Here is a 55633-nt window from a genome sequence, read left to right as displayed (position 1 = left end):
GTTGTGGCGAATTAAGGACCCGTTTGTGTGAGCATTGTGCTTATGCCCATACCGCGAAACCTCCGCGGCTGATGCCAGGGGATTTTGGAATATTGGTTGCGGGGGCTCGCAACACGCGATTCCTGCGGCTACCGTTCATCGTTGACGCCATACTTCGAGTTGGGTGTAGTTGACGGCTAACGAGGGTGATAAAATCTCCCCATAACCGCGCTCATTTCATTCAGTTGCCTGATCTATGTACAAGTCGATATGGCGTCCAGTCCGGCATTAGAATTAACCCTCCAAGCGACTATATGATTTCGCGAAATGTAAAGGCGACGAAACGTGGCTTACAACCAATTATTCGCTTCAGATTGACAGTCGATTTGTATTATGATGACGCATAAATCATTTTATAGATTGGGCGTGTAATAAGTGGCTATGAGAAGTGGCATCCTAGGCTCAAAGAGTGTTGCGAACGGCGCTCTTAGTCCTTTACAGATTGAAGTTGTTCGAAAACTGATACCAATTGTCCGTGCGGGTAAGTGGCCAATCGGTGGGAAGATCTCGGATGCGGCTCTCGCCCGCGAATTCGGCATCTCGCGTACGCCAGTTCGACAGGTACTGCAATTCCTTTCTGAAAAGGGTCTTCTAGCGCAAACCGATAATCGTGGTTTTGTGTTGGTGCGAGTGCCAACCGGCGATGATCGCTTTGAAGAAGTTGTGCCCCCATCTGGGATGGATGTGCTGTACCGGCAGATTATGCATGCGAGAGCAAACGGTCTGATTGGCAGCGAAGCGTCCGAAACAGAATTGCTGGAACACTTCGGCACGTCACGCGGCGTCGTGCGCCGCACGCTCATGCGCCTGTCTGCTGAAGGACTTGCAGAACGGCGTGACGGGCACGGCTGGCGTTTTGCCGAATGCCTAGACAACCGTCAGGCGGTCAATGAAAGTTACGCCTTCCGCGCCATCATCGAATGCGGCGCCGTAATGGAAGATACATTCCGGGTGGACATGGAGATGCTGCTGGCGCTGGAAAGTGAACAGACGGCTTTGCTTAACGCCCCATTGGCATCGATTGAAGGATCGGCCTGGTTTGAGGCAAATGCCCGCTTCCACGAAACCGTGGTTTCCTGGGCAAACAACCGCTTTCTCGAACAGGCGATCCACCGCCAAAACAGCCTGCGGCGCATGACGGAATATGCGGAATTTGCTGAACTGAGTGAAGCTGGCGTACGCAAGGCGGCGCGAGACCACCTGGCAATCCTCGAAGCCATCAAAAGCGATGACCGAAAGCTGGCTTCGGCCATCCTCTTCCGCCATCTCAGCCGTTCTTCCGTCAGTGGCGAGGCGCACCCTGCCCGCCTCGGGGATTGATCGCAGATGGCTGCACGTATCTTTTGTCGTGACCTGTGTACTGAGCGCGGCGAACCGGCGTCGGGACTTGGCCCATCGTCAAAAAGCTATGTGCTGCTGCACTGGCCGCGCGGTGAATGGCGTGTGCCACGGATCAAATCGCACAATATGCCAGAAGGGCTCGGGCAGGCAATTTTGGCTGCAAATGCGGCGGGCATTCACGTTGCGTTGGTGGATGGCGACGACGTTGGGTTCACGCATCAGGGTATTGTCAGAGACCATGTGACACCTGCGGAAGCCGAACGGCTGCTGCTGCATATTGCCGGTGGAGGCGTGCTTGACGGTACACATGACCCACGCATGACCATCGTGTGCTGCACCGATGGCAAGCAGGACCCTTGCTGCGCCCGTTACGGCTTTGCGACATGGAAGGCCCTGCGACAGGCAGCAAATCCAAGTCGCTTCCGTATCCTGCAATCCACCCATCTCGGCGGATGCCGTTTTGCAGCCTCACTTGTCGTTTTGCCGCACAGAGCCCGCTATAGCCGACTAGAGCCATCGCAGGTTGGCGATTTTCTCACCTGCCTTGAACAGGGCACTCCCTACCTTCCCGCCTATCGCGGCAACCCCTCCTACGACGCGCCTGCACAGACGGCGGAAATCGCGCTGCTGGAATGGGCAGGACAGCGCGGCACAACAGGGGCGGTGACACTTCATAAGACGGAGAGCGGCATTTCCAACGCCGACCAAGTTCATTTCTGCGCAACGATCGGCACGCAACACGCCACTGTAACCGTTGACAGACCCGAGTTTGCGGTCAACACACGCTGCGTCACGATTGGTGAACCCGAGGGCACAAAAAATGTGGCGCGATGGGTCGCCACATCTGTTCGGCCCGAAGACTGATCGACGTCGTAGTCTCCGGCCAAGCTGATAGTTTCTCAGCCTTCGAGAACTGCCGAGAAGAATGCCTTGACGGGCGGCTGAATACCGGTGCCATTATGGCTGATGCCGGCAACCCTATCGAAACGCGGTTCGACACCAACCGCCTTCAGGCCCTTTTCCAAGGCGCGCAAACGCTCAACGCGGGTTTCACCGCTATCATTTATGCCCTCCATCCAGAAGGGTGATTTTGGCCCGACGGTGACATCCCAGGTTTCGACATCCGCGTCACCGATCACCAGCTGCACGGCCACCTGACGCATCGCGTCGATATCAATGGGCTGGCCGAATATCTCTTCCATGCCGTTCAAACCGACCCACCAATTGGCGCGATCATCGGGAAGCGTGACGGTGCCGGGTGCACCCACCGAAACGGCACGAAGTCGGCGCGGGTGAAGATAGAAAAAACGATGGGCAAATTGCGCACCACCGGAAAAGCCGTGCATCAACACCTTTTCCTTCTCGACACGGTAACGCGTCGCCATCTCATCAATCATGTCCAGCAGAACAAGATCGTAACGAATACCTTGATAGATCAAGTGTTTGTAATTGTGCAGATCATCAGCATCATCAATACCCGCCGGGAAAAGCGGTGCCAGCAGGACGCATTGATGCTGTTCGGCAAAGTCGATGAATTCGTCGCGCAGGATATCAGCGTCGCGCAGGCTGCCATGAACAAGGACGGCAAGCGGATGCACGGTTTCACCGGCCGGATCATATCCTTCGGGAATATAGCAGCACCACGAAAAGCGCTGATCCATGCGCGAAGCAAAGATCGGTGTGCGGCCACGGCGATAAAAATTGAGTGGCACGGCCTTTTGCTGGACGAACATGAGACAATTCCCTTTAAAGTTTTTTCGGTGGTTGCTGGCTGGCGTAATCAGCCAGCACGCGGTTCATACGGGCAAGCACGCCCTTTAATGCCTCGTAACCATCGTTACGCTCGCGAGTTGCCTCGTCCATGTAGAGCTTGCGGTTAATTTCAAACTGCACACTGTGGCGTTGAAGGGCGGGATTCGAATAGGCTGTAACCAGTTCCGCCCCACGAAAAGGCTTGTTGAGCGCAACGACCAGCCCGTGCGCTTCAAGAGTTTCGGTGATCAGCGCTATAAATTCGCTGGAGGCTGACCCGCCGTGCAAATCGCCAAGGCAAATATCTGCCCGCACCGTTCCCGCCGGATCAGACGAAATCGCATGGCCAACGGCGGTCATCGAATGGCAGTTGATGTGATAAACACGGCCAAACCGGCTGTAGACGGCATTCAGCAGGCCAGCCAAATGTTCATGGTAGGGCTGCCAGTAGGTGACGATCCGCGTCTCAGCTTCCGCCACACTCATGGGTGCCGCATACATTGGCTCATCGCCCCAGGCGTAACGCCACATCAACCCCATGCCGCGTTTCGCCGTTGCGCTTTCACGCACTGGATGAGGCCAATCACCGTCCACAAGCTGGGTGTCCATATCGAGCAAGGACCGGTTCACATCGAGAAAACTGCGGGGAAAACGCGCGCTCAGTAACGGCGCACCGACATCACATGCCGACGAAAACAGATCATCGATATGGGTGTCTGCGGCTACTCTCACTCGCTCTGCGGAAACAGCAGGGTGGAATCCCCTAGGCATGTCCAGACCGCTATGGGGGCTGTCAAACACCATCGGAGCCAGAGGCGTGCGGGGTGCAATCACCGAAAGTACGCCCTCCAGCGTTATATCTTGCAACTGGCCATAGAGCGGGGTCATTTTTGTGTTCCTTCCGTTGCGCCTGGCTTGAGGCGCGCGTTCACCTTGTCCACCGCGCGGGTGATGTCACCGAGCTTTTCGCCATCGAGCAACCGCTGCATGGTGCGGGCAACACGTGTCTCACGGGCTATGCAGATATCAGCTATGTCTGCCGCCTCATCCGCGGGCAGCACCACCACGCCGGAAGCATCCGCCAATACGATATCGCCCGGCAAAACCGGCACACCACCACAGGCGATCGGTCGATTGAATGTGCCACCAAGATCAAGCTGGCGGGTGGTGACAGACGAAACACCGCGGCACCAGACGGGCAGCCCTTCGGCGATGATTTCCGCGACATCGGTACACGGTCCGTCAATGATGACACCGGCAACACCTGCCATGCGCGCAGCCCGTGCAACCGCACCGCCAAGGCAGGCATGGCGGCTGTCACCCAACCGATCAATTACCAGCATGTCGCCGGGGCGCACCTGGCTTAGCGCGTAATGCAACAGCGTCGAGCACATGGCGGGAATGGCGAGCGTGACGGCAACACCGGCACGGGCCTGTTGCTGCGGCAAGACCGCTTGAATAGAACCGGTCATGAAACCGGTATGACGCAGATGCCCGACACTGGCCGTTTCAATCTGCTGCAACGCCTCGATAACCACCTGGGGAGGCGTAACCGGCATTGCACCGATACGTAATTCAGTCATGGCTTTCTCCTTGCGACGGCCCTGCGACAGATGCCTCAAAAGGCTGTACGGCATTTCGTGGATCGAAACCGGCGAGATGGCGCATCAACCGCGCAGTATGGCCAACTATATGGCCACAAATCACCTGACCATTTTCAGCACTTGCCAATGAGGCCCGACCACCGAGCATACCGGCCGGATCGACCTCGGTGCAGTCAAGCGGTATCTGGACCGGTATTCCCTCGAAACGAGTGGCAGAGACACCACCAACGGGCAGACCGAACACGCTGCCACGCGGCGCGGGATCGCGCATCGCCTCTGTTCGAACCAGTTCGGGAAAAAGATGCATATAGACCGAAGTCATCGGTTCACCGCCGTGACCGCGCGCGCGCGCGGCGTCATCACCGTAAAGTGTCTTCCACAGGCCATCCGGCAAGCTCTGCCAAATGTTCAGTGCCGGTATCAGCACCCCTTTTTCACGGCGCAACTTGCGGCAAACCTGATCGATCAGCGGTGCATTCGTTGTGTGACCATTGAAAATCAGCAGCTGTTCATAACCGTGATCAAGGAAGGAGGTCAGGATATCCTCAAGCACAGCGGTGAACGTCGCAGCACGCAATTGAATTCCACCGGCTATCGCCCGGAAAAATTCAGCATGGCCAAACGGCAGCACAGGCGCTGTCACCCCGTCCCCCGCCCGGGCGCTCATTTCCGCTAGCCGTTCGGTCAGCATGAAATCACCCATCGGCGCGTGCGGCCCCTGCTCTTCCTGCGAAGCAAGCGGAATGAGAATGACTGCGGGGCGTTTCATACGCTGCGCAAATGTCTCATGCGTCATGTGAGAAATCGCAACCGGTTCATTGTCGACCATGCTGTTTCTCCCTTGCATGCTGCTCCAGCAGTTGCCCCTTGATGTCAGGAAATTCAAGCTCGGATGAATTGACATTTACCCGCCTCGAAAGGATCATCGAGCCGTCTGTAAAGCGTAAGCGAACAGTATCGCGAAACGCCGTTTCAACGAATATCCAATCCATTTCCAGAACCGTGTCGGCACCGTCATTTTCAAGAAGCCGGGCCGAGGCCAAGACCCTCAATCCGCCGACTGGCTGGTAGGAATGGTGCAGCCTTGCGCCGGGTATTGTGGTAACAGTTTCAATGTAAAAACCGCATCCTGCCCGTACTTGATGTTCACCATCCGCATCGCGAAGAGTGACACTCAGTTCGTTATTGTTGGCGGCAAGAGCGATGCTTTCGATAGCTTGATCGTTGGGTTCGACCATCCATGTGCCGCACGGCACTTTTTCCGCCGAAAACGCCATGTCTGCAAAATTTTTTAGCCGCAATCCAGCCAGACGTGCGTCCAGTTTCTCGGCGCTCTCAGGGGTGCCACCGCCTTTGCCGAGTGCTGGACGCAGCACGTCATAAATAAGCTGATGGACACGGCGATCACTGTCGTCCAACCCGCCGGTAAATGCTAAGACGGCATTTTCTTCCGGCAGGACGATACAATATTGGCCAAACAGGCCATTGGCGGAAAAACTGTTATGGGGGCCACGCCACCATTGATATCCGTAGCCTTCACGCCGGCTAACCTTTTGACCATCTCCGACTTCGTCCGGGCCGAGATAGTGGTCTCCTGTGAAAACACCGAGTACCACGTCCCGGATCTGCATGCCGGTTGCGGCCTGCACCCATTGCCGGGGCAGAAGCTGTCGGCCCTGCCATTCACCGCCCTGCAAGTGCAGTATGCCCAGCTTCAGCATGTCCTCACTGGTGCAACTGAGGCCATTGCCGCCGGTGTTGACGCCGTCAGTGCCTGTGTCCCATGTCATATTCGTAGACATGCCCATCGGCTGGAATATCCGCTCAGAGAGATAATCCGCGATCATCCGTCCCGTGACCTGCTGCACGATGGCTGACAGCATGTAGCTTGCAGCACTGTCGTAGACAAAAACTTCTCCAGGATTGTGGGGTGTGGGCTGGCGCAGGAAATCCTCCACCCAGCTTGAAAGCACCCGCCGCCAGGAGCCTCCAGAAATGCCGCGGCCATGACCGCTGGTCATAGTCAGCAGATGCCGTACCTTCATGGCCCGCAGGTTATCGTCGACCGGTCCTGCATAGTCAGGGAAAAATTGCAGCACCGCATCATCGATCGACAGCAGACCATCCGACACGGCCAAACCAACAGCCATGGAGGTAAAACTTTTGGTCACGGAATGCATCATATGCGGGCGGGCAAGTGAATAAGGTGCCCAGTAAGCGCTGGTGATGAGTGCACCATCCTGCCAGACGAGAAGGCTATGCAGTTCGAGATCGTGACGTTCGATCTCGTCTAGCATGGCGAGGATTATCGCTGGGTCTGTGCCCCGCGAGGCGGGTGTTGCCCCTGGCAGATCCGTAGTTACTGCTGTCAATTTCATTGCAATGCGTCCGCCTGCTGTTTTTCCGTTTCTGCGAAACGCCAGTTCAGCGAAACGCCGGTTTCGGTGCGGGTTAGTGTTGGAATGGCCGACAGCAAGGCCCGAGTATATTCCGACTGCGGAGCATCAAAAATGTCGTCGCGATTGCCTTGCTCAACGATAGCGCCATCACGCATCACCACCACCCGGTCGGCGAGCTGTTCGACCACACCGAGGTCATGGCTGATAAACAGGCACGAAAAACCATATCGTTTTTGAAGATCAGCCAGCAGTTCCAGCACTCTGGCACGCACAGTAACGTCAAGTGCCGACACCGCCTCATCAGCGATCACGAACTGCGGCCGTCCGACAATGGCACGCGCAATTGCCACGCGCTGACGCTGGCCGCCGGAAAGCTCGTGCGGGAACCGGTCAGAATAACGCCCGTCGAGCCCCACTTCTTCCAGAATGGTGCGGGTGCGGTACAGCTTTTCTTCCCGCGTCGATGTGGTGTCGTGACGCAAGGCTTCCGCCACGATATCGCATGTTTTCATGCGCGGATCGAGCGAGCCGAACGGGTCCTGGAAGATCATCTGGCAATTGAGACGGTAGTTGCGCCACACGGGCGAATCCGGCTTCACCTCTTCGTCGGCGAAGAAAATGCGGCCGGCAGAGGCAGGCACCAGCCCGGCAATACAACGGCCAAGTGTTGTCTTGCCGGAACCGGAGGCACCGACCAGCGCCACGATTTCACCCGGCCGCACGACAAGGTCGACACCATGCAAAGCCTTTTTGGTCTTTCGCGGCGCCATAAAACCTGCACGGGCACTGTATGTGACCTCAATGCCGCGCACTTCCATGACGGGCTTTGATTGCGGATCAATGTCTCTCAACGGCCCACGCATCGGCATGGATTGCAGCAATTCGCGTGTGTAGTAATGGCGTGGATTGGAAATGATGTCCGCAACCCGACCCTGCTCGACAATTTCCCCCTGCCGCATGACGATGACGCGGTCGCAGTAGCGCGCCACCATGGGCAGGTCGTGGCTGATCATCAACAGTGCCGTGTTTTCACTCCGCACCATCTCGAGCATCAGTTCCAGCACCTCGCGCTGTACCAGCGCGTCAAGCGCTGTCGTCGGCTCGTCCGCAATCAGCAGGGATGGTCGCAGCAGCATGGCAGATGCCAGCATCATGCGTTGGCGCATGCCGCCTGAAAAATGATGCGGGAATGCCAGCAACGCACCTTCGGGATCGTGAATGCCGACCCGCCGCAAAATTTCAAGAATTTTGGCGCGCCGTGCAGCGGCGTCCAGCCGTGTGTGAAGTTTCAGTGGCTCTTCAAGCTGCTTGCCAATGGTCATCGACGGATTGAGCGAGGTCATTGGTTCCTGAAACACCATGCCCAGCCGGGAGCCACGCAATGCGCGGATTTCCTTACCTTTCATTGATGGTACAGAGCGGCCTTCAAAACGGATATCGCCGCCCGAGATGGAGATAGCGGGTGGCTGGAGACCCATGAGACTACGTGCCACCATGGTTTTTCCCGAACCGCTTTCGCCGACAATACCGACGATTTCACCCGCACCAACGCTGAACGAAACATCGCTTACGATACCGTGGTCATCAATACCGTTTACGGAAAGGCTAAGATTTTCGACCTGAATAAGAGGCTGTTTCATTGCTTACAATCCTCGCATGCGGGGGTCGAAACGATCGCGGATCGCATCTCCGAACAGATTTATGCCAAGTAGTGACAGGGAGATGCAGAGACCCGGGAAGATGCCGAGCCAGACAGCTTCGGCGATGTGCGGACGGCCACTGGCCAGCATGTTGCCCCAGGTCGGCGCTGGCGGAGGCACACCAAGACCAAGGAAGCTGAGTGCACTCTCAGTCAGCAGGACCGATCCGAACATGGAGGTTGCCAGCACGATTACCGGACCAAGGCAGTTCGGCACTATGTGGCGGAACATGGTATAGACAGCCGAATTGCCCATGATGCGGGACGCTTCTATAAATTCCCGTTCACGCAGTGACAGCACCGAACCGCGCACCACCCGCACCATGGAGGGCGTATAGGCAATGCCGAGCGCCAGAATGATGCCGTACATATTGGCACCGGTAATCGACAGCAATGCCAGCGCCAGCAACATGCTGGGAAAAGCCAGTAGCGCATCGTTCAATGCCATGATGACGCGGTCCGTCCAGCCACGAGCGTAACCCGCCAGAACACCAAACGACACGCCGGCGAGAACTGCAATGCACACCGTCACGAGGCTAATAGAGACACTGGTTCCTGCTGCTGTCATTAGCCGAGACAACACGTCGCGACCGAATTCATCGGTGCCAAGCCAGTGAGTAGCGTTTGGTGCCTGCAGCTTGGAGCGCAGATCGATGCGCATCGGATCGAAAGGTGTCCAGATGCGTCCGGCAAGCGCCGCCCCGAGAAAACAGGCGAGAAGGGCGCCGCCGAGGATACGGTTTCGTTGATGGCGTTTCATTCTGCAGTCACTCTCGGATCGAACAGGGGATAGAGCAGGTCAACCAGCAGATTGACGAGCAGGTAAGTGACGGCCACAAACAGCAAGCAACCCTGCACGACGGCGTAATCACGAGCGTAAATGGAATCGACTATCAGTCTACCGAGGCCTGGAATGGTGAACACGGTTTCCACCACGGCAACACCGCCAAGAAGGTTGCCAAGAACCAAGCCAATAAGCGTCCAGGTTGGGCCAAAAGCATTACGTGCCGCATGGCGCAGAAGCACCGCCGCCTCACCCAACCCCTTGGCGCGGGCATGAGTAATGTAATCCAGCCGCAGCACATCAAGCGTCGAGGCACGGGCCATACGAACGATAATGCCTACTTCATGTAGCACCAGAGTTGCCACTGGCATGATCAGGTAGATCAATCCGGCAATCGGGTCGTCAGTGACCGAAACATAACCCAGTACCGGTAACCAGCCGAGTTTGAGGCCGAAGCCGAGCAGGATCATCAATCCCAACCAGAAGGTCGGGATTGAAAGCAGCAAAGTGGACATAGCAACAATAGCAAGATCAAGTCCCCCATTCTGTTTCCATGCCGCCGCCATGCCGAGTGGCACGGCAATAAGAACGGAAAGACCAACTGCAATCAGTACCATCCACGCACTGGTCGAAAAACGCTGCAACACAAGATCAAGCACCGGCTGGCCATTCAGCACAGAGTGGCCGAGGTCACCTTGCACGGCATTGCCAAGCCAGATGACAAATTGCAGTGGCACGGGTTTATCCAATCCCATCGACCTGCGGGCGGCGGCCAGCGCATCCGCATCGGCGAGATCGCCGAGCATCAGACTGGCCGGGTCGCCGGGTATCAGGCGGATGAGGCCAAACACCGCCACCGAGACGATGAACAGGGTGGGGACTGCCGACAATAATCGGCTCAGGGCGAATTTCAGCATCGTCAGTATCCGCCAGTCATTTTCACTGGGTTTTCTCAACACCCCAGAAGCGGGCGAAGCCCTGCCAGGTGCGATATCCCTTTACCTTCGGGCCGGACACGCCGACATCGAGACCGTTGGCGAGCATGACCAAAGGTGCCTGCTCCAGAAAACGGGTATGCAGGTCATCAAAGATCGCCTGACGTTTTGCCTGATCGGTTTCCTGCAGCGCCTGATTGACGAGTTTGCTAACATCAGCATCATCCCAGACAGCATTGGCCTTCTTGGCTTTCGAACCGACAACCGTCTGATAGGCGAGCGCCGGCTCGGTACGGTTGGAATAATTGAATGCCATGATCTGGTATTTACCGCTATTGAAGCGGTCGAGTTGGCTTGCCCATTCAAGTACTTCGATTTCCGCATTGATACCGGCAGACTGCAACATGGCCTGCGCGATGATTGCGGTATCATAGTTGATGGCCGAGCGACGGTTGGTGAGAATGTTGATCTTCTCGCCTTTGTAACCGGCCTTGGCCAGCAGTGCCTTCACGGCATCAGGGTCATAACTGTAACCCTTGTCATGTGCCGCCGTATGATAAAGCGAGCCGGACGCAACGAGCGAATTGTTGGGAACACCCAGCCCGTAGGTTACGGAATCAACGATCTGCGGTGTATCCAGCGCGGCAATGACAGCCTGACGCATTGCAACCTTCGACATCAACGGATCGGCGGTCTGGAACAGCATGGTCACGAGGCCACCGTGAGGAGCCGCAACAATGTTGAAGTCCTTTTCGTCCTTCAACTTTGCGGCCTCACCCGGCGGCAGGTAGGGCAGCACATCAAGAGCGCCACTTTTGAGACCGGCCACCGCCGTTGCGGTGTCCGGCACAACAACATATTTCACCTCATCAACAAGAACTTCCTTGCGTCCGCCGTAACCATCGGGCTGCTCTCCTGAGATAGAATAGTCAGCGAATTTCTTCAGTGTCAGTCCTTGCCCGCGTTTCCATTCGCCGAACTCAAACGGACCGGTGGCGACTGGCGCCTTCCACTTGCCGTCATCTCCGAACGAGGCACGGTGCACGATACCGGTGGATCCACACTGCGCCTGCGCCATGTAGTTCAGGAACATCGCATCTGGACGATCAAGCGTAACAATAACCGTGTTTTCCTTCGCCACGATTGTCTGGACCCGTGCGTCGCGACTCCCATCAAAAAATGTCTTGCAGCTGAATTCCGGGTCACGAATTAGCTTCTCGAGGCTCCACTGCACATCGTAAGCGGTCATCGTCTCGCCATTGTGGAATTTCACGCCGTCACGCAGCGTAAATGTATAGGTTTTTCCATCGTCGGATACCGTCCATTCCTTAGCCAGCATCGGGCGAACTTCACCCTTTTCACCTGCAGCAACCAGCCCTTCAACCACGTTGAGCATGACGGAATCCGTGCCAGCATCGCGGTTTATGCCCGGTTGGGAGCTTCTGATATCAGCGGTAATCTGCACGTTCAGCGTATTGGCTACAGCCAATCCGGGAAGAGTCAGGGCCACAGATGCAAATAATGCACGCAAGGCCGGTTTCGACAGTGACATAAGTTCGCCCTCTTGTTTTATGTTGATGCAAAAAACATTTCATATGTAAAAATCATAGTCAAGCATGTTTCGATATGCATCATGGAAACATGTTCGAGCCACCCCACTTACATCATGCTGCAACTGTCTGCGGCGGCCCATGGAGGAAAAACTGAAACTGGATGTAATAGGCCTGCGCATTATCGAGGCAATGAAGCTCCACGGACGCCTGACCAAACAGACGCCGGCGTAGCCGTTGGTTTGTCGACCACCCCGGCTTGGGCGCGATTGAAACGGATTGAGGCACAAGGTTTGGTCACTGGTTTTCACGCCCGCTTATCAAGGGCTGAACAACTGCCCGTTTGGGTGCGGATGGACGTAACACTGGCCAGCCATCGCCGGTGGATTTCAAACGCTTCTAGAGCGCTGTCAGCGCCAAAGCGGAAATTGTGTCCTGCTAGTCAGTGGCGGTGGCGTCTATTATTTCCTGACGGTGGAAACCACTGACATCGACAGTTATCAACGCATCGTCGGCCGAATGCTGGCCATGGAAATCGGTATCCACCGCCGCTTTACCCATATCGTGACCCGGGCTGAGAAAGACGGGATGGACTAAATTCACTCCAGGATCAGACCGGGCAGACTGCGCAGCAGCTCTCTTTGGCCCGATCATGTCGCCCGGTCTGTAATAGGTAAAGCATGTAGATGGTTCTCGGAGGTTGATATAACATTTGGGTCATGGACCGAACCATTGCCATCCGACGCTTAAAGAAGCACGATCGCGCCATAAACGGCATGGGCGCGACGGGCCTTATCTATTTGGATCAACAGCGCGGGATGAAGCCGGCTCTTCCAGCGATTTAGACGTTTTCATTGATTAAGACCCTTCCAAAAAGTTCTCGCTTCTGGACCTACTTGGGGTTCAGCAGTTTCTTGAAGAAAAGCTGGCCATAGAGGTCGATGTGACCACTCGCAATAGCCACCATCCCATGCTTCGCCACGACAACGACCAATCGGCTGTTCGAGCTTTATGATGGTAAAGCGAAAAGTAGAGCCTGTTCTGGCGGAAATGCTGGAAGAAATTGAAGGCATTCAGAGCCACACGACCGGTAAGACATTAGCGGACTTTGAACAAGCTTGCCGTCAACCGTGGGCTGGAAATCGTCTCCGAAGCATCACGGCACGTTCCCGATGAATTGCTCGTGTTAGCGCCGAGTTGCTGGAGCACAACCTTAACGAAGAGGTCCTCTTTATTCGCGGTCGCTACCATGACCAAGATACGGCATCAGTCCAAAGGTGACTCATCGAAGCGCTCACAAACGATTTCACCGACGATGTTTCCTTGGCCCTGCAGAACGGCGCAGTGGCCGACCTGCCATCGGGTACCGTCCTTAGGCGCATTCCTTGAGCTGATTCATATCTTTCCCGCGCACCTGCGGGGACGCAACGGGTCGAGGTGGTTGGACCCTCGGCATTTCGGTCACTTTATTACTCATCGGGGAGGTACGTGGTTTTTCGAAGAACTACATCCGTTCGGATTAATGCCCGTCACCATGTTGGTTTCAAACCCCGACGCTTGCACAGACATGGTCAATCGACTTAAGCGGCTAGTACCAGCGCCGGTTTTTTTCCAGCGACCACAGTAGTAAATTCGTCGCAGCGCTTTACGGACTCTGGGCCAAAGTGGTCGACCCGCAGTCAACGAAACGACACCGGTTATGTCCCCCTTAGTCTTGAACCGGGAAGATTCGAATTTTTTGTTGCTGACCATGGTATCGGTGTTCTTACCAGTTTGAGATCAAGCCCGAGCTACGCATATTTGACCGACCATGATTGAACTCGTTCTCTCCCGGGGGATGTCCGTTCGCGACGCTTCCTGCACGGCAGCTAGCTCAAGGGCGATGTTTCAAGCCCTGATGTCATCCAGCACGCGAACGCGGTCGGTGTCACTCCGGCGAGGCAGGATCATGTTGACCGTGACCCAGTGAGGCGCGCGCTGCGTCGACAGCGTTTTCGACCACCCGGCGACCGCGGCGCGAACCGCTTTCGACAGGGCGAAACCGGCAATGGGTCGCTCGATGCCCGATGAACCGATGATGATGATGCGACCCCATTGACGTTCGATCATGCCGTATGCAAGCGCGTCGGTGATCGAAAAGATCGAAACCCGCCTCGAATCGACCGCTGAACGCCATGCCTCAGGCGGCTGGACGAGTGCTGGCGAGCGGCTTTCGGAATGGGCGGAAATGTCGTCGCGCCCCTTGGCCTTTGCGCTGGCCACGTAGGCGCGGACGATCTCCTGATCCCTTCAAGCGAACGTCAGTTGCCGCCAGTGAGGCCTAAGGCCACGAGGTTTGGTGCGAACGCGCGAATGACAAATCACCTATGTTGCTCACGCAGAAGGTTTTCAGCCATAAAGGAGACGAAGGCGGACACCTTCGGCGAGGGATGCCGGTTTGCCGGCCAGAGGATGTGGAAGGCACCGACCTCTTGCATATAGTCCTCAAGCACGCTGACCAGCGTACCTCGCCGGAGCTGCTCCCGGATCGCGAAGTGCGGCAGGCATGCAAGCCCGAAGCCCCCCTCGGTCAGGCAGATCTGCGGCTCGAGCGTGCTTGCTACCGATGTCACGGGAAGAACAAGTTCAAGGGTCGCGCCGTCCGCCACCATCGGCCAGCGCTCCAGCTTGCCGGTGGACGGATATTTGTGATGATGGCAGGCGTGACCGAGCAGATCGTCGGGCGTCGAAGGCACGCCACGCGCCGCGAGATAATCGGGCGATCCGACGATCCGGTGCGAGAATGCCCCTGCCCGACGCATCATCAATCGCGAGTCCCGGGCTTCGCCCGTTCGGACCACGGCATCGAAACCTTCGTCGATCACATCCACCAGCCGGTCGGTGAAGTCGAGGTCAAGCTCGATCTCGGGATAGGCACGCATGAAGGCCATGACTGCGGGCATCATCAGCATGCCGATTAGTGGCAGGCTGACACGAAGACGTCCGCGCGGCGCCTGACGGATTTGCGACAGCTCCAGTTCAGCGGCCTCGATCTCGCTGAATATCCGGCGGCAGCGATCGAGGAACAGAGCTCCTTCCGCAGTCAGCGTCAACGAGCGCGTCGAGCGATGGAAGAGGCGAACGGCAAGCCGCTCTTCCAGCCGCGCGACCGCCTTGCCGATGGCCGAGCCAGAAACGCCAAGCCTCGCGGCTGCACCCGCAAAACTACCGCAATCTGCCGTTTGAACGAAGGCATTCAATGCGCCGAGATGTTCCATCCACTGGTCCCTATTGCGGATATCTATGTCCGATATGATGAGAACTCTAGCATAATTCTCCAATCGCGGCGACCGGCTTATGGTCAGGGCATGACAAACATGCACTTATTCGCCGCGTCCCCCGTCGACCCGCCCCAACCTCGTCGTCTGCCGCTCTCGGGCCTGCTCGCACTGGCCATGGCCGGCTTCATCACCATTCTGACCGAGGCGTTGCCCGCAGCTTTGCTGCCGCAGATCGGCGCGGGCCTTGCCGTGTCGGACGCACTGGTGGGCCAGATGGTGACGATCTACGCGATTGGATCGCTCATCGCCGCGATCCCGCTGACGGCGGCGACGCAAGGCATACGACGGCGGCGGCTACTCCTCGCTGCCATCGCCGGTTTCGCAATCGCCAATACAGTTACAGCCGTCTCCTCTAGCTATCTGCTGACGATGGTCGCACGATTTTGTGCCGGCGTTTCGGCCGGGTTGCTCTGGGCGTTGCTCGCAGGCTATGCGGCACGCATGGTGCCCGAGGCACTAAAGGGACGGGCTATCGCGGTGGCCATGGTGGGCACGCCGCTCGCGCTGTCGCTTGGCATTCCGGCCGGTACTTTTCTGGGCACCCTCCTCGGGTGGAGGGCGTGTTTTGGCCTCATCAGCGGCTTGACTCTGGTACTGGTTGTTTGGGTTATCGCGAAGGTGCCGGACTTCGAAGGCCAGCCTATGGAGCGTCGCCGCGGGCTCGGCACGGTGTTTACTCTGCCCGGCGTGCGCCCGGTCCTGTTCGTCACCATTGCCTTCGTCCTCGCTCACAACATCCTGTACACCTATATCGCCCCGTTCTTGGTCGAGGCCGGCATGGCAGCGCGGACCGATCTTGTGCTTCTGGTCTTCGGCACGACAGCACTGGCAGCCATCTGGATCGTCGGTGTCCTGATTGACCGTCAACTGCGAAGCCTGTCGCTCGCCAGCATCGCTTTGTTCGGGCTTGCAGCGCTGGCGCTTGGGCTATGGGGTGAGAACCCAGCGGTTGTCTACGGTGCAATCGCGGTCTGGGGCCTCGCTTTTGGCGGAACCGCCACGCTGTTTCAGACCGCTCTTTCGAATACCGCAGGCGATGCTGCCGATGTTGCTCAATCCATGTTGGTCACCGCCTGGAACCTGGCCATCGCCGGTGGCGGTATCGTCGGCGGGTTGATCCTGCAGCAGAGTGGCGTTGGCGGCTTCGCCCCAGCCATTCTTATCCTCCTCGTCCCGGCATTCATCACAACACTTCTTGCACGCCATCATGCCTTCCCACCGGCTACCAATCCCTGATCCAAAGGAAATTCTCATGACATCCTCAAATTCTTCGATCGTATCGCGCCTGGACGCCGTGATAGACGGCGCGATTGCAGCCGAACGCATCGTAGGTGCTGTCGTCCTTGTCGCGCTCGACGGCAAAACAATATATTGCCGCGCAGCAGGGCTCGCCGACCGGGATGCCGGCACGGAGATGCGAACTGACGCTATCTTCCGACTGGCCTCCGTCTCGAAACTCTTCTCCGCTGCGGCTGCCCTAGCGCTGGTCAGTCGCGGGATACTGGATCTCGATCGACCAATCACGGAATGGCTACCGGCGTTCACGCCGACCTTCGAGGGACGACCGGCTCTTATCACCTTGCGTCATCTGCTCAGTCACAGCGCAGGGCTCAGCTACGGCTTTTTTGAGCCGGAAGGCGGGCCTCTCGCCCAAGCAGGCGTGTCGGACGGTATGGACCGCGCCGACCTGACGCTTGCCGACAACATCCGGCGCCTTGCCGGCGTCCCCCTCTCCTTCGCTCCGGGGTCGGCATTCCGCTATTCGTTGGGGATAGATGTTGTGGGTGCGGTGATTGAGGCGGCAACAGGGCTCGCCTTGCCGGAGTCCATCCGCAAGCTCGTCACCGAGCCGCTCGGTCTTAAGGATACCGGTTTCGCGCTTTCCGATCCATCCCGGGTTACGGCTGCATACGCGGACGCCACGCCACGTCCCCGCCGGATGCACGAACCGGACTGCTTGCCATTGCTCCCCGGTATGGCAAGCGTGATGATGGATCCATCACGGGTGTTTGATACCAAGGCTTTTCCTTCAGGCGGCGCCGGTATGGTCGGCACAGCGTTCGATGTGTTGCAGCTGATTGAAGCGTTACGGCAGGGCGGCGGTGATATGATGACTGCCGATCATGCCTCCGCGATGGCGCGCGACCAGATAGCCGGGATCGACATCGAGGGATCGCCGGGCTGGGGCTATGGCCTCGGTTTTTCGGTACTGCGCGACAGCCAGGCCGCAGGCGTCGCCGAGCCGGCAGGCACCTGGCGCTGGGGCGGGGCCTACGGGCATAGCTGGTTCACTGACCCAATTAACGGCCTGACAGTTGTGGCCCTAACCAATACCGCATTTGAAGGCATGTCCGGCGCCGGGCGGTTTTCTACCGATATCAGTCGGGCGATCTATGCAGCGATGGCGGAGGCGTCATGAGCGACAAGTGAAATTAGCGATGCTATCCAACAATTCTAATCGAAGACTACGCCTTTAGGCGGGTTCAAACAGGCGCCCCTCTTTGCGACCATGCTATAACAACGATTTATCCGTCTCGCGCAGATAATCTCCCTTCACCGAAGTATCATTCGTTCACACGATTAGCCAACAGCTTCATGAGATCCATTCATTCGTGATGAATCGCCACGATTAGGGCGGGCTCATCCTGATGTTGACACCGTCCGGCGACTGAAGGCCGCGGGGAGATTAGAGCTGTATGCGTATCATCCTGAACATGATCCAGGTTTTACCTTGGATTTCGCATAGGAGTCGCTCGTGAGAGACCCAGTTGGTTTATGCGGGAAGCTACAGCCGGACTGGTAACCCGGGACGGTCTCAGCGAACTTTGGAATACAGGAAAGCGTCCCTTGGTTCGTTCGACAAATTTGGATGGAAAAGATACCGCCGAAGCAACGCTTCCTGGGTCATACCAGCCTTTTCCATCACACGTGCTGAGGCCACGTTCATGACATCACAAGCTGCCTCGGTGCGATAGATCATCGGATGGGTAAGGGCATGCTCGATTGCCCATTTTACCACTTCAGTCGCAACGCCCTGTCCCCAGTGATCCTTCCGGACAAGCCAACCGTAGGAAACTCTCGGTCCCGCCAGTCGCGCGTCAATCCTTCCAACAAGTTCGCTCGGCACTTCGCGTCGGCAAATGACCGCTGGAAACGTGGAGCCACCTTCCCACTCCAGATAGGAGCGTTCCGCAGCTTCCTGCGTCTGGGAAAGGTCTGTGTGCGGACGCCAAGTGAGATATTTCGTCACTTCACGATCAGTTGCCCAACCAGAAAAGATTGCGTCGCCATCAGATGGTTGAACCCGCCTGACTAGAAACCGCTCTGTGAAGAATTCCTCCGGGAGGCGATACGCCAAGTCCATTCCATCGATCCTTGATCGCGCTCTTGCCAGCGCCATTGCAGCGTACCGCTTGGCGGCGCAACGTACATTATTTGCGGCCGATGCCATGCAACGTTTATAGATTTCCTAAATTAGCCATGGAAATCAGTGCCTGAAATGGAATTCTGTGGTTTTTCTATCTAATGCCGCACTTTTCATCAGTATGCTCCCAACCGAGACGACATTGAATTGCAAAGTGACCGCACTGCAACCACAAAGTCGCATGAAGAGTCATTATTCGGACTTGCTTTAGGATTGCATCGATATTTGCCTTAGTGTCTTGTCTAGATTGCCGCTATGCTGCTGCGGACGTGGTGAAGGTCAAAGACCGGAGCAATGTTGGCCGATGCCGACATTTGAAAGCGCCTAGGACACTCACGGGGCTTTCCAGTGGAGCTTCACTAATGCGCGTAGCGAACCGCGGGATAGCCATCGCCTAGACTAGCTTGGTCATTGGCGACGACGCGCATCCCGTCTCCAGAGTGTGTCGGCCGTCTTTTGAGCTTGTGTCGGCAGCCATCATCTTCCAGGTTTATACAACTTTTCGCAAGCCTAGTTTCTGGAAGCCAGGAAGTGGTCAATCCCGGCTTGTGCACATTCCGTATCCTGTGCCGGCGTTCCCGAACTGAGCCCGATACCGCCCACAATTTCTCCGCCGACGGCCACCGGCAATCCGCCGCCGACAATCATCAGACGTCCACCGATCGCAGAATTGATGCCATAGGCGGGGCTACCAGGCTGGCTTGCCACGCCATAACTCTCCGTCGTACGTTTGGCGCCTGCAGCGGTATAAGCCTTGTCTTGCGCAATAATTGTACTGGTGATTTTACCACCGTCCATACGCTCAAATGCGATCAACTGACCGGATTCGTCGACAATAGCAATACACATTGGCACGCCTATTTCCGTCGCTTTGGCTCGCGCACCAGCAATCAAGCAACGTGCATCCTCTATATCCAAACGCTCGATCATCAACATGTGCTGTTCCTCCAAATACAGATTGTCTTTTATCCAGCCACGCGCTGAATATTTTCAAAGCATGGCCGACCCAGAGTGTCACCTTGATGTCTTCTGCCAATAAAGTCGGCTCAATCCTCGACGCGACACTCGTTCGAACATTACAGCGCAAGTTCGCGGCGAAGGGTTTCCAAGCGCTCCATCGCGACGACGCCCTCGACAATAGTCGGCGCAGGGGTACTTGCTCCGCCAAGCGCAGGTACGACGTCGCCAAGCAGAGAGTAGTACCCCTTAGGATCTTCATTGGCCGCCGCCGTAAAATTTGGCTTCCATGTCAGCGTGTCGCAGTCTTCCTTGAGTGTCGCTCCAAGATCATCAATCTTGAATGGCGGATTACGGTGCCATTTGATGTCAATCACGTCGTCCACTTCGATACGCTGGTGATCGCCCATCAGCTCGATGCGCTCTACTGGCGTGCCCCTTGACTGGATTGTGCCCATGGCCACATTCCCGATAGCTCCGCATTCAAATTCGAAGCCAACGTGGAAGAGCACACGTCCCGGTGTTTTCTCCACCTTACGGGCTGTAATCGAGCGGACAGGGGAAACAAGAAACGACACGAGATCCATGTAGTGAACGCAATGGTGGAGAAAGAAGCCTGTATAGTCGACGTTACCAACAAAATATCCAGGCGCAGTCATGTAGTACCCGGTCAAACCCAGAACATCGCCGAAACGACCGGATTTGACGATATTGGCAGCCATTCGGTTGCCGATTGAGTAACGCTTCATGAAGCCAAGAAGAAGCGGCTTCTTAGCTTTTTCCGAAGCGGCCAAAAGTTCACGAGCACCCGCCGCACTGCCGGACGGTGGCTTTTCCATGAAAACAGGTAAACCCCGTTCAAGAGCCGCCTTCCCGAACGCCAAGTGCTGGTCAGGGCCAACCGCCATGCCGACCGCATCAAGGCCCGGTGTCTTCAAAAGATCGGCAACGTTAGTCACGAGATTGGTGACTCCAAATTGCCGTCCGGCGTCATGCAGCCGCGCCCCATCGATATCGCAAAGCGCAACGAGTTCGACGTCGTGGCGAACAAGCTGCGGAAGCAGCATCTGGGTTGCGTGAATGCCGCAACCGATCCAACCGATTTTCATTGTCATCGACGATATTCCGTAAGCAGGAGGTGAGATTTGATGAACGCGCTCGACGCTGATAGGCGATCGCTCTCGTCTTCGTGGGGTGCCCGCCACTGGGCGAAAGGAACACCGAAACGGTCATCCGTGCGACGGAAGGGTTCGAGCGAGATTGGTCCGTTGTAGCCAACCTCATGGAGGGCGCGGCAAACCTCGACCCAGTCCGTCAGGCCAGTGCCGGGGAAGCCACGATGGTTCTCGTTCGCCTGAAAGTGTACAAGACGATCCCCACCGAGCCGGATGGCTTCGGCTAGCGAACTCTCTTCCATGTGCATGTGGAAGGTGTCTAGCATAAGCTTCACAGCCGGATGATCAACAGCATCAAGCAGTTCCATCGCCTGCTGCGTCGTACAAAGCACATCACTCTCGAAACGGTTCAGCGGCTCGACCGCCAGGACAATGCCAGCCTTTTTCGCGTAATCTCCCGCTTCCTTCAGCCCTCTGACACATCGATCTTTTCGGGCAAGGCGCTCAGCCTCTTCTACGACCTGTGGTGCACGGCCTGCAAATACCAGAGGGTTTCCTGTGAGAGGCCCCCCGACGACCTTCGCACCGAGACCGACGCCGCAGTCCACCGAGTATTTCAGGTAATCGATGCCCGCGCGGTGGACGTCTGCGTCGGCAGAGGACAAGTTCCTCTGCAAGTTCACACGTGCGGCGAGAACAACGCCCAGACCGGCATCATCGAGAGCTTTTTTTGTCGCCTTGATGTCGAGTTCACCTAGTTCGGGAACAAGAAGTTCAACAAAGTCATAACCATGCTCGCGCATCTTCGAGAATAATTGGAAATGCTCGGCCGTAAACGGGCGGGCATATTGCATTGAAATCAGCCCTATAGGGTTCATGTTTGCATCCTTCTTAATGCGTCGATATTGAGTTGCGTGCCAGAGTTTGTGGTGAGCATCAGCCCTTGACCGCGCCCTGTGTCAGGCCACCGACCAGTCGACGCTGAACGAGCAGGAAGAGGATCGTTGCAGGCATGGCACCGACCACAGCACCTGCAGCAAGCAATCCCCATTCGATCTGATACTCGCCAATCAACGTCTGGATCGCGACGGTCACGGGACGAACATTCCTTCCACCCAGCGTCAATGCGTAGAGATATTCATTCCAAGCGGTGATAAAGATGTAGATCCCGGTCGAGATTATTCCCGGCATCGTCAGTGGCAGGACGACCTTGCGAAGGGCCGTTAAACGCGAACAGCCGTCTGTCATTGCCGCTTCATCAAGACTTTTCGGAATTGCAGCAATGTAGCTTGTCAGCATCCAAACGGCGAACGGAATAGCGACTGTTGCGTTGGCGAGAATGAGCCCGATATGTGTGTCGAGAATTCCAATCCGGCGCATCAGAATGAAGAGCGGCAGGATCAGCAGTACCATCGGGAACATGTTGATTAGCAAAAACTGCATCATCAATAGTTTTCGCCCTTGGAAGCGAAAACGGGAGAACGCGTAGGCAGCGGTAACTGAGACAATCAAGCCGATCACAACCGTGCCACCAGCGATGATAAGGCTGTCCAGCATATTCTTCAAAAACGAGGTTTGCTCGATCAGCCGGACATAGTTGTCAATGCTCCAACCCGTGGGTGACAGCGAAACTCCGGTGGCGGAAAGCGTTGCCGTTGGGGTGAGTGATGTCAGTATCATCCAAACGAAGGGTGCCATCGCGAATAGAACGATCGCAAGAACAGGCAAATCTGTTGTGACGATCCGGCGAAGCGTGCTTTTCTGTCTCATTTTTCAACCTCGCGCATGGTACGAGCGAGGTAGAGAACCACGAACGCGCCGAGAAGGATGGTGAAGGTAACGGCAATTGAGGTGCCGTATCCAAAATCGAGGTTCTGGCGAGCTTTTATGAATGCATATAGTGGTAGGGTGTAAGTGGCATACCCCGGCCCACCTCCCGTCATCACAAAGATGACGTCCATCGAATTGGCAACCCAGATCACGCGCAGTAGCCCTGCGGTCGCAAGAACCGGCGCAATTCCTGGGAGCGTTATATGCAGGAACTGCCTCCAAGATGACGCTCCGTCGATGGACGCAGCTTCATATTGGCTCTTCGGAATCCCTTGCAGCCCTGCAAGAATCATGACCGCGAAAAATGGGAAGCCTTGCCACGTCAGCGTGGCTATGATCGCGTAGATAGCAACCTTTGGATCGGCCAGCCAAGGCACTGCTGCTTGAACGACCGATAGATAGACAAGGATGTCGTTTAGCACACCGGTATTGGGGTCATAGATCCAACGCCACATCAAAGCGATGACCACGCTGGGCAGAGCCCAAGGAATAATGATCAGCGCACGCGCCAGACCGCGCCATGGAAACTCACGGTTCAAGAGCAAAGCCGTGACGAGGCCAAGTCCCATCTGGAGTGGCACGGTCAGGCCGATCCATAACAACGTGTTCCAGAGGGCGGTCCAGAAAACGGGATCATTGAAGAGCTTCACATAGTTGCCGAAACCGACGAATTTGCTGGCGTTCGGTTTAAAGAGGATGAGGTCATAGAAGCTTGTCCAAACTGCCTGCACCATCGGCATGAAAACGATGATAAGCGTCACGACGAAGGCGGGCGCAAGCAAAACATATGGAAGAAGCCGTTCCGAGCGCCAGTCCAAAATCGCGCGGCGCCTTGGGGAAAATGTTGCTGACAGAGACATACTGCTTCCGTTTCAAGCCGTGAGAGAGGCCCCGACGCACACGCCGGGGCACGGAGATGGCGAGTGTTACTGAGCAAACAGCGTTTGAAGCTGCTCCATCATCTGCTGCGAATTAATTTGGCCCGTAAGCGCCTGCTGCATATTTGTCTGCCAAGCGCTGTTAACGAACTCGGAAACAGCCGACGTTTGCGGCAGCACTTTCGCGAAAGGAAGAGATTGAATCGTAGCATCTACGAAACGGCGTTCGTGAAGCTTCCAATTTGCTGCTCCGCTCTTAGTCACGGTCATTTGTCCGGTCGCACTATTGAAAGCGACGTTGTTCTCACCCTTGGCGAGAAACGAAATCCACTTCCAGGCAGCGTCTTTCACCGAAGAATTCGAGAAGATCGCGAGGGATTCGTCTCCGTAGGATGTCCACCGACCATTGCCGCACTTTGGTACTGGCACTGCGGAAACCTTGTCGCCAAGTGCCGCGACCAGATCCTTAGACGAGCCGATGTGATGGATCGTCATCGCCGTCTTGCCGGTTTTAAAAGCAGCGATGATTTCCTGGAAGCCATCGTTCGGAGCGGATGGTGGGATTACCTTGTCCTTCTGGAACAGGTCGATTACCCACTGATTAGCAGCAATCGCCTCTGGCTTAACAAGACCGTCAGGCTTTAACTCAGCTCCTTGAGAAAAGACAAATGCGCCCCATTGATCCCAGCCTCCCTTGCCGCCGCGCAACCCGAATCCATAGGTGTCGGGTGCCTTTGTCAGCTTGATAGCGGCGTTTCTGAACTCTTCGCAGGTCGTGGGCGGCTTGAGGCCGGCCGCCTGAAAGAGATCGGGGCGATAATACAGATAAAGAACGACATACTGGATCGGCAGATAATACTGAGTGCTGTCCGGCCCCTTATTCAGTTCAAGCACGTTATCGAGTAGATCGGCCTTCCCTTTCCAAGTGTCGATCCTGTCGCCGATCGGCTCAAGTGCGCCCATTTCCACGAGGCGCGGTTGAGCAAAAAGCTTTACCATCGCGGCGTCGGGTGCATTACCGCCCACGAGTGACGTATACAGGTTATCGTAATAACTGTTCCACGGCACGTTTTCGGCCTGAATTGTGATGCCTGGATTTGCTGCTTCGAACTTCTTTACAAGGTCAGCCATCGGGTTGGCTGGATTGTCGAAGTGATACCAAAACCGGACCGTGTCCGCTTTTGCCTGGGCCAGCGCCGCCGACGCCGCCAATGCGACGCCGAGCGCCAATGCTTTCAGAATTTTCATACCTTCCTCCTCCAGGTTGATTATGTTTTCAGCGGCCAGCCAAACGCCTCGCTGCATTCCCTGCTGCCGCCAACGCCTCCCGCGCTGAAGACAGTTCGTATGTGTTCTGTAAGAACCCATGCATCACACCAGGAACAATCCTCAGTTCGTCGGATCGACCGAGCGCCCTCAGACGTTCGCTGAGTAAAAGTGTATCCGAAAAAAGGGGATCGACTTCCGCCGCCATTAAGTAAAGCGGCGAAATAGCCGCCAGTTGCTCATCGGTTGCTGCCAGCGGGCATGCCAGAGGGTTGGATTCGATCTCCTGATCTCCAGCGTAGAAATCCCAGTACCGCTGCATCTTTCCGCGCGTCAGTCCGGGCCCTTCGCTGAAACTCCGATACGACTCCGTTTCAAATGAACGCGCGTAGTTCCCATAGAAGAGAAGCCCGCCGTCTGGGAGCGCGCATCCAGCCTCCTCCTCGTGCAACATGGCTGCTATTGCGAGATTGGCACCGGCAGAGTCGCCAGAAACCAGCAACGGGCCAAAGGAGACACCAGAGGCAGATGTCGCGCTGAAGAGGTGACGGAGTGTCGAAACAACGTCCTTAAGACCTGATGGAAAGGGACATTCGGGCGCAAGCCGGTAGTCTGGCAGCACGACTGGCATTCCGCTTTCAATCGCAAGGACGCGCGCGCAACGCTCATGTGTTTCCGGGGAACAAAACGCAAAGCCTCCGCCGTGTACGAATAGGATCGCGCCGTTGCTAGCACCTTCCGGCACGAGAACCTTCACGCGACAGCGGGCGGAACCAAGCTCCAGATCTTCATCGATCCAGACTTCTGAAACCCTTTGCATCGGCGGTAGATCGACATTACAGCGTGCGTTCGCAAACAACGACTGGGCCCTGCCTTCTCCGGGCGCCAATGTCGTCGGGTCTGGCAATTGACCAAGTTCAGCTAGCGTCTTCTCCATCAGCGCCAAGCTCTCCGCCGACAAGGCCCCCGAGAGCGTTTGAGCTGCGCTCACTGAACGCTCTCCGGAAAGACCTCAGGACCGAAATCGACAATCGTAGCAATGTGATGATGCATGGATGCGGTCGCCCGCCGTGCGTCACCGCTTTCGATAGACTCGATGATGCTGCGGTGGCGCAGTGCGGTCGCTTTCAAATCCCGCGACATTGGGCTGCGCGAAATCTTGAACCGATGATTATGAACCAGGCAGCGATGAAGAATTGGATCAAGGGCGGGCAGATCGGCATCCTCGAAAATGCGACGATGAAAATCGCGGTCGATGGCTGCAAGCTCCAGTTCGTCGGCAGCGTCAGCAGCGCACACCATTTTATTCAACAGGTCCTCGAGGTCTTTGATCAAAGTCCGGCTGGGTGCGCGCATCATCCTCGCCATGCCACTGCCCTCGATCTGCTGTCGCAGCCGAAACATTTCGATCGCTTCGTCCGCTGTGCACTCGGAAACCTGCGTACCACGGCGGCCCTTTCGGAGCACAAGCCCCTCTTCCTGCAACTGCAATAACGCTTCGCGCACCGTGCCCTGGCTACACTGGAAGTGGGTCGCGAGATCCAGTTCGGTCAAGCCCGTCCCCGGCTCAAGTATTCCCAGCATGATGTCCCGCTTGAGGGCGTCAAACGCCGCACTGGATTTAAGAGACTTCGTAGCGGTTTGCCGGGGTGGAAAATATGCCATCCGAATGTGCCTGAGTTGTTGCGTATTGATGAACTTATCATTATCAATATTGACATCGATAATGATCGTCAAGCACGAAATTGCACCTAGGGAGAAGAACGTGGCTGAAATTGCGCTGAGGGAAATCCAGAAGTCTTATGGCAGTCTAAAAGTTATCCACGACATCGATATTGATATCAAAAGCGGAGAATTCCTTGTTCTTGTTGGCCCGTCTGGATGTGGCAAGTCTACTCTTCTTCGAATGATTGCCGGTTTGGAGGAAATCTCAGGTGGAGAGTTACACATCGAAGGACGCACAGTGAATCTCCTGCCGCCTGCAGAGCGAAACATCGCGATGGTTTTTCAGGACTATGCGCTTTATCCACACATGAGCGTCCGAGACAACATGTCTTTCGGCCTGAAGATGCGCGGCAGCAAGGATGAGGACATCCGGCACCGCGTTTCCCACGCTGCTGAAATCCTCAAAATCACAGACTACCTTGACCGACGACCAGCTCAGCTATCCGGTGGCCAGCGCCAACGCGTCGCCATGGGTCGAGCGATCGTCCGTGAACCTGCCGCGTTTCTCTTCGACGAGCCGCTATCCAATCTTGACGCGGCACTTCGTGTCGAAATGCGGCTTGAGATTGCTAAGCTTCATCACCGCATGAAGGCGACCACGATTTACGTCACGCACGATCAGGTAGAGGCAATGACTCTGGCGGACCGCATCGTTGTGATGAACGCTGGCGTTATAGAGCAAATCGGCAAACCACTGGATTTGTATCATAAACCAGCAAGCTTGTTCGTCGCCCGCTTCATCGGTAGCCCGACTATGAATACCCTCCCGGCAAGCCTTACTCATGGCAGTCTCGTGTTGCTTAACAGATCAATCCACCTAGAGGAGACTTTTGGTTACAGCGGGTTTGGCGGCCAAATAGTGGTCGGCATTCGGCCTGAAGACCTTCTACAGTGCTCTGAGGAAGACGCTTGGGTAAGTGGTGAGTTGCTTGTCGCGGAACGCTTGGGCAGCCAGACCTATGGCTATGTAGAGATCGGTCACTCAAAGATGCTCTGTGCGGAGTTTCCTCGAACAAGTGACTTGAACGTCGGCGAGACGCTACATTTTCGGGCGCGGACTGAAAGCCTCCACTGTTTCGACGCGACGACCGGCAGGAGAATTAAACCAGACTGAAACCTCGAAAAAGGCGCAACCTAATGCCCAAGTTATCTCAGTCGTTATCAAAGCGATCCGGCGCAACTTTCCGCCGTGGCTCGCATTTTATCGATCAGCTCACCGGCGATATAAGGTCCGACGTCGTATGGACGTCTTGAAAAAGGGACACTACCTTGGCAAACAATGATCCGAAGGTACGTACGCTTTCCCTAGCGGGTAAGCGGTTAGCTGAGGCGAAATCACGAACAAACGCTTTTAGCCAATCGCGGTAAGGAAGGACGATAGCGGCTGCCAGGACTTCGCGCATATGAGCCTCTTGAATGAATGGTTGTGTTCTCGCCGTCCATTTTCACGGTAACGACGAAGTCATGCACCTTGATCCCATCAAGCGAGGACATAATCCTGTCGTACCTGGTCGTGCCACGCGAGATCGGCAAATGAAATGTGCGGCTATATTTCCTCACTCAGAAGCGATAACATGTGTAATGCGGAACAGCCAAAAATCTTCGCTTCGTGCCGACTGCGGTTGGCCCTGTGCGGTAATCGCTCTTGAGCGAATTATCTTTCAGATTAGTACAACCCCGCCGCGTTCGACTGCAGTGCATTCCTCACCTGCGCACTAGTGGCACCCGATGTCTCTGTCTCATCGACGGTTGAAAAAACATCGGCTGGCTTCGTTCCAGGTTTAAATGGTTCGGATACGGCGCCCGGCGCGCCGGGAAGTGCTGCCATTCCGGAGTGGACATCAATGTTGTAGACTTGCATTCCTTCCGGCATGTGAAAGTTTTCAATCGGTTGGCCGGCGAGAGCAACTTTCATGAAAGAGTTGAATACCGGCGCTGCTACCCCACTGCCGCTGGCTGCCCGACCCAAACTCTCCGGCTCATCAAAACCGATATAAACGCCGGTCACAAGTTCGGGGGTGAAGCCCACGAACCATGCATCATGATTGTCGTTTGTTGTGCCAGTTTTACCTGCCACAGGCCGCCCGAGGGAAATCCGCTTCGACGCGGTGCCGTCCGACACGACACTCTCCATCATGGAGGTAACCTGATAGGCGGTCATAGGATCAAGTACACGCTCACGGCCGTCCTGCAGTTCCGGTTCGTCCTGCCCCTGCCACCTGCTCGCCGCGCATTCATTGCAGGTCACACTCTGCTGACGATAGATCGTGCGGCCATGCCGGTCCTGTACGCGATCGATCAGTGTCGGTTTAACCTGCATACCGCCATTGTCGATCACGGCATAAGCGGCAACCATCCGCAGCAAACTGGTCTCGTTAGATCCGATCGACATCGACAGCAACGGTTTTACATTTTTATCATATACGCCCAGTCGCTGGGCATAAGACGTGACAGTGTCCATGCCGACTGCGTCTGCCAACTTCGCTGCCATGACGTTGCGAGAATGTTCTATCCCAAACCGAAGGATGGCCGGTCCCTCGTATTCATTCGCATCATTCCTAGGCGACCACACCTGGTCTCCCAAGTGGAACTCCACAGGTTCATCGACGATGACGCTTGCGGGGGTGTAACCGCTATCGAGTGCTGCTGCATAGACGATCGGCTTGAATGTCGAGCCAGGCTGGCGCATAGCTTGCACAGCCCTGTTGAATTGCGAGATCGAATGCGAGAAGCCGCCGACCATCGCCATGATGCGTCCGGTCTTCGGATTCATCGCCACCAGCGCACCCTGAACCTTGGGCACTTGGCGTAACTCGAACGACCCGTTGGACTGACGCTCAACAATGACGACATCGCCAACATTCAACAGCTGCGAAACGCTTTTCTTTCCCAACGCCCAATGCATGCCGGGTGCCTTGAGAGCGTGCGTTTCGTTGAGGCCTCCCCCTACCCCGATTTGTGCGTCCTGATGATCAGTGCTGAGGACCACGGCAGGAAACCACCCGGGAACATCGAAACCCGGCTGCAACTTATCAAGCTTCTCGCTCCAGTCTTTGACATCATCGAGATGGTTCACCGGCCCACGGTAGCCCCTGCGCTCGTCATATGCGACAAGCTCGTCGCGAAGCGACTGCGTCGCCCCCGCCTGCAGCCTCGGATCCAGGGTGGTTCTCACGGAAAGCCCCGTTTCATCAAGGGACTTTTGCCCAAAATCACCGGTTAGGACTTTTCGGACCTCGTCAACGAAGTAGCCCGCATCGACAGTCAGCCCGGTGTCGTTATGCGCGGCGACCCCGAGAGGCTGCTGTTTGGCGGTGTCAGCCTCTGCCGCGGTGATGTATCCGTTTTCCTGCATGCGATCGATGACCCAGTTGCGACGGGTGATTGCGGCCTGAGCATGGGTATCAGGATTATAATTGGCAGGCCCTTTCGGGAGCGCCGCCAGATATGCCGCTTCGGCAATGCTGAGGTCCGAGACCGATTTATCAAAATAGGTGATAGCAGCCTGGGCTATCCCGTATGACCGTTCGCCGAGAAAAATCTCGTTGAGATAGATTTCGAGAATACGATCCTTGGAGAGAACCCTTTCGATCTTGAGCGAGAGCAGCGCCTCCTTCACCTTGCGGCTTACCGTCCTGTCTGACGTTAACAGGAGGTTCTTTGCAACTTGCTGGGTAATTGTCGAAGCACCAATTGGCCGACGACCGCTCCCTACATTGGCCACGTCCACCCAAAAAGCACGGGCGAGACCCGAAAAATCCAAGCCCGGATGTGAGTAGAAACTCTTGTCTTCAGCCGAGATAAACGCCGCCTTCACCCGATCTGGCACGTCCTCTATCGGAAGAAAGATTCGTGATTGTTTCGCGAATTGCGCGATCGGCTCACCTGTCGCGGCGTAGACACGTGACAACACCGGCGGCTCGTAATCTGTCAGCCCACCGAAATCCGGCAGGTCCGGCTCGATAGCGGAAATCGCGATCCATAGGCCGCCCGCCAGAAGCAAAGCACCCGTGAAAACAATCGAGACGAGATAACCGGCTAAACGGATCATGCGGACTGCCTTATGAACAATGTTATATTGACGCTGCTCTCCGTCCCCAGGCAGCGACAGGTTGGGAAGCTTAACCACCAACGCAAATCAGATGGTGATTGAACTCTCGCAACAATGTGTCGGAATAGCGGTGCTTCGTTTCGGTTGGGACACTGGAACCCCTTCTCCGCTTCGCCGAGCGAAAGTGTTGCGCAAAATCAGAACGGCCGCAGATAAAAAACGAACGCGCCGATACCATCGAAATCCGCACGTTGCGCGTCACAAAGGCCAAGGTGTACAAGCGCCGTCGAGGCGATCGAAGCACGTCGGAATCATAACGTCGCGCTGGCACGTCTCCCTGCCGCTACTGGCGATCCGTTGCTGGTGCGGGCGGCGCGCGGCCTCGTTCTCATGCCACGTGCTCTTGCCCCGCGAGATCGCGTTCACGCGCTGGCACGGGAAGTGCAGGAGGCGATTGGCCCACAAGATGCAAGTGTCGATCTCGCCACCCTGAAGCGTAAGCGGTGTTTTCCTCGCACATTGACCAGGCTTGATTGGGCTTACCGAAAAATCCCGCTACAACATTGACGGCAAGAATGCGCCAAAAGCGGTCGCCAGCCGAGGAAGCTCTACCTGCCGGACACTATCGGCAACGGTGGCAAAACTGCGTCCTTTAGAAGTCGTGATGCTGCATGCTTTTACATCATCGAATTCTGCCGATGCGATCTCCTCCGCAATGCGGCCTTCACCCCTTGCGCAGAATAAACGCCGCGAGGTCCCGCACGGGTTTGTCGGGGTCGTTGGTTAGGTGTTGTGCGCAGGTGCGTGAAAGTTCTGCGGGAATTGTGTGGCGGTCGGCGCATTGCAGGACTGTGCGGCGCACGAAGGCGGAGCGGTCTGTTACTGCCATTTTGGCGATCAGTTCCGGCTGTGCGGCAATATCGAGGGTTCGGCTGGTGTAGACTGGAACGAGTTGGGTAATGTTGTAGCGTTTGTCCAGCCACTTGTGCTCATAACCGGAGCGCCATCGAGCCGTGCCTTGCAGCAGGGTTTCCACGGCAATGGCGCGAACAATGGGGTTTGTGGCGTGGCTGGCGATGTCACTTAGATACGTATCCAGCCACGGGGTTCTCAGCGCCAGCCGGAAGGCGGTTGGCACGGGCCCGGCGGTATTGGGCATCAGCAGCGTGGCAAACTCCGCGCTGATATCCGGTCTCGTCATCAGGCTTCTGGCAAGCGTTTGCCCGGCGTCATTCCAGCGGCCCCACTCGCGTTGACGGGGAAACAGCGTGAGCGCGACCTTTGCCAGCAGGTGTGGTGGCGTGACGGGCAGCACGCGCTCCACGCAGCGGTTGGCGCTTTTGCGCACCTGCACCGCCCAGTCATTCATGCGAAATAGCACGGCTGCCACCCAGAAGGGCGAGACTAGCCCTTGCGTGATCTTCTCCAGCGCCAGTTCACGCAACTGGCCGTTGCCATGAAACAGAAACAGCAGCTCCAATCCCGGTGTGTTGTGCAGCTGGTCGCGGTGGCTGAGCGGTGTTACGAGGCTTGTCCAGAAGGGCCGGGTTTTGACCGCACCGAACAAGTTTGCCTCGTTGCGAATAGCCCCTGACACAAGAGTGACGCTGAGCGGCGACAGGTCATCCAACAGGCGAATGACCGCCTCCACCTCACCGTGCAGCGCCTTGCCGTTATAAAGCTTTTCGCCGACAGCATTGAGGGCTGCTTTCAATTCAACACTCATGACGGGAGGTTTGGTTTTCATGCTGATGCCATTCCGTATGTGGCGTTGAGATATAAGCGCTGTTTGCCATTTATAACAGTGCGACGGGTTTGTCAGGGTGCAAATCGACACGGGGTCCCAATGCCGATACGCATGATAACGCCTTGTTATCTCTCACGTTAGCGGGATAAGTTCTGTATGCTTAATCACAGAGCGTCAATGGCCACTATGAGGCCTCGAAGCTGCCTCTTCGTATTCGGCCAACAATGACCGGTTTGGGCCGACTGCCGACTGCCGTCTTCCGCTTTGCGCCAACGGCCGTCATTGCGCTGAAGCGCCAAGAGCCGTCATACATGGGCTGGTCTGCGCCAGCAGCGGTCATCAACGGAGGCTGATACGATGTGATTATTTCTTAGGTGTAGAGAATACTTTATGGCGAATTAGCCTAGCCAGTTCCCGTCTAGGTCCTCACTATAAATCGCCGTACCTTTATGATATTCAATTTCAATTATGTTTGGCCCGACCAGCTTTCCGATCCGAGGAACCGAGCGATCAAATATTAGGTTGACCGCTTCGACGGCGGACTCGCTAGCGAGAAGTTCTCTTCCGTCTGCACTTGAACTAAACGCGTCGGCAGACTCTGCAACGAGACCCAGTATTAGCTTCTTTCCATAGTACTTTAGGTTTCCAGGCAAATACTTTAGCACGTCTTCGATTTCTTTGCGCTCGAATCTGCCGTACCGAGCATAGAGCCAGTGCACCATTATCTGCTCTTGACCGACGTCTATTAGGTGACGGTACCAATGATAGTCACGTGGCATCGCAAAGCCTCCGCAGAACTCTACTCGTTCGGAGAAACTCGAATGAAACCACGCCTGAACACAAAGATCGATAACGTCACTGATCGGATTTCTTTTGCCGATACTGTCGATTTTGTACCTAGAAGAGGAGAGCTCGTTCGTTTTCGGGACCAATATTTTCCAGTCTTTTTCGAGCCGAGTTACTGCGCTTTGTGTTACCTCTACCCAGTAAGCCGCTCTCGTATCCGGATCACATAGCGCCACAATTACTGGCAGGGAAAAATCCGACCAATATTCCAGATGCTTCAGTTTTCCCCGATATACAAATGCATCACCTTCAGCTTCGATAAAGTGGCTTCGCCCGCATTTTATCTGAACTGCAACGAGGCGACCCGATGCCGTGCGAGTTTCAGTTTCATCACGGTCAACAAGCTCTATTTCACCATCAATACCTAAATCGCGCCTCTCACGCGGCCGAAAGATGAAGCCAAGATGATCTTCTACGATACCATCGACTATCCGAACCCCGAGCGCGCCCAAGTCCGATTCTTTTGATACTACTGGCTTTCCCACTCTACGCCTTGTCCCGATTGCTCTGAAGTTTCAAATGTGGACCGTAAGCAGATTTCGCTAACGTTTTGCTTGTTTTTGGATGAACGCTTTGGGCCATCTGCTGCCTTGGTCGCTTTGCGCCAAAAGGAGACATTGCGGGTGTCGCAGAACTCCCTATTCTGCGGCGTTGCAAAAGTCGGTAAAAGAACTCTCGCGTTAATCGGGAATTTTGCGACACGGACTTGAACAGGTGAATGAATGACGCTGGATGAATTTGTAAACACCATCCAAAATGAAGACGGAAACCCGGCTTCAGAAGATGCACTAGTTTCTTTTGAAGCAAAGATCGGCTCGCCTCTTCCTAAGGAACTGCGTGAATACTTGAAGTGCTCCGGCGGAGGCTTGATCTTCCAGCCATCGATTACCTACCTCGATTCGGAGCATCGACAGTTAAGGCTCCGGTACATGAATGATCTTTCCAAGATTGACGAGGAATTCACCAAGCCGACTTCCTACCCACTCCCGGACGGATTTCTGATAATCGGCTCGGATGCCGGTGGCAATGCAATCATGGCCTGCATGCGGACGGATCGCTTCGGACAGATTTTTCTGCTCGATCACGAACTGGTCGCTTATGAAGGTGAGCCTGACACGTTGGAGGAGGCCGAAGAATATGGCCTTGTGCTCTTCTATTCTCCGAGCTTTTCGCAATTTCTCAACGATCTCCGGATCGAGAGATGAGCTTCGGTTTGTCGCACAAATCTTCGTCGCGAAACTCACTCGCAAAAGTCAGTGTTTTGCGACCGATATCTGCGACGACCAATAACCGCTCCGGGCCGATTACGGTCTTCCGCGTTGCGCCGATATCGTTGAAAAACTCGTCCGATTATCTCTCTATTCGCCCTTTTTGGTTTTGTGGGCGCTGGATTGCTTGGCGATCTGCCCCGCGCCCCAGCGCAGGGTATCGGTCCATGGCGATTAGCGTCGTGGTCAGATAAGCCAGCGGAGCAACGTCATTGAGTTTGCGCGTCTCGATCAGCGAGGCGATGATCGCCATCGTCAACGGCTATAAGCAGAGCCGGATCAAGGCATTTTTACCGTGGAATTATGCGTGACCTGACGTGTGAGCAAAGACCAAAAATCGGCAGAGATATTCGGTCGGAGCGGGGCGGTAGCTGCCTCTTGCTGTTCCCTCTAGCAAGGCGAACCGCGTGCAGATACAAAGCATCTCGTCGATGAACATGATAATTTTTGGTGCGACATGCAGGTTGGCCTTAGGATGGGTGCTGCCGTTGATCCCCGTCGGCTAAATTGGGATGGAACAGCTGCGCGTCCCATGGTCTGGACGGCCTGGTATCCGGCTGACGAGAGTTCTATCGCTCACAGACCCTTAGAGAAGTCCTGGTTCAGGAAAGAACCCGTTGCCGTCAATGCGCCGGCAGCTCGCTCGTACAATACGTTTCCGCTGGTTCTCCTGTCTCACGGGACAGGAGCTACGGCGGCGGGATTGGAGTGGCTAGGCTTCCGGTTAGCTCAACGCGGCTTTGTTGCGTTAGCGGTCAACCATCATGGTCACACTGGCTCCGAACCTTATCGCGCAGAGGGTTTTCTTTGCATGTGGGAGCGAGCGGATGATTTGAAAGCCATTCTCAATGAGCCAAGTTGGCGTGGTGCGCTGGGCGTAGAAACAGACGAACGGATCTTCGCTGCTGGCTTCTCGGCTGGCGCATATACAGCTCTCTTGCTGGCAGGAGCCCGCATTGCATTTTCACAGTTTGAGCCAGACAACCCAGAGAAGACTCCGATCCGAGGGCCACGAGAATTTCCAAATCTCGCAGATGAACTGCCAAAACTCTATGAAAACCCGGTTTTTCAAATTTCTTGGGACCGACGACGAACCGACTTTTCTGAGAGCAGAATCCGCGCTGCGTTCGCAATTGCTCCAGGCCGTTCTGTCCTGGGCTTCTCGCAAGATAGTCTTCAGGCTATCAACAAGCCTGTCCAACTAGTAGGTGGTGACGAAGACACAGTCGCACCGCCTGGAAAGTGCTGCGACTGGCTATCCCAAAACATCCCATACTGCAGGTCTGAGATTTTGACTGGAGGTGTCGGTCACTACACGTTCCTTCCGGAAGGATCGGAAATCGGACTAGAGGCAGCGCCTGAACTATTCATTGACCGAGAAGGCTTGAGCAGAACCGCAATTCACGACCACGTCGCGACAAGAGCTGCAGAGTTCTTCAAGGTGTGAGCGGCACGTCGCTTACAATCAAACTTATCGAAGCAAAAACATCTCCGACGGAAGCAGCCCGGCAGCTTGGGCTTGGGCGCTATACTGTCTATCGTGATATGCGTCGTCTGGGAATCCAACAACCGCACGGTAGCTCCACGCAGATTACCATTTGATGGTCATTTCTACATCAGATTTCAAATCACGTCGCTAGTGCAGCCACTCGCAACGATATGCGATGACCGGCTCGGCAAATCCTTTCAGTCTGTATTGATTGCCATAGACGAGGACATCGGCGCTGCCATATTCCTTGAAGGTCTTGTCCGATATCAGGATCTGGTCGCTCTCGGCCGCGGCACAGAGCCTGGCTGCCAGTTGCACGGTCGCACCGAAGAAATCATTGCTGTCCTCGATCGGCTCACCACAATCCAGTCCAATGCGGATGTGAATTGGCTCACCGTTGCCGCTGTTGTAGCGATGGAACTCCCGTTGGATATCAATGGCGCAATCCACGGCAAACGGTACGGACGAGAACACAGCCATTATGCCATCGCCGGTGTGCTTGACCTCTCGCCCCGACCGTCGCCCTAGACAACCACGAACCAGGGCATCGTGTGCGCGGACGAGTTCCGCCGCCATACGATCGCCAAGACGGGCCGTCATCTCGGTTGAACCGACAATATCAGTGAACAGGATTGCACGGTGGCCGGCATCCATATCTTTCGAGATGGTAGCAAGCGACAAGGGATCCTGTATTCGCCCGAGAAATGCTTCCACAGCGGACAGAGCGACTTCCACCACTTCACTGGCGACAAATCCGTGGGCTTCCCGATGTACGCACTGCGCAGTTTCAGCGTCTGGGGCATCGATAAGGCAAAAGGCCGTACCACGCCTTTCATCAAACCAGTAGGTCAGGAACCTGACGCCGTACTGATCCTGAATGTTGAGATCTTTAAGGTGTGCAGCGGCGATATCCGCCGCTGAAACTCCGGCAAGCTCGTGCCGGTCCATGAAGATAGGCATTGCTTCCTCCCGGGAGTATATCGTTGCCTGGTCTTCAAGCCAGTTTACGACTTCCTCGCGCTGTCGTCCATCACTCTTACGGGTAACGCTAGTCAGGAGCGGACCACCGATAGAGCGATATTGGTGTGCGTGACAAATTATGGGTATTCGGCTATCTTACTTCGCCTACGAGCATTCACTGACGCGTAAATTTTCGGTCAGCCTTTGCCCGCCAACTCAATTAATTGGGGGGAATGAAATGACACAGCTCGACGAAACAAAACTGAATTCTTTTATTGGCAAAATGCTGGGCGATCTAGGGGGAGCCTTCAGTGTTCCAACTGTCAGGATTGGCTTGAGACTGGGCCTGTTCGATACGCTGCACCGCGCCGGACCGCTAACATCCACAGGCCTTGCGGCAGCCTCCGGTAGCCTGTTGGAACGCTACGTCAGGGAGTGGGCGCTGGCACAGGCGGCAAACGGCTACATCGACTACGACAGCGGTTCCGGGATGTTCAGTCTCTCACCCGAGCAGGCGATGGTGTTCGCCAACAAGGACAGCCCCGTCTATCTCGAAGGAGCTTTCGATCTGGTCGCGGCGATGATCGAGGGAGAGCCCAAGGTTGAGCACAGCTTCCGGACCGGCGGCGGGGTGCGATGGGGTGACACTGCAGGTTGCCTATTCTGCGCAACGGGCGCGTTCTTTCGGCCGGGATATGTGAACAATATTGTCCAATCGTGGCTGCCCGCCCTTCATGGCGTCGAGGACAAACTGGTGAAAGGCGCCCGGGTCGCCGATGTCGGCTGTGGCGTCGGCTTCTCGACAATTCTTATGGCCGAGGCCTACCCCAACGCCAGCTTCACAGGCTATGACTTCCACGAGCCATCCATAGAAGAGGCGAACAAGCATGCCCGAAGCCATGGGGTGGACGACCGGGTGAAATTCGTGGCGGCGACGGCCAAAGACATCAAGGATACGGATTTCGATCTCATCACCAGTTTCGACTGTCTGCATGATATGGGTGATCCGCGTGGGTGTGCGGGGCACATGTCTCGTATCCTTAAAAATGACGGCACCTGGATGATCGTCGAACCTATCTCGGGCGACCGCCCGGCGGACAATATGAATCCTGTCGGCCGCCTTTACTACAATGCATCAACCATGATCTGCGTGCCAACGTCACTTGACCAGGAGGTTGGTGAAGGATTGGGAGCTCAGGCCGGCGAAGCTAAGCTCTCAGAGGTCATTCGTTCGGGTGGCTTTTCCAGCGTCAGGCGAGCCTTCACCGGGCCCTTCAACATGGTTCTGGAAGCGCGGGTTTAGGAGTGTTTCGGGGGCGTTGCGCGCCAGCATTGTAGACCTGAGCATTTGCCAGTTCATAGTGCGGAACATGGCGACGAGATTTGATGGCGATCAGCCGTTAGTGCTCTTGCGTCGTCGACGAGGTTGCGGCGCTTTTCGGCGAGGCGCTGGAACTCGCGTCACGTCATCAACACATGAGATGGCCTGCCGCGATGGGTGATGGTCACAGGTCCCGCTTGGGCGGCTTTCTTTGCCTTGCTAACGTCAAGATCGACTTCACTGCAGGAAAAACGTGTCATGGTCATCGGAAACCTCTATGTAATCCGAAATCCGCAATGCGGAGGAGCCACCTCCCCTGCGGCATCCCAATCTGGCAAAATTTTATCATGAGGAGATCGCTGCTCTTCACGACCAGCTTGGCAACGAGGCGACGAGGGCACAGGCGGCCGACAAGCTTCGCACGCTGGTAAACCGCATTGATCTCGTGCCCGATGGTGCGGAACTGGTGATCGTACTACGCGGCGATCTGACGCGATCCTTACGTTTGCTTCGGGCAAGAGGAAAACAGAGTTCCTCAACGAGAGGGCAATACTCGAAGAACTGTTGAGCCGAGCCAGGCGATCGAAGGGCAAAAACGCAAAAAGCCTCGTGATGGGGTTTTATTGGAATCGCAGGGATATTGGTTGCGGGGGCCTGATCGCACGGAGACTTGTAAGATCCATCGCTTTGAACTGATCCGCCGAATTCTATCGCAAGTTGAGCTGCTTTTCAATCTGGCGCTGATCCAGCGCAAATGGCTATGATGCGAGGATAGCCAACAAGTTGCCGATAAGGTGGGTCACCCCAAAAACGCGCAAGTGGGTCAATCCGTTACGCAAATCAACAGACGCAATGAAGTCGAAGGAATGGACTGGGTGCGCCGCCACGATCGGTATGAATTGCAGTCCTTACGTTTGCCTATGCAATTCCGGCGAGCAGTGGGGAAGGATACGTTCGTCACTTTGTGGATCGCCACGTCGATGCCAAAAAAACGCACGGGGGCAAAAGGCATGTGACGTACCTGGCTCATGCCGGAACCGAAACGAAGAAATCCCCGCGACGCGCGGGGGGATGTTCCAGTTCTCTAGCGCCAGGAATTTTTGTGGCTCTGCTGGCCCGCCTTCACGTGCTGCTCATGCGTGCCACCGCGGCCTTTGCCATTATCGCCACTTTTAGAGGCCGATGCCGACTGCGAACGATTGTCGCTGTTCTTGTGGCTTTGCTGGCCGGCCTTCACGTGCTGTTCCTGCGTACTACCTTGATTTGCCATGATATGTACTCCTCATTTTGGTGATTTGTCACTTGCGCGCCTTGTGGCACGCACTAGGCCAACCATGCACGGCGAGAGGAGTTCCTATATTTAATATTTCGTGAGAAGCGATTTTCGCTCAACCGGGCAAAACGAGCAATGATGACGATCAATGTGCAGGATCGGTCCTACCGCCGCTTGCCGAATTCCTTGCGAAGCTCCTCCTTCGCATCTTCCAGTACTTTTTTGCGGTTGGTCGGCAGTATCCCGCCGGCGCGGTTGATATAAAACACCAGCATCGACATCGCAGACCTTGATTGGTCTTGCGCCTGTCAAATTGCTCTGCCGAGGCCTTCGGCGATCTGGCAATCTCCGAGGCATCGTTTTTCGTGAACACGTCTTTCTCAAGATCGAGCGCGTCGCTTTCCTTGGTCACCTTCTACGACCATTTCTTTTTCTTTTTCTTTTTCGCCTTTTTCACTGTTTCTCTCCCGGCGAATCATGATTTTCGGTATGGGTCATGGGTATGGTGACTGTCACGCCCACGACCTCCTCCGGAAACCCTGCTCTTCGAACGCTTGTCGTTATCTGCGGCGGGTTTCTTGATTTCCAAGGGTGCCTTCGCGTTTTCATGCGATGCACCCGGCCCGCCCTGACGGATGCTGGCCGGTATTTTTGTTGAAGTGGACATGTCTTCCTCCGGTCGCAACGGACGAGCCGCGCATTACTTCTCGTCGCGCGTTTTCATTGCGTCGGAAACACGCTTCTTACGTGGGTTTTTGACGTTCTCCCCAACAGCCTCCCGATCGTGCTCGGGATCGTCAAGGGGCTCCATGTAGCCGCTGGGGCGGGTTTCCTTCGGCCCCTCCCAACGGGGTGATTGGTCGGTGGTGCCGGGAGCGCCATCTCGTGGAGAATTATTGTTCATCATTGCCTCCGGTTGGGTTGCGAACCCACCCAACCTCTTTGCGGCGACGATGTTCCGCGAAGACAACGACACAGCGTGGCAACTTTTTTCGAAACAATTTCGCGTTGCCCCGGTTAGGCGCGAGAGAAAATTCAATCCGAGGGAACATGACGATGACGGACAAATCCGGCAAATCCGATCGCATCTCCAGAAGGGCTTATGAGCAGCAGCAAGACTTTATCAGGCGCTCGTCACTGCAATTCCTGGAATGCGCTATTCATTTATGCGCGACCAATATGAGCATTTCCGAACTTGCCGCCCGGCTTGAGAAACAAGCCCAATATTTGCGACACTTCGGCTGAGGACAAGCCGCGGTGCGCCTACGGCGACCATGTCGTTCCTGAGGAACCAACATGCCAAGATTTTTCTTCACCGTGATCAGCGGCAAAAACATCCTCGATGATCTGGAAGGCAGCGATCTGCCGTCGCTCGACCGGGCGATCGAGGAGGCGCTCCAAGATGCCCGGGCGCTGATGAGCGAGGCAGTCCTGCAAGGGCGCGACATCTCGGAAGGATGCATCATCATCCGGAATAAACAGCAGGAAGTATTGAAAGTCGTCCGCTTCGCCGACGCGCTAGGCAGAAATGACTGATGGCGTTGCAACGTCCGTCCGCATACGAGTTATCAGTTTTTCATATTCTTTTTCCGGGACGCCGTAGGTCGTGTCGGCGACGTCTTCCAATATGCTTCGATTGACGATCCGGACGTTTCCTCGGCTGGCACGGATGGCATGAATGCCTTCGAGAACATGCAGCTCGTTGGTGATGCCCGGCCGCCGCACGCCAAGAACCGTGGAGAGGAACTCATGGGTGATCGGCAGATCATCGGTATCGAGCCGGTCATGACACATCAGCAGCCAGCGCGCGAGCCTTTCGCGCAGACTGTACTGCCCATTTGCCAGCACAAGCTGGCCCACCTGAAGCAGACAGATATTGATATAGCCCAGCAAAAGCTCCCGCAGCCGCACGTCGTTCTCCATCTCCTGTCGCAGTTCGACGGCGGGGATCAGAAAGCCACGGCCGCCGACACCCATGACGGTTTCATCCGGCGTGGTTTCCGCGCCCAGAAGGGCGGGCCAGCCGGTGATCCCCTCCCGGCCGACGAGCACGGTTTCTATGCTTTTACCGCTATCGTTATGAACGACGGTGGATGCCAGACCGGTTTCGATGAAACAGAGATGGGAAACAGGCACGCCAGGCGCAACGAGCTGATACCCCGCCGGCAGATCGACGTGCTCCATTCGAGACGCGAGCCGTGACAGCCCTTCCATGCGCAGGGTTTTCAATAGCAGGTTATAAACAAAAAAATCAGATCCAAGCATAGCGGTTCGCCCGGTTCGCCCCTTGCTCGAAAACAACAATATGCAGTGGTCATATTAACAGCGGAAAATCGCATGAAAACAGTGAGTACGTTTCCGTACGAATTTGCAGGAGGGTCCCTTGCTGCATCGGGGAATGGCCGAACAGGCGAAATTCTTGCCGGGACGACTTAGCGAAAGCAATCCGCCGCATCCGCCTTCAATATCTGGAACAAGCTCTTCGAATCGTGGTTAGGGGCTGCCAAACAGGGAGGCTTGAACACCATGAAAAAGAACATCGAATACCAGATCACGGCGCATGAAAATGGATGGGCCGTCGTCATCTCTGATATCATAAGAGGCGTTTATCCCAGCCGACATCTCGCGCTCGCGGCAGCAAAGCTGCTGGAGAACGATATGCTGCGGACCGAAGAGGCGAGACGCTTCGCTCAAACTACCCATATGACGCTGACCGATACCGCAGCCCCCAATCGGGTGTCCCGGTCGCTTCAGGTAAGGGTGGCGGTGCCCCAACAGGTGGATGTTCCCCTGCGACGCAAAAGCGCAGAAATCAGCGTTCCACCGTCGACTGATGGTCGCAATCTGGAGGCGGGTAAGGTCTAGGCGAAATGACGGGCCGGCGCCGGCTCACGCGGTGCGACCGGGATGCGTCGCGATTAAAAAATAGAGCGCAATGGCGGCCGCCAGCGCAAATATCACAAGCGTATAGACCATCATGGTTTTCCAGGTGCGTTTGCGGCGGCGAAAATCGCCGTCATCTACGCCGATGGGTGAAAACTTTGAATCGAGCCTTTCACTTACCGGTCGGTTTATATCCTGCTCAAGCCTGATGCTTTCCCGTGGCGGATCAGCCAAGTCATTGTCTTTTGCCTGCATCCGATACCTCCTCATGGGCGCGCGGCATCCCACCCCCGCCCATCCGCAATTGTTCCGCCCCCGAAGCGGGACGGCGGCGAGGAAAACCGTCGCAAGAGGTTTTCATCATCGGGACGAGATGCCCAACGCCGCGCCAGCCCTCTCGCGCTTATTTGATAAATTCGGACTACGGGGCGGCTGAAATCATCCTGCTCAGGCGTTATGGTACGTGGAACGGCACACCCATGCAGTGGTATGCGAGGAGTAAAGCATGCGGACTGTCAAACGCCTCACCATCGCAATCATTGGCATGACTGATACCGTGACGCCGGAAATCAGGATGGCTTGGTTTCATGCTCAGATTGGTCTCGAGGGACCGTATTCCGCAAGTTTCATAGAGAGTGAAGCCGCTCTGAAATTTACCGCCGCGATTATCGACGTTCGTTACGAGGCAAACATCCTGCTACGCCTCACCGAGCAGTTGGATGGCGAAGCCATTCCCTATCTTTTTTTCGTACCCGAAGCGGTCATCGATAGCGAGCCGGGACCTTTTGTCCTCTCCAGGCGTTCGGAAGACATTGAAAACATTGTTTCCGCCTTGATAGCGCAAGGAGGAGGCATCAGACATTAAAGGGAGGCACGTGTCATGCTGAAGCAACCCGATAGCCATGGCGAAGCCAATATTCTGCTTTCTCATTTACCCGATGCCGTCCGGGTTGAGGTTGCAGACGCGTGCAGGTCTATCAACCTCGCACTGGGCGACGTGCTGATACCCGCCGGCGGGGCCATCGAGGGTGTTTTCTTCCTGTCATCCGGCATAGCTTCCGTCGTTGTCGTCACCAAATCGGGACGCAAGACCGAGGCGGGAGTTGTCGGCAAAGAGGGGTTCGTGCCGGCGGGAGCCGTAGCAGGCGCGCAAACGAACCTGACCGAGATCGTCATGCAAGCTCCGGGCGAAGCACTTTTCATGGATATCAGGTCGTTTGACGCGCTTGTTTCAAAACATCGGGTATTCTTCGACATTCTGGTCTGCGCCCTGCACGTCTCAAGAACACAGATACAATTCACGGCATCTTCGAACGCCACCCAGTCCGTAACGGAGCGCCTCGCCCGCTGGCTCCTGATGTGCCACGACCGGGTGGAAAGCAATCAGCTGCAACTGACCCACGAATTCCTGTCAACCATGCTGGCAGTCAGACGCGCGAGCGTAACGGACGCTCTCCACGTGCTGGAAAGCCTTGGGTTCATTCGCTCCGAAAGGGGACGAATTACGATCAAGAACCGCGAGATGCTTGAGACCTATGCCGGCGATCTCTACGGCGTGCCCGAGGAGGAAAACAATCGAATGCTCGCCCGATTTATACGCAAATACAGCTCTGATTCCGCGCTTGACGACCTGACTGCTGTTGCGAGCGAGGGCGTTCGCTAAGCCCGACGGCCGTTCTCAGTTGTCGTTGGTACGCTTGCGGACATTTACCTTTGGTCGTTTCTCTATAAGATAAATGCATCTTCCCTCATGCTGTGAAACGCAGAGCGCGTTTCAAGGAGGTGAAATGCAAACCAATCACGAATACCTGAGTGCTGGAATTTTTCTGAACGAAGACATCAATATCGTTAAGGCAGCCTACGAAAATGTTGTGTCTGCAGAACGCGATCCGGCTCTATGCCCTGCAGACGTCGCCCGCTATGTCCTGAAAATGTATGATCGCGGCGTCGTCGATCCGTCGAAACTCCAGCAATTGGCCGCTCTCTATTTCCGAACCAAATTGCGTGTCGGCTGACATCCAGGTCTGACGGGTGGCATCCTGTCACGATTTCAGCTTAGTTTTTCACCTCCCAGGTTTCCGATTATCCTACATCTCGCCATGCGGGTGGGCAGAACGTTGCCGTGTTCCGACCGTGGATCGATCCGTGAAACGACACGATCACGATATGAAAGTCAGCCGGCGGACCGGGAACAAACCTGCGTAGGCACGGTTCGGGTTGCTCCAAGGAACTCATACCGAACGAGGTTATCAAATGACCCGGAAAACTCTCCCTATTCCAGAAGACAACCGGAGCCACCAGGGCCCCGGTGACAATGGCCGCCTGAGCACGGAAGACGCCTCATCTGCCCAGGAACAGAAAGCTTCGACCCAGACGGGCCGGCAGGCAAACATAAAGATTAACACGACCCATCAAGGGCACCGGCAGGACAGGTAATGCCCGCCTGTTCCCGGCAGGCGGCTTGGTTGTCACCAACCTGTTTCCGGGCTCCTCGCAATCTAAGATCAATGCGGTTCCTGGAGGCGCCAAATGCGGATTCTTGCCGTGACGGCCGAAATGTTTCCATTCGTCAAAACCGGCGGATTGGCCGATGCGGCAGGTGCTCTGCCGGAGGCGCTGGCGAGACAGGGGGCGGATGTTCGTACATTGCTGCCTTTGTACCGCAGGCTCACGCCACTTATCCGCGGAAAGGAGCCATGTCTGAGTGCAACTGTTCTTGAGCAGCCGGTATCGGTTTATCCCGTTATCTCAGACGGTCAACAACTGCTGCTTCTGGAAGCGTCGGACCTGTTCGACAGGGACGGCCATCCCTATGGCATAAAAGGCGAGCCTTTTTCCGACAACGATCTGCGCTTTGCGGTCCTTTCCAAGGTTGCAGCGAAAATCGCAGTCGGTGCGATTGACGGCTGGAAGCCCGATCTCGTTCACGCGCATGATTGGCACGCGGCCTTAAGCTGCGTCTACCTCGCCGAGGCAACGCCGCAGGTGCCCTCCGTCCTTACCCTTCACAATCTCTCGTTTCAGGGACAATATCCACTGGAGCGGGCGGGCGTTCTCGGATTGCCGCCCCACCTCTGCACGGTGGATTGCCTCGAATATTATGGCGACATGTCGTTTTTGAAGGGTGGCCTGACGACCGCATCGGCCGTGACGACGGTAAGCCCCACTTACGCAAGAGAAATCCTCACACCGGAAAGGGGAATGGGAATGCAGGGCGTGCTTGCTAAGCGGCGCGAGAACCTACGCGGCATCGTCAACGGCGTCGATCAGGACGTCTGGAATCCGGCGACGGACCCTTACATTCTCGCCAATTTCACGGCTGCCACGGCTACGAGACGGAGCCTCAACAAATATGCATTGCTCCAGGCCCTTGGTCTTGCACCTACTCAGGGCCCGGTCTTCGGCGTGGTCAGTCGCCTGACCTGGCAAAAGGGGATCGATCTCCTCCCTCACGTCGTACCCCTTATAATTGAAAGGAAAGGCAGGCTGATCATTCACGGAGAGGGGGATACGACACTGGAAGACAGCTTGCAGGCGCTGGCAAAGCGTTATCCGGAGCTGGTCTGCGCCCATATCGGCTATGACGAACGGCTGGCGCACATGATCCAGGCCGGCTCGGATTTCATCATCCAGCCTTCGCGGTTCGAACCATGCGGGCTGACGCAGCTCTACGCGCTGCGATATGGCGCGCTGCCCATCGTCAGCCGCACGGGCGGGCTGGCGGAAACCATTATCGACGCGAATGACGCGGCCATTGAAGCGGGCGTGGCGACAGGCTTTCAATTCGAGCCGGCGAATACAGACGATCTGTGCGCAGCACTGGACCGCGCCATTAACGCCTATAATGACCGGGAACTTTTCCGGCGACTTCAGGGGCAGGCCATGCAGGCTAATTTTTCCTGGGACAAGAGTGCCGCACAATATATGGCGCTTTTCGAGAGCCTTGTTGGCAACAGCAAGTGCAAAAAGAATGCGGTCGCCGACTTCAGACCCGAGACTTTTGCAAAGATAAGAGGTGACAGGCGGCAGGCGGGAACCCCAGGATCACCAACAGGTTAGGCCACTGGCAACAGGAGGCTCTGGTGATGAATGCAGCGAATTATCGCAAATGGGGTGTGCAGCGCAATCAATCCGGCGACACGGATTTCAGCATCTGGGCACCCGCCTCGGCAACGGTGAAACTGTGGCTGAACGACGCGGAATTCGACATGCAAACGGCCGGGAATGGCTGGCATAACGCCACAAAAACCACCTCCGCCGGCGATCGCTACGGCTTCATACTGGATGACGGGACAAGGGTTGCGGATCCCGCTTCCAACCAGCAGGACGAAGGCCCTCTCGGCCCCTCCCTTATCGTCAACCATGACTTCCACTGGAAAAACCCCGACTGGAAAGGCCGGCCGTGGCTCGAAGCGGTCGTCTATGAGCTTCATGTCGGAACTTTTACAAAAGAAGGAACATTTGGGGCCGCAGGGGAGAAGCTCGAATATCTCGCGGGCATCGGTGTGACGGTTGTCGAACTCATGCCGCTTGCTACCTTCTCGGGCAGTCGCGGCTGGGGTTATGACGGCGTTCTGCAGTTCGCGCCCCAGCGAGATTATGGAACGCCCGAAGACCTCAAGGCCTTTATCGATAGGGCCCACGCCCACGGCATCATGGTGCTGCTGGATGTCGTCTATAACCACTTCGGCACCACGGGGAACGCAATTGAGGCGTTTGCTCCCACATTCTTCAAGCAGGGCGGGACGCCGTGGGGACCCGCGCCGGACTTCAACCGCGCCGAGGTGCGGTCGCTCTTTCTCCAGAACGCGCTCTACTGGCTAGAGACATATCGGTTTGACGGGCTGCGGATCGATGCCGCCGACCATCTCGCCGGCGGCGACGGAGACGTCGATTTTCTGATCGAGATGGCGGGGCACGTGAAACGGGCGATAACGAGCAGGCATGTCCATATCGTTACGGAAGACGCGCGAAATGCAGTTTCACCCATGACACCTTCGTCTGATGGCCTCGTCGGTGTCGATGCCGAATGGAACGACGACTTTCACCACGTGATTCATGTTGCCACCACGCATGAGGACGGCGGCATTTACGAGGATTTCGCGAACCAGCCCTATGACGGTCTTCGCCGCTCGCTCGCAACCGGCTTTGTCTATCAGGGCCACCCGCGGCCTTCTCATAATTTTGCCGGAAGCGGTGAACCCAGCGGCCATCTCCCGCCCCACCGGTTCGTAAACTTTCTGCATAACCACGATCAGGCCGGTAACCGCCTGCGCGGGGAGCGGCTGCGTTCCCTGATACAACCTCCCCTTTTCGATACGCTTGAGACGATCCTCCTCCTCGCCCCCCAGACGCCGCTGATGTTCATGGGCGACGACCATGGTTCGACCAACCCGTTCTTCTTTTTCTCCGACCACCCTGAAAACGACCGGGAGCAGGAGATCAAGAATCGGCTGAAACAGGCGGAAAGCTTCCAGGGCGAATTACCTCCCGAGGCCCCAGAGGTGGTGTTGGATCCGAATGATCTGCACACGATGCAAATCTCCACTCTGAAGTGGGATGAGGCGGAAACGACCGAGGGGAAGCTGGCAAGGGAAAGGATGAAGGCATTGCTTGAGAAACGGCGCCGGTACATCTGGCCGCTCCTGTGCTCGGATTTCGAGAGAGGAGTTTCCCTTGACTGCGAAACCCAGTGTCTGGCGATCGACTGGTATTTCAGCGCGGGACGGCTGGAAATGCGCGCCAACCTTTCGCCAAACCTCACAAGTCTTCCGACTGTGCAGGGGGAAACCTTTTTCCGGCACGGCAGTATCGAGGGTACGAGCTATGACGATTATGCCCTGCAATTTGCGATCGGTGACCGCTGACAGGAGCAAAGAAACAAAACGGCCGCGGCAATGTCTTGCGCGAGCGGTTCAACTCACCGAAAGATGATTTCCGGCGATCCGCCGGAAAGGCGCTCTCGAGTGTGAGAAATTACACTTTAGTCAAGATTGCGCCGAAGCGATTCCCTTGCCCTGTTCACCCGGCTTTTGATGGTGCCCACCCGGCAGCCGCAAATGGCCGCGGCATCGGAGTAACTCGTCCCTCCGGCGACAAGCAGAAGAGCTTTTTTCTGATCCTTGTCGAGATCCCGTATAGCCCGCATGACTTCCTGATGCTGCACACGCCATTCCTGGCTGGCAGGGGTAGACATGGTCTGCTCGATACCAACGGGCAAGCCTACACATTCGCGTTTAGACACCTTGTAGCGGGTACAGAACGTGTTGCGCAAAATGGTGAAGAGCCACGATTTCAAAGCCGTGCCGGGCGTAAAACCGTGCAGGGACCGCAGTCCTCGCAACATCGTCTCTTGAACGAGATCGTCGACATCCTCTTCATTCCTGACGAAGCGGCGGGCAAAAGCCGTCAAGGCCGGCGCCAGATCTGCAATACCGATACGCAACACCTCCAGCTGCGAATCATTTAATGTGTTTCCGGAAACTCCACTCACAGCGTGCTTGGCCATTTTCCCATCCTTTCACCATGGGCAAATGGCTCGGCAGACGCTTGGTTGCTGTACGCCAACGTACAATAGCGAAATCCGCGACGATCCAAAGGTCTCATTGAGAACACCCGGACCGCGTCTACGCTCGCGTCCCGACAACGTGGCTTCAGGCACTTTTCGCACTGCCGGGTGATTGTTTCCGATGCCGCTGTTCAATCATGCGTTCCGCGTTTTCTCTCGTCTGTTCCCTGTCCTTGCGGCTTTCATCGCTATTGCCAGCACGGGCGTCATCCGTACCGGGCTCTGGCTTGGCGTCATCGTCTGGTAGGCTCATCGCTTCATCTCCGCTTGTGGTTTCCAAAATGAGGGACCCGCTACCCCCGCAGTTTTCTAACCATGCAGCCTGAAGGATGTTCCGGCGTGATGAAGGCCTGAGGGAACACTGTCGCCGGAAAATGGTTAGGGAGGTATCAAGGAGGATGTCATGAACAAGGACGACAAGCTCAAGCAGATCCATAAGGACAGCGAGCCGCAATTTGCGCGCGGCAAAAAAACCTCTGATAACAACGGCGTCGCGAGCGCGAAGCCAAGGGTTATCACCGGCTCGGACGACGCAACCGCCAACAAGCTGCCGCCCGGGGTCAAAAAACCCGAAAAAGACTGGGATTTGAACTACGATGAACGGGACACCAACGAGGGCGATTTCAGGGGTTAATCCGATCGACAATCGCAATTTTCACCGTGCCAGGTCCTCGATCAGAAGTTCGATGGATTGTGGCTCGGCGCCCTCTCGTGTCTGCACCGTCAATACGCTGCCGGTGTTCAAAACGCCCTCAAGCACGGTACGCTCGCCCACAATGATCTTGATGACCTTCGGGGTCGCAGCCTCGATATTCAGGCTGTTGCTGGTTTCGTGATCGACTCTCTGGGTCACGGCTGGACCTCCGTTGCTGGGAAGATTGGTGGCCTAACTGCGCTCGGCCAGGCTTGTTCCCTTTCTTCCGTTGCTGTGATGATGAATAGTGACGCTGGCTCAAGACAATCTTACGGACCGCCGAGCGGATTGCGACGGAAGAGTACCGAGGAGTGTCGCCGTATCGCAGACCTGCAGCTGCGTCGAATAACGGCCGGAGAGCAGCTTTAACGCTGCGTCGTGTGTCGCATCCCTTCCGCTGCAAAGCGCGTCCTCTACCAGAATGACATGGAAACCTCGGTCTATCGCACCCAGAACGGTGGCGAGAACGCAGACATCCGTTTCTCCGCCTGTTATCACAATCGTCGATACATGCTCTTTCCGCAGGATTTCGCCGAGACCCCCATGTTGCCACGGCGAATAGACGCTTTTGCGGAAGATACGGGCGGGTGGGATATAGCGCGATAGGGAGGGGATTACCTCGATGAGCTCGGGAGGCAGGGACTGCTGCGTCATCATCGGCCATTTTTCATAATAGGCGCGCCACGCACCGGGAGCCTCTTCTACGGTTTTAGGCGGTATAAAACAGGTGAAGATACAGCGGGCGGCATCCGCCCGAACCACGGCCTCCACCTCCTCGCTGATGCGGTCCATCCATTCGACATGCCATGGCGTATGCTCGGCGAAAACGCGCTGCATATCGACGCACAGGTGCCGCCAGTCTCCCTCGTCCGAAAATTTGACCATGCCTCCTCCCTACCCGCCGGTCTCGCTGTGACGAGCGGCAACCGGCTTCGATTCCGGCGAACCGCGAAAGCGCAGGAAGATGGAAAGAACGACGAGGACCGCAGTCGACAGAAACTCCGATTGCCAGTTCTGAAACGATTCAAACCAGAATTCTACACTTCCCAAATGCGCAAACAGCGTCGTCTCGGGCTCGCCGTGCATGGCGGCTTCCAACGCCGCCGTGTCGGCACTGTATTTCAGATGCAGGACAAGACTGACGATAAAAAGGAAGAACAGCGCCAGACCCAGGGAATAGGAATAAATGGCACGGATAAATCCGCCAAGTTTTACCGGCCAGGGCGCCTTGGGATCATCTTCTTTTTGGGCAGGGTCTTCATCCTGCGGGGCAGTCTTGTCAGGATCCTTGGACTCCGACGAGCCTCTTTGAAAAAGAAATGCGGTCAGCATCACGTAAGCCGACATCTGGAGGAATTCGCTCTCCCAGTTTTCGAACAAAGCGGAGAGAAAATGACCGCTCTTTGCATAGGAAAAAAACGTGAGAGGCATGGCGTGATGTTGCGCCAGCTCCTCATTGTAAACCGCCCAACCGGTCGCCAGCATACCACCGATCGTCAATACGGAAGTCAGGACAAGGACAATCGCCAATCCATTGTCGCGAAACAGCCTCATGGTTCAGCCTCGCATGAAAGAGACAACTGCGAAATCGAAGGTGCCGCCGGTTTGAGCGGCACCTCCCAGGTGACGGACCGCTTACGCCGCCTTGGATTTGGCCTTCACGTTTGCGCTGGCCTGGGCAAGCGACGAGAGCGCCGTGTCCGTCGCGCTTTCTTCGCCCAGCGTCTGTTCGAACAGTTTGGCCGCTTCCTTCATGCCGAGTTCAACCGCCCACGTCTTCAATGTGCCGTAGCGGGTGATCTCGTAATGCTCCACGGCCTGCGCCGAAGAAATGAGCCCAGCATCAAGCGCGGACGAGCCTTTGAATTCCTCCATGATTTCCTCGCCTTCCGCGATGATGCCCTGGATCGCCTCACAGGTCTTGCCGCGCGCCGGCTTGCCGAGCAGTTCAAAGACATTCTGCAAACGCTCCACATGGACCTCTGTCTCGTCCCTGTGTTTTTCGAATGCCGCCTTCAAGTCCTGCGATTGCGCAGCGCGCGCCATCTTCGGAAGCGCCTTGAGAATCTGGCGCTCGGCAAAATAAATGTCCTTCACCGTATCGAGGAAAAGGTCTTCCAATGTCTTCTCAGCCATTTTTAGTCTCCTGTTGCTTTGGTTGGTGAGTGGGAAATCAGATGTTCGTCATTGCTCATTAACGGGAACGGAGGCCTTGCCGACGAGATCCCAATTTCCTTCCTTGGTGTAGAGCTTCACGGCAAAGCCGCGCACATCCCGCGCGAGATCGGCCGAGCCCTTGTTGCCGGCCACTGTCGAGAACCGCACGAAGGCAGGGGTCTTTTCACCGGCCCTCTGAAACAGGTCAGCCTTGGTGTGGGCGGCAAGGGAGTCATAGGTCTCGAAATAGCCATGCGCGCCGTAACCGCGGGCATGAACCACGCGTTCTGGAATTCGCTCGTGATCGAAATGGAAAATCTTCTCGCGGAAATGAAAATCATCCACGAGAAGCGGCCCGCGAGGACCGACCCGAAGGGAATTCTGGTCGTCCGCAACCGGCCCGCCCTGCGCGGTCGTCAGCACGGGCTCGTCGCCAGTGGCAATCTGGTGCAGCTCGCCTCCTTCTCCCCGAACAAGCTTCTGGTCGTGGATGGTAACGGATGATGAGGTGGAATCTGGTTTTTTGGCCATGTTAACTCCTGCAAGGCGTTGACCAGGGACCATGGCGGAACCAGGCCCCTGGAGGACTGACGTTCTCGTCAAATTGCCGAGCGGCGATAGCGGCTACGTTCCTGTTGAATGTCTTCCGCTGCGTAGGGTCTCGATGTCTCGTCGAAACGCGTCCAGCCCTGTTCGCGATAAGCGGCGCGGCGTTCGGCAGGATCAACCCAGCCTTGCCGCTTCAGCACGGCCTCGGCCTCCGGCACCAGATTGTCTTCCACACGGGCGGTTACCAGTGTGCCGCCCCTGCGCACCCCTTCCGCGTAGAGATTGGCATCCTCTTCGGAAACACCCGAGCGGGTCATAGCTCCGATCAGCCCGCCGGCCGCACCGCCGGCAACAGCGCCGCCGGCTGCTCCGACTGCCGTTGCGGCAAGCCAACCGGCTGCAACCACCGGCCCCACTCCCGGGATCGCCATCAACCCAAGTCCCGCCAGCAGACCCCCAGCGCCACCAACAAGCGCGCCGATGCCAGCACCCGCGCCGGCGCCCTCAGCAGCATTGGAATCGGAATCCTCTCCATGTCGCCTGTCGGCGTTGCTGGCCACAACGCTGATATCGCTTGACGGCACGCCCGCTCGCTCCAGTTCGGAAACGGCAGCGCTCGCATCATCATAGTCATCGAAAAGTCCGGTTACGGTTCTCATGTCATTTCTCCCAAATCCTGCGCGCCTCACTTGGCGACGACGTTGCCCTGATAATCGAGCGCGATGGCGACGGTCTTGCCGCCCTTCATGCCCGATGCCATCCACACGCCCTTGTGATCCTTCGTCAGATTCTTGACCTGGGTGTAACCGGCATCTTCAATCCTCTGTCTGGCCTGCGCCTCAGTGAAGCTATTGGCGCCCTCCACCGGGGCCGTAGGGTTACTGGCGCCCGGCGTGGCGACAGCAGGCGTATCGCCTCCGGGATTGGCGGTCGGCGTCTGCTGGGCGAAAGCCGACAGCGCGCCGCTCCCCAGAAGCAACGCAAAGAAAACAGTCTTCTTCATTGGGATTTTCCTCCGCTTGCATTATGGCTCTCCAGCCTCCCTCTCGGGCGTTCCCCCGAGATGGCAAACCCCTTTCAGGGCCGGCATGGACATCTCCCGAACAAACCGACATGCGGAGAGTTCCGAAAAATAATGATCGACGAGGAGAATCTCGTTTCGAAAATTCGGAGCGGATCATGGAGGGCTCGATAGCATACGACCCGCGTAGCCGTTCGAGGGCGTAAGGCCTGCGACACGAACCGGTAAAATGGATATCAGTCCTCGCTGCCCGGATATTGGCTGTTCTTCAGGAGTCCCGCCAAGTGCACCGTGTTGCGCACAAGGATGCTGATCATGGTTCTAACGGCATCAGGCGTCTCATCGAGATCGACGAAATTCTTCGATCCCATCGCCTCCCCTAGCCAATAGGCAACCGCATTTGCCGGGATTGTGAAGCCAACATCATTCAGAGCCTGGAAAAGTTCCGCAGAAACGTGGTGAGCCCCATCCTCATTCCCGACGACTGCCACCGCGGCAACCTTGCCGTAGGAAACCATACGCCCCTGCTCGTCCTTTTCCTCCAGAAATGCATCCATGCGCTCCAGCGCTCGTTTGCACACGCTCGAAGGCTGTCCGAGCCATATCGGTGTGCCAAACAAAAGAATATCGGCAGCAAGAATCTTCTCGAGGATAGCCGGCCAGGCATCCCCCTCGCCTTCGTCTGACGTAACCCCGGCCTTGATGTCATGATCAGCGAGCCAAATCATTTCGCTTTGAACATCGTGATCGCCGAGCTCTTGAAGGATCAGGGCCAGAACTCTTTCTGTCGATGACGGCTCTGCCGATTTGGAGGACTTAAGTGTGGCATTCAACGCAAGGGCCTTGAGAGACATAATAATTCCTTCTGTCAGCGGGCTTTGCCGCGTGTGGTCTTCGGTGACGATGTCACGGCGATGACAAGCGATGGCCGCCGCCGCCATCTGACAAACCGCCCGACCTAACGCCGGGAAAGCAATCGCGCCATGGCATGATGCGGCGGCGGCTTTTCACCTTCAGAGCCGTTTTCCTTTTCCAGCCGAGCGCGGATGTCCTCAATTTCTGCTTCCGTGAGATGCTCGATCCCGATGAAATCCGCCCGCGCCTCCTCCACAGCTCGAAGCAATTCGTCTAGTTTTGCTTCCATCGCCGCAGAATCCCGGTTCTGCGAGTTCTGCACGAGGAAAATCATGAGAAAGGTGACAATGGTCGTGCCTGTGTTGATGACCAGTTGCCAGACCTCAGAAAACCCGAACAGCGGCCCGCTTATTCCCCAGACGATGACTGTGCCAAGCGCGGCGACAAAAGCTGTCGGCGAACCGGAAAAAGACGCTATGCGGCTCGCTAATTGAGTGAAAAACCTGTCCATGGCGCTGCACCTCATGGCTGACACCGACACTGACGCAGAACACACCTGCCGTATCACCCGCGATCTACGGACCGGCAATGCGTGCTGCGTTCCGTTGCCCCCAAACAAAGAACACGCGCGATGGTTCCGGAACGCGGCGAGTTGGAGCGAGCAGCACCATGCTTTAAGTACGAAGCGAGACGACGTTCACCCGCTGCCAGCCATCTCAAAAGTACAGCACCAGAACGCCATTTCTTCGGGACAATGTGTAGATGGCAAAGTTACCCTCTTCAGGACGAGGACCACCCACGAACACCGACCCGTTTTTGCGGGCACAGCTACTGCGAGCCAGTTCTTTCTTCAGCCGCCTGTTCTCCTCGGTCACCTCGTCGCCCTTGGCGTTCGACGCCCCAAACCTCTTCTTCCATTCGTATAGTGAGAGCTGGGCAACGCCGTGACGTTGAGAAACCTCGCAACCGGATAGCCTTCGCGCGTGGTCTGGTGCACGTCTCACATACGCAGCACGATTATCTGGAGATGCTTCGTGCCGGCGAGTTGGACAGGGATCAGAAACGCAAAAAGCTCCTCGACGCTTGCGCGGAGGAGCATTTTGTTAAGCGATTTGAATGGTTAAACATTCAAGTTTGAATTGGTTGCGGGGGCAGGATTTGAACCTGCGGCCTTCAGGTTATGAGCCTGACGAGCTACCGGGCTGCTCCACCCCGCGTTACCAGCGTAAATCCCTATTGGATTTATCGCGACTGCATCACAGGGACGCTGTGATGTATAGTTCCGGACCAAATTGCCGAAGGCGATTTGTCTCCTTTAAGGGACGCACGTTGC

Annotated in this window: 59 protein-coding genes, 1 tRNA gene and 3 pseudogenes; 18 read left to right on the top strand and 45 right to left on the bottom strand. The window is 56.2% G+C overall.

Annotation, left to right across the window (positions count from 1 at the left end; genetic code table 11):
- The first annotated feature begins 420 nt into the window (after positions 1-420).
- Positions 421-1359, top strand: a complete 939-nt coding sequence (locus ACQZ63_RS26975; protein ID WP_111796710.1) for a GntR family transcriptional regulator — start codon at positions 421-423, stop codon at positions 1357-1359.
- A 6-nt stretch (positions 1360-1365) separates the two neighbouring features.
- Complete coding sequence (locus tag ACQZ63_RS26970) at positions 1366-2244, top strand: sucrase ferredoxin (protein WP_236771461.1); 879 nt, start codon at positions 1366-1368, stop codon at positions 2242-2244.
- Positions 2245-2279: 35 nt separating this feature from the next.
- On the opposite strand, the gene ACQZ63_RS26965 is transcribed toward ACQZ63_RS26970, so the two are convergent.
- The 10 genes from ACQZ63_RS26965 to ACQZ63_RS26920 all read right to left on the bottom strand — a co-directional run bounded on the left by ACQZ63_RS26965 (position 2280) and on the right by ACQZ63_RS26920 (position 12664).
- Positions 2280-3113, bottom strand: coding sequence for an alpha/beta hydrolase (locus ACQZ63_RS26965; RefSeq protein WP_448799587.1), 834 nt, complete (start codon positions 3111-3113; stop codon positions 2280-2282).
- A gap of 13 nt (positions 3114-3126) precedes the next feature.
- Complete coding sequence (locus ACQZ63_RS26960; protein WP_448799586.1) at positions 3127-4020, bottom strand: N-formylglutamate amidohydrolase; 894 nt, start codon at positions 4018-4020, stop codon at positions 3127-3129.
- The gene (locus ACQZ63_RS26955; protein ID WP_111790935.1) at positions 4017-4715 is read right to left on the bottom strand and encodes an RraA family protein; all 699 of its coding nucleotides are present in this window, start codon (positions 4713-4715) and stop codon (positions 4017-4019) included. The genes ACQZ63_RS26960 and ACQZ63_RS26955 overlap by 4 nt, the downstream gene beginning before the upstream one ends.
- Positions 4708-5565 (bottom strand): creatininase family protein, encoded by an 858-nt coding sequence (locus ACQZ63_RS26950; RefSeq protein ID WP_448799585.1) that lies wholly within the window; start codon positions 5563-5565, stop codon positions 4708-4710. Before ACQZ63_RS26950 ends, ACQZ63_RS26955 begins: the two co-directional genes overlap by 8 nt.
- Positions 5552-7114, bottom strand: coding sequence for a serine hydrolase domain-containing protein (locus ACQZ63_RS26945; RefSeq protein ID WP_448799584.1), 1563 nt, complete (start codon positions 7112-7114; stop codon positions 5552-5554). The genes ACQZ63_RS26950 and ACQZ63_RS26945 overlap by 14 nt, the downstream gene beginning before the upstream one ends.
- A complete protein-coding gene (locus ACQZ63_RS26940; protein WP_448799583.1) occupies positions 7111-8775 on the bottom strand; it encodes a dipeptide ABC transporter ATP-binding protein in 1665 nt (554 codons plus the stop codon). Before ACQZ63_RS26940 ends, ACQZ63_RS26945 begins: the two co-directional genes overlap by 4 nt.
- A gap of 3 nt (positions 8776-8778) precedes the next feature.
- Positions 8779-9594, bottom strand: coding sequence for an ABC transporter permease (locus ACQZ63_RS26935; RefSeq protein WP_038495639.1), 816 nt, complete (start codon positions 9592-9594; stop codon positions 8779-8781).
- Positions 9591-10535, bottom strand: coding sequence for an ABC transporter permease (locus ACQZ63_RS26930; RefSeq protein ID WP_111796705.1), 945 nt, complete (start codon positions 10533-10535; stop codon positions 9591-9593). The genes ACQZ63_RS26935 and ACQZ63_RS26930 overlap by 4 nt, the downstream gene beginning before the upstream one ends.
- A gap of 22 nt (positions 10536-10557) precedes the next feature.
- The gene (locus tag ACQZ63_RS26925) at positions 10558-12063 is read right to left on the bottom strand and encodes an ABC transporter substrate-binding protein (RefSeq protein WP_448799582.1); all 1506 of its coding nucleotides are present in this window, start codon (positions 12061-12063) and stop codon (positions 10558-10560) included.
- Between the two features lie 478 nt (positions 12064-12541).
- Positions 12542-12664, bottom strand: a complete 123-nt coding sequence (locus ACQZ63_RS26920) for a hypothetical protein (protein ID WP_448799581.1) — start codon at positions 12662-12664, stop codon at positions 12542-12544.
- A gap of 151 nt (positions 12665-12815) precedes the next feature.
- Here ACQZ63_RS26920 and ACQZ63_RS26915 point away from each other — a divergent pair, with 151 nt between their 5' ends.
- Positions 12816-12965 carry a nucleotidyltransferase domain-containing protein gene (locus ACQZ63_RS26915; RefSeq protein WP_323131579.1) on the top strand — a complete coding sequence of 50 codons (150 nt, stop codon included), beginning with the start codon at positions 12816-12818 and terminating at the stop codon, positions 12963-12965.
- A gap of 1025 nt (positions 12966-13990) precedes the next feature.
- On the opposite strand, the gene ACQZ63_RS26910 is transcribed toward ACQZ63_RS26915, so the two are convergent.
- Complete coding sequence (locus tag ACQZ63_RS26910; protein ID WP_448799580.1) at positions 13991-14365, bottom strand: SDR family NAD(P)-dependent oxidoreductase; 375 nt, start codon at positions 14363-14365, stop codon at positions 13991-13993.
- 98 nt (positions 14366-14463) lie between these two features.
- Positions 14464-15360: a LysR family transcriptional regulator gene (locus tag ACQZ63_RS26905; RefSeq protein WP_448799579.1), complete on the bottom strand. Its 897-nt coding sequence runs from the start codon at positions 15358-15360 to the stop codon at positions 14464-14466.
- Positions 15361-15459: 99 nt separating this feature from the next.
- Between ACQZ63_RS26905 and ACQZ63_RS26900 the strand changes: the two genes are divergently transcribed.
- Positions 15460-16659: an MFS transporter gene (locus ACQZ63_RS26900; RefSeq protein ID WP_448799578.1), complete on the top strand. Its 1200-nt coding sequence runs from the start codon at positions 15460-15462 to the stop codon at positions 16657-16659.
- A 16-nt stretch (positions 16660-16675) separates the two neighbouring features.
- Entirely contained in the window at positions 16676-17842 is a 1167-nt protein-coding gene (locus ACQZ63_RS26895; protein ID WP_112651451.1) for a serine hydrolase domain-containing protein, read from the top strand.
- Positions 17843-18238: 396 nt separating this feature from the next.
- Here ACQZ63_RS26895 and ACQZ63_RS26890 read toward each other — a convergent pair whose 3' ends face one another.
- From ACQZ63_RS26890 to ACQZ63_RS26850, 9 genes are all read right to left on the bottom strand, one after another.
- Positions 18239-18874 (bottom strand): GNAT family N-acetyltransferase, encoded by a 636-nt coding sequence (locus ACQZ63_RS26890; protein ID WP_448799577.1) that lies wholly within the window; start codon positions 18872-18874, stop codon positions 18239-18241.
- A gap of 483 nt (positions 18875-19357) precedes the next feature.
- A complete protein-coding gene (locus ACQZ63_RS26885) occupies positions 19358-19783 on the bottom strand; it encodes a GlcG/HbpS family heme-binding protein (RefSeq protein WP_448799576.1) in 426 nt (141 codons plus the stop codon).
- A 140-nt stretch (positions 19784-19923) separates the two neighbouring features.
- Positions 19924-20919: a Gfo/Idh/MocA family protein gene (locus ACQZ63_RS26880; RefSeq protein WP_448799575.1), complete on the bottom strand. Its 996-nt coding sequence runs from the start codon at positions 20917-20919 to the stop codon at positions 19924-19926.
- The gene (locus ACQZ63_RS26875) at positions 20916-21797 is read right to left on the bottom strand and encodes a sugar phosphate isomerase/epimerase family protein (RefSeq protein ID WP_448799574.1); all 882 of its coding nucleotides are present in this window, start codon (positions 21795-21797) and stop codon (positions 20916-20918) included. The genes ACQZ63_RS26880 and ACQZ63_RS26875 overlap by 4 nt, the downstream gene beginning before the upstream one ends.
- Before the next feature lie 58 nt (positions 21798-21855).
- On the bottom strand, positions 21856-22689 hold the full coding sequence (locus tag ACQZ63_RS26870; RefSeq protein WP_448799573.1) for a carbohydrate ABC transporter permease: 834 nt from the start codon (positions 22687-22689) through the stop codon (positions 21856-21858).
- The gene (locus ACQZ63_RS26865; RefSeq protein ID WP_448799572.1) at positions 22686-23609 is read right to left on the bottom strand and encodes a carbohydrate ABC transporter permease; all 924 of its coding nucleotides are present in this window, start codon (positions 23607-23609) and stop codon (positions 22686-22688) included. Before ACQZ63_RS26865 ends, ACQZ63_RS26870 begins: the two co-directional genes overlap by 4 nt.
- A gap of 66 nt (positions 23610-23675) precedes the next feature.
- Positions 23676-24875, bottom strand: a complete 1200-nt coding sequence (locus tag ACQZ63_RS26860) for an ABC transporter substrate-binding protein (RefSeq protein ID WP_448799571.1) — start codon at positions 24873-24875, stop codon at positions 23676-23678.
- Positions 24876-24903: 28 nt separating this feature from the next.
- Positions 24904-25884 (bottom strand): alpha/beta hydrolase, encoded by a 981-nt coding sequence (locus tag ACQZ63_RS26855; RefSeq protein WP_448799570.1) that lies wholly within the window; start codon positions 25882-25884, stop codon positions 24904-24906.
- Entirely contained in the window at positions 25881-26630 is a 750-nt protein-coding gene (locus tag ACQZ63_RS26850) for a GntR family transcriptional regulator (protein ID WP_448799569.1), read from the bottom strand. Before ACQZ63_RS26850 ends, ACQZ63_RS26855 begins: the two co-directional genes overlap by 4 nt.
- Before the next feature lie 28 nt (positions 26631-26658).
- Here ACQZ63_RS26850 and ACQZ63_RS26845 point away from each other — a divergent pair, with 28 nt between their 5' ends.
- Positions 26659-27732, top strand: coding sequence for an ABC transporter ATP-binding protein (locus ACQZ63_RS26845; protein ID WP_448799567.1), 1074 nt, complete (start codon positions 26659-26661; stop codon positions 27730-27732).
- Between the two features lie 552 nt (positions 27733-28284).
- Here ACQZ63_RS26845 and ACQZ63_RS26840 read toward each other — a convergent pair.
- From ACQZ63_RS26840 to ACQZ63_RS26830, 3 genes are all read right to left on the bottom strand, one after another.
- Complete coding sequence (locus ACQZ63_RS26840) at positions 28285-30669, bottom strand: penicillin-binding protein 1A (protein WP_448799566.1); 2385 nt, start codon at positions 30667-30669, stop codon at positions 28285-28287.
- A 724-nt stretch (positions 30670-31393) separates the two neighbouring features.
- Positions 31394-32416 (bottom strand): hypothetical protein, encoded by a 1023-nt coding sequence (locus tag ACQZ63_RS26835; protein ID WP_448799565.1) that lies wholly within the window; start codon positions 32414-32416, stop codon positions 31394-31396.
- 398 nt (positions 32417-32814) lie between these two features.
- On the bottom strand, positions 32815-33747 hold the full coding sequence (locus ACQZ63_RS26830; protein ID WP_448799564.1) for a DUF4365 domain-containing protein: 933 nt from the start codon (positions 33745-33747) through the stop codon (positions 32815-32817).
- A 237-nt stretch (positions 33748-33984) separates the two neighbouring features.
- Here ACQZ63_RS26830 and ACQZ63_RS26825 point away from each other — a divergent pair, with 237 nt between their 5' ends.
- Positions 33985-34467, top strand: a complete 483-nt coding sequence (locus ACQZ63_RS26825) for an SMI1/KNR4 family protein (RefSeq protein WP_448799563.1) — start codon at positions 33985-33987, stop codon at positions 34465-34467.
- A gap of 595 nt (positions 34468-35062) precedes the next feature.
- Positions 35063-35977, top strand: a complete 915-nt coding sequence (locus ACQZ63_RS26820; RefSeq protein ID WP_448799562.1) for an alpha/beta hydrolase family protein — start codon at positions 35063-35065, stop codon at positions 35975-35977.
- 189 nt (positions 35978-36166) lie between these two features.
- Here ACQZ63_RS26820 and ACQZ63_RS26815 read toward each other — a convergent pair whose 3' ends face one another.
- The gene (locus tag ACQZ63_RS26815) at positions 36167-36979 is read right to left on the bottom strand and encodes a nickel-binding protein (RefSeq protein WP_448799561.1); all 813 of its coding nucleotides are present in this window, start codon (positions 36977-36979) and stop codon (positions 36167-36169) included.
- Between the two features lie 238 nt (positions 36980-37217).
- Here ACQZ63_RS26815 and ACQZ63_RS26810 point away from each other — a divergent pair, with 238 nt between their 5' ends.
- Positions 37218-38282 (top strand): class I SAM-dependent methyltransferase, encoded by a 1065-nt coding sequence (locus ACQZ63_RS26810; RefSeq protein ID WP_448799560.1) that lies wholly within the window; start codon positions 37218-37220, stop codon positions 38280-38282.
- Positions 38283-38443: 161 nt separating this feature from the next.
- On the opposite strand, the pseudogene ACQZ63_RS26805 reads toward ACQZ63_RS26810, so the two are convergent.
- The 5 genes and pseudogenes from ACQZ63_RS26805 to ACQZ63_RS26785 all read right to left on the bottom strand — a co-directional run.
- Positions 38444-38566, bottom strand: a pseudogene (locus ACQZ63_RS26805) (type II toxin-antitoxin system Phd/YefM family antitoxin); the annotation flags it as partial.
- Positions 38567-39384: 818 nt separating this feature from the next.
- A complete protein-coding gene (locus ACQZ63_RS26800) occupies positions 39385-39570 on the bottom strand; it encodes a hypothetical protein (protein ID WP_448799559.1) in 186 nt (61 codons plus the stop codon).
- A gap of 167 nt (positions 39571-39737) precedes the next feature.
- Positions 39738-39985, bottom strand: a pseudogene (locus tag ACQZ63_RS26795) (DUF3175 domain-containing protein).
- Positions 39986-40048: 63 nt separating this feature from the next.
- Positions 40049-40240, bottom strand: coding sequence for a hypothetical protein (locus tag ACQZ63_RS26790; RefSeq protein ID WP_111790949.1), 192 nt, complete (start codon positions 40238-40240; stop codon positions 40049-40051).
- 33 nt (positions 40241-40273) lie between these two features.
- Positions 40274-40477: a hypothetical protein gene (locus tag ACQZ63_RS26785; protein WP_448799558.1), complete on the bottom strand. Its 204-nt coding sequence runs from the start codon at positions 40475-40477 to the stop codon at positions 40274-40276.
- 152 nt (positions 40478-40629) lie between these two features.
- Between ACQZ63_RS26785 and ACQZ63_RS26780 the strand changes: the two genes are divergently transcribed.
- Both ACQZ63_RS26780 and ACQZ63_RS26775 read left to right on the top strand, forming a co-directional pair.
- Entirely contained in the window at positions 40630-40818 is a 189-nt protein-coding gene (locus tag ACQZ63_RS26780) for a hypothetical protein (RefSeq protein ID WP_448799557.1), read from the top strand.
- 51 nt (positions 40819-40869) lie between these two features.
- Positions 40870-41109 carry a DUF6894 family protein gene (locus tag ACQZ63_RS26775; RefSeq protein WP_448799556.1) on the top strand — a complete coding sequence of 80 codons (240 nt, stop codon included), beginning with the start codon at positions 40870-40872 and terminating at the stop codon, positions 41107-41109.
- Here the strand turns inward: ACQZ63_RS26775 and ACQZ63_RS26770 are convergent.
- Entirely contained in the window at positions 41092-41838 is a 747-nt protein-coding gene (locus tag ACQZ63_RS26770) for a Crp/Fnr family transcriptional regulator (RefSeq protein WP_448799555.1), read from the bottom strand. The two genes, ACQZ63_RS26775 and ACQZ63_RS26770, sit on opposite strands and share 18 nt — an antisense overlap.
- A gap of 261 nt (positions 41839-42099) precedes the next feature.
- Between ACQZ63_RS26770 and ACQZ63_RS26765 the strand changes: the two genes are divergently transcribed.
- Positions 42100-42438, top strand: coding sequence for a hypothetical protein (locus ACQZ63_RS26765; protein WP_448799554.1), 339 nt, complete (start codon positions 42100-42102; stop codon positions 42436-42438).
- Positions 42439-42462: 24 nt separating this feature from the next.
- Here the strand turns inward: ACQZ63_RS26765 and ACQZ63_RS26760 are convergent, their stop codons facing one another.
- On the bottom strand, positions 42463-42711 hold the full coding sequence (locus ACQZ63_RS26760; RefSeq protein ID WP_333721996.1) for a hypothetical protein: 249 nt from the start codon (positions 42709-42711) through the stop codon (positions 42463-42465).
- A 250-nt stretch (positions 42712-42961) separates the two neighbouring features.
- On the opposite strand from ACQZ63_RS26760, the gene ACQZ63_RS26755 reads away from it, so the two are divergent.
- The 5 genes from ACQZ63_RS26755 to treZ all read left to right on the top strand — a co-directional run bounded on the left by ACQZ63_RS26755 (position 42962) and on the right by treZ (position 48323).
- Positions 42962-43321 (top strand): hypothetical protein, encoded by a 360-nt coding sequence (locus tag ACQZ63_RS26755; protein WP_448799553.1) that lies wholly within the window; start codon positions 42962-42964, stop codon positions 43319-43321.
- Between the two features lie 15 nt (positions 43322-43336).
- The gene (locus ACQZ63_RS26750; protein ID WP_448799552.1) at positions 43337-44119 is read left to right on the top strand and encodes a Crp/Fnr family transcriptional regulator; all 783 of its coding nucleotides are present in this window, start codon (positions 43337-43339) and stop codon (positions 44117-44119) included.
- Positions 44120-44243: 124 nt separating this feature from the next.
- Positions 44244-44471 carry a hypothetical protein gene (locus ACQZ63_RS26745; protein ID WP_003518990.1) on the top strand — a complete coding sequence of 76 codons (228 nt, stop codon included), beginning with the start codon at positions 44244-44246 and terminating at the stop codon, positions 44469-44471.
- A gap of 514 nt (positions 44472-44985) precedes the next feature.
- Positions 44986-46515, top strand: a complete 1530-nt coding sequence (glgA, locus tag ACQZ63_RS26740) for a glycogen synthase GlgA (RefSeq protein ID WP_448799551.1) — start codon at positions 44986-44988, stop codon at positions 46513-46515.
- A 26-nt stretch (positions 46516-46541) separates the two neighbouring features.
- Positions 46542-48323, top strand: coding sequence for a malto-oligosyltrehalose trehalohydrolase (treZ, locus tag ACQZ63_RS26735; RefSeq protein ID WP_448799550.1), 1782 nt, complete (start codon positions 46542-46544; stop codon positions 48321-48323).
- 116 nt (positions 48324-48439) lie between these two features.
- Here treZ and ACQZ63_RS26730 read toward each other — a convergent pair whose 3' ends face one another.
- Together ACQZ63_RS26730 and ACQZ63_RS26725 are read right to left on the bottom strand one after the other, a co-directional pair.
- The gene (locus ACQZ63_RS26730) at positions 48440-48964 is read right to left on the bottom strand and encodes a sigma-70 family RNA polymerase sigma factor (RefSeq protein WP_013762435.1); all 525 of its coding nucleotides are present in this window, start codon (positions 48962-48964) and stop codon (positions 48440-48442) included.
- Positions 48965-49109: 145 nt separating this feature from the next.
- Positions 49110-49277, bottom strand: coding sequence for a hypothetical protein (locus ACQZ63_RS26725; protein ID WP_162633772.1), 168 nt, complete (start codon positions 49275-49277; stop codon positions 49110-49112).
- Between the two features lie 150 nt (positions 49278-49427).
- On the opposite strand from ACQZ63_RS26725, the gene ACQZ63_RS26720 reads away from it, so the two are divergent.
- Positions 49428-49658, top strand: a complete 231-nt coding sequence (locus ACQZ63_RS26720) for a hypothetical protein (RefSeq protein WP_013762433.1) — start codon at positions 49428-49430, stop codon at positions 49656-49658.
- A 21-nt stretch (positions 49659-49679) separates the two neighbouring features.
- Here ACQZ63_RS26720 and ACQZ63_RS26715 read toward each other — a convergent pair whose 3' ends face one another.
- The 11 genes and pseudogenes from ACQZ63_RS26715 to ACQZ63_RS26665 all read right to left on the bottom strand — a co-directional run bounded on the left by ACQZ63_RS26715 (position 49680) and on the right by ACQZ63_RS26665 (position 55517).
- Positions 49680-49877 (bottom strand): hypothetical protein, encoded by a 198-nt coding sequence (locus tag ACQZ63_RS26715; RefSeq protein ID WP_003519000.1) that lies wholly within the window; start codon positions 49875-49877, stop codon positions 49680-49682.
- Positions 49878-49976: 99 nt separating this feature from the next.
- Positions 49977-50603 (bottom strand): isochorismatase family cysteine hydrolase, encoded by a 627-nt coding sequence (locus tag ACQZ63_RS26710; protein ID WP_448799549.1) that lies wholly within the window; start codon positions 50601-50603, stop codon positions 49977-49979.
- Positions 50604-50612: 9 nt separating this feature from the next.
- The gene (locus ACQZ63_RS26705) at positions 50613-51272 is read right to left on the bottom strand and encodes a DUF6766 family protein (RefSeq protein ID WP_448799548.1); all 660 of its coding nucleotides are present in this window, start codon (positions 51270-51272) and stop codon (positions 50613-50615) included.
- A gap of 81 nt (positions 51273-51353) precedes the next feature.
- Entirely contained in the window at positions 51354-51854 is a 501-nt protein-coding gene (locus tag ACQZ63_RS26700) for a YciE/YciF ferroxidase family protein (protein ID WP_448799547.1), read from the bottom strand.
- A gap of 60 nt (positions 51855-51914) precedes the next feature.
- Positions 51915-52406, bottom strand: a pseudogene (locus tag ACQZ63_RS26695) (catalase); the annotation flags it as partial.
- Positions 52407-52474: 68 nt separating this feature from the next.
- Positions 52475-53083, bottom strand: a complete 609-nt coding sequence (locus ACQZ63_RS26690) for a general stress protein (protein WP_448799545.1) — start codon at positions 53081-53083, stop codon at positions 52475-52477.
- 26 nt (positions 53084-53109) lie between these two features.
- Complete coding sequence (locus ACQZ63_RS26685) at positions 53110-53427, bottom strand: PepSY domain-containing protein (RefSeq protein ID WP_448799543.1); 318 nt, start codon at positions 53425-53427, stop codon at positions 53110-53112.
- Positions 53428-53681: 254 nt separating this feature from the next.
- Positions 53682-54299, bottom strand: coding sequence for a flavodoxin family protein (locus ACQZ63_RS26680; protein WP_448799592.1), 618 nt, complete (start codon positions 54297-54299; stop codon positions 53682-53684).
- A 104-nt stretch (positions 54300-54403) separates the two neighbouring features.
- Positions 54404-54811, bottom strand: a complete 408-nt coding sequence (locus tag ACQZ63_RS26675; RefSeq protein ID WP_080814635.1) for a low affinity iron permease family protein — start codon at positions 54809-54811, stop codon at positions 54404-54406.
- A 205-nt stretch (positions 54812-55016) separates the two neighbouring features.
- Positions 55017-55304: a transposase gene (locus ACQZ63_RS26670; protein ID WP_448799542.1), complete on the bottom strand. Its 288-nt coding sequence runs from the start codon at positions 55302-55304 to the stop codon at positions 55017-55019.
- 136 nt (positions 55305-55440) lie between these two features.
- Positions 55441-55517 (bottom strand) — tRNA-Met (locus ACQZ63_RS26665).
- Positions 55518-55633: the final 116 nt, after the last annotated feature.

The sequence above is a fragment of the Agrobacterium sp. CG160-95 genome (assembly GCF_053521725.1).
Note: the sequence above shows the minus strand (reverse complement) of the source record. Positions and strands in the feature narration are given on the sequence as shown.

Bases quoted from the DNA above. Each gene is read 5' to 3' on its own strand.
- ACQZ63_RS26975 (WP_111796710.1), top strand. From the start codon at position 421: ATGAGAAGTGGCATCCTAGGCTCAAAGAGTGTTGCGAACGGCGCTCTT.
- ACQZ63_RS26970 (WP_236771461.1), top strand. From the start codon at position 1,366: ATGGCTGCACGTATCTTTTGTCGTGACCTGTGTACTGAGCGCGGCGAA.
- ACQZ63_RS26965 (WP_448799587.1), bottom strand. From the start codon at position 3,113: ATGTTCGTCCAGCAAAAGGCCGTGCCACTCAATTTTTATCGCCGTGGC.
- ACQZ63_RS26960 (WP_448799586.1), bottom strand. From the start codon at position 4,020: ATGACCCCGCTCTATGGCCAGTTGCAAGATATAACGCTGGAGGGCGTA.
- ACQZ63_RS26955 (WP_111790935.1), bottom strand. From the start codon at position 4,715: ATGACTGAATTACGTATCGGTGCAATGCCGGTTACGCCTCCCCAGGTG.
- ACQZ63_RS26950 (WP_448799585.1), bottom strand. From the start codon at position 5,565: ATGGTCGACAATGAACCGGTTGCGATTTCTCACATGACGCATGAGACA.
- ACQZ63_RS26945 (WP_448799584.1), bottom strand. From the start codon at position 7,114: ATGAAATTGACAGCAGTAACTACGGATCTGCCAGGGGCAACACCCGCC.
- ACQZ63_RS26940 (WP_448799583.1), bottom strand. From the start codon at position 8,775: ATGAAACAGCCTCTTATTCAGGTCGAAAATCTTAGCCTTTCCGTAAAC.
- ACQZ63_RS26935 (WP_038495639.1), bottom strand. From the start codon at position 9,594: ATGAAACGCCATCAACGAAACCGTATCCTCGGCGGCGCCCTTCTCGCC.
- ACQZ63_RS26930 (WP_111796705.1), bottom strand. From the start codon at position 10,535: ATGCTGAAATTCGCCCTGAGCCGATTATTGTCGGCAGTCCCCACCCTG.
- ACQZ63_RS26920 (WP_448799581.1), bottom strand. From the start codon at position 12,664: ATGGGTAAAGCGGCGGTGGATACCGATTTCCATGGCCAGCATTCGGCC.
- ACQZ63_RS26905 (WP_448799579.1), bottom strand. From the start codon at position 15,360: ATGGAACATCTCGGCGCATTGAATGCCTTCGTTCAAACGGCAGATTGC.
- ACQZ63_RS26900 (WP_448799578.1), top strand. From the start codon at position 15,460: ATGCACTTATTCGCCGCGTCCCCCGTCGACCCGCCCCAACCTCGTCGT.
- ACQZ63_RS26895 (WP_112651451.1), top strand. From the start codon at position 16,676: ATGACATCCTCAAATTCTTCGATCGTATCGCGCCTGGACGCCGTGATA.
- ACQZ63_RS26890 (WP_448799577.1), bottom strand. From the start codon at position 18,874: ATGGCATCGGCCGCAAATAATGTACGTTGCGCCGCCAAGCGGTACGCT.
- ACQZ63_RS26885 (WP_448799576.1), bottom strand. From the start codon at position 19,783: ATGTTGATGATCGAGCGTTTGGATATAGAGGATGCACGTTGCTTGATT.
- ACQZ63_RS26880 (WP_448799575.1), bottom strand. From the start codon at position 20,919: ATGACAATGAAAATCGGTTGGATCGGTTGCGGCATTCACGCAACCCAG.
- ACQZ63_RS26875 (WP_448799574.1), bottom strand. From the start codon at position 21,797: ATGAACCCTATAGGGCTGATTTCAATGCAATATGCCCGCCCGTTTACG.
- ACQZ63_RS26870 (WP_448799573.1), bottom strand. From the start codon at position 22,689: ATGAGACAGAAAAGCACGCTTCGCCGGATCGTCACAACAGATTTGCCT.
- ACQZ63_RS26865 (WP_448799572.1), bottom strand. From the start codon at position 23,609: ATGTCTCTGTCAGCAACATTTTCCCCAAGGCGCCGCGCGATTTTGGAC.
- ACQZ63_RS26860 (WP_448799571.1), bottom strand. From the start codon at position 24,875: ATGAAAATTCTGAAAGCATTGGCGCTCGGCGTCGCATTGGCGGCGTCG.
- ACQZ63_RS26840 (WP_448799566.1), bottom strand. From the start codon at position 30,669: ATGATCCGTTTAGCCGGTTATCTCGTCTCGATTGTTTTCACGGGTGCT.
- ACQZ63_RS26835 (WP_448799565.1), bottom strand. From the start codon at position 32,416: ATGAAAACCAAACCTCCCGTCATGAGTGTTGAATTGAAAGCAGCCCTC.
- ACQZ63_RS26825 (WP_448799563.1), top strand. From the start codon at position 33,985: ATGACGCTGGATGAATTTGTAAACACCATCCAAAATGAAGACGGAAAC.
- ACQZ63_RS26820 (WP_448799562.1), top strand. From the start codon at position 35,063: ATGGTCTGGACGGCCTGGTATCCGGCTGACGAGAGTTCTATCGCTCAC.
- ACQZ63_RS26815 (WP_448799561.1), bottom strand. From the start codon at position 36,979: ATGCCTATCTTCATGGACCGGCACGAGCTTGCCGGAGTTTCAGCGGCG.
- ACQZ63_RS26810 (WP_448799560.1), top strand. From the start codon at position 37,218: ATGACACAGCTCGACGAAACAAAACTGAATTCTTTTATTGGCAAAATG.
- ACQZ63_RS26800 (WP_448799559.1), bottom strand. From the start codon at position 39,570: ATGGCAAATCAAGGTAGTACGCAGGAACAGCACGTGAAGGCCGGCCAG.
- ACQZ63_RS26790 (WP_111790949.1), bottom strand. From the start codon at position 40,240: ATGTCCACTTCAACAAAAATACCGGCCAGCATCCGTCAGGGCGGGCCG.
- ACQZ63_RS26785 (WP_448799558.1), bottom strand. From the start codon at position 40,477: ATGAACAATAATTCTCCACGAGATGGCGCTCCCGGCACCACCGACCAA.
- ACQZ63_RS26780 (WP_448799557.1), top strand. From the start codon at position 40,630: ATGACGGACAAATCCGGCAAATCCGATCGCATCTCCAGAAGGGCTTAT.
- ACQZ63_RS26775 (WP_448799556.1), top strand. From the start codon at position 40,870: ATGCCAAGATTTTTCTTCACCGTGATCAGCGGCAAAAACATCCTCGAT.
- ACQZ63_RS26770 (WP_448799555.1), bottom strand. From the start codon at position 41,838: ATGCTTGGATCTGATTTTTTTGTTTATAACCTGCTATTGAAAACCCTG.
- ACQZ63_RS26765 (WP_448799554.1), top strand. From the start codon at position 42,100: ATGAAAAAGAACATCGAATACCAGATCACGGCGCATGAAAATGGATGG.
- ACQZ63_RS26760 (WP_333721996.1), bottom strand. From the start codon at position 42,711: ATGCAGGCAAAAGACAATGACTTGGCTGATCCGCCACGGGAAAGCATC.
- ACQZ63_RS26755 (WP_448799553.1), top strand. From the start codon at position 42,962: ATGCGGACTGTCAAACGCCTCACCATCGCAATCATTGGCATGACTGAT.
- ACQZ63_RS26750 (WP_448799552.1), top strand. From the start codon at position 43,337: ATGCTGAAGCAACCCGATAGCCATGGCGAAGCCAATATTCTGCTTTCT.
- ACQZ63_RS26745 (WP_003518990.1), top strand. From the start codon at position 44,244: ATGCAAACCAATCACGAATACCTGAGTGCTGGAATTTTTCTGAACGAA.
- glgA (WP_448799551.1), top strand. From the start codon at position 44,986: ATGCGGATTCTTGCCGTGACGGCCGAAATGTTTCCATTCGTCAAAACC.
- treZ (WP_448799550.1), top strand. From the start codon at position 46,542: ATGAATGCAGCGAATTATCGCAAATGGGGTGTGCAGCGCAATCAATCC.
- ACQZ63_RS26730 (WP_013762435.1), bottom strand. From the start codon at position 48,964: ATGGCCAAGCACGCTGTGAGTGGAGTTTCCGGAAACACATTAAATGAT.
- ACQZ63_RS26725 (WP_162633772.1), bottom strand. From the start codon at position 49,277: ATGAGCCTACCAGACGATGACGCCAAGCCAGAGCCCGGTACGGATGAC.
- ACQZ63_RS26720 (WP_013762433.1), top strand. From the start codon at position 49,428: ATGAACAAGGACGACAAGCTCAAGCAGATCCATAAGGACAGCGAGCCG.
- ACQZ63_RS26710 (WP_448799549.1), bottom strand. From the start codon at position 50,603: ATGGTCAAATTTTCGGACGAGGGAGACTGGCGGCACCTGTGCGTCGAT.
- ACQZ63_RS26705 (WP_448799548.1), bottom strand. From the start codon at position 51,272: ATGAGGCTGTTTCGCGACAATGGATTGGCGATTGTCCTTGTCCTGACT.
- ACQZ63_RS26700 (WP_448799547.1), bottom strand. From the start codon at position 51,854: ATGGCTGAGAAGACATTGGAAGACCTTTTCCTCGATACGGTGAAGGAC.
- ACQZ63_RS26690 (WP_448799545.1), bottom strand. From the start codon at position 53,083: ATGAGAACCGTAACCGGACTTTTCGATGACTATGATGATGCGAGCGCT.
- ACQZ63_RS26685 (WP_448799543.1), bottom strand. From the start codon at position 53,427: ATGAAGAAGACTGTTTTCTTTGCGTTGCTTCTGGGGAGCGGCGCGCTG.
- ACQZ63_RS26680 (WP_448799592.1), bottom strand. From the start codon at position 54,299: ATGTCTCTCAAGGCCCTTGCGTTGAATGCCACACTTAAGTCCTCCAAA.
- ACQZ63_RS26675 (WP_080814635.1), bottom strand. From the start codon at position 54,811: ATGGACAGGTTTTTCACTCAATTAGCGAGCCGCATAGCGTCTTTTTCC.